The 57671-nt window shown below is 68.9% G+C and carries 48 protein-coding genes, 1 tRNA gene and 1 pseudogene (2 of these 50 running past the window's edge); 26 read left to right on the top strand and 24 right to left on the bottom strand.

Annotation, left to right across the window (positions count from 1 at the left end; all coding sequences use genetic code 11):
* The 4 genes in view from ACOJVX_RS12860 to ACOJVX_RS12845 are tightly spaced (at most 35 nt apart) and all read right to left on the bottom strand, a layout consistent with a single transcriptional unit that may run on beyond the window.
* Positions 1-1148: the 5' portion of a serine hydrolase domain-containing protein gene (locus tag ACOJVX_RS12860; RefSeq protein ID WP_418154103.1), read on the bottom strand. 52 nt of this gene lie to the left of the window's left edge; only the first 1148 of its 1200 coding nucleotides appear in the window; it begins with the start codon at positions 1146-1148; the stop codon falls past the left edge of the window.
* Positions 1145-2092, bottom strand: a complete 948-nt coding sequence (locus ACOJVX_RS12855) for a DUF6895 family protein (RefSeq protein ID WP_030104966.1) — start codon at positions 2090-2092, stop codon at positions 1145-1147. The genes ACOJVX_RS12860 and ACOJVX_RS12855 overlap by 4 nt, the downstream gene beginning before the upstream one ends.
* Complete coding sequence (locus ACOJVX_RS12850; protein WP_155886057.1) at positions 2089-2811, bottom strand: hypothetical protein; 723 nt, start codon at positions 2809-2811, stop codon at positions 2089-2091. Before ACOJVX_RS12850 ends, ACOJVX_RS12855 begins: the two co-directional genes overlap by 4 nt.
* 35 nt (positions 2812-2846) lie before the next feature.
* Positions 2847-3038: a hypothetical protein gene (locus tag ACOJVX_RS12845; RefSeq protein ID WP_026417986.1), complete on the bottom strand. Its 192-nt coding sequence runs from the start codon at positions 3036-3038 to the stop codon at positions 2847-2849.
* 607 nt (positions 3039-3645) lie between these two features.
* Between ACOJVX_RS12845 and ACOJVX_RS12840 the strand changes: the two genes are divergently transcribed.
* Entirely contained in the window at positions 3646-5529 is a 1884-nt protein-coding gene (locus ACOJVX_RS12840) for a DUF2207 domain-containing protein (protein WP_026417985.1), read from the top strand.
* Between the two features lie 41 nt (positions 5530-5570).
* On the opposite strand, the gene ACOJVX_RS12835 is transcribed toward ACOJVX_RS12840, so the two are convergent.
* Positions 5571-6263: a histidine phosphatase family protein gene (locus ACOJVX_RS12835; RefSeq protein WP_026417984.1), complete on the bottom strand. Its 693-nt coding sequence runs from the start codon at positions 6261-6263 to the stop codon at positions 5571-5573.
* Positions 6264-6529: 266 nt separating this feature from the next.
* Here ACOJVX_RS12835 and ACOJVX_RS12830 point away from each other — a divergent pair, with 266 nt between their 5' ends.
* Positions 6530-6976: a carboxymuconolactone decarboxylase family protein gene (locus ACOJVX_RS12830; RefSeq protein ID WP_418154106.1), complete on the top strand. Its 447-nt coding sequence runs from the start codon at positions 6530-6532 to the stop codon at positions 6974-6976.
* Positions 6977-7006: 30 nt separating this feature from the next.
* On the opposite strand, the gene ACOJVX_RS12825 is transcribed toward ACOJVX_RS12830, so the two are convergent.
* The gene (locus ACOJVX_RS12825) at positions 7007-8110 is read right to left on the bottom strand and encodes a membrane protein (protein ID WP_026417982.1); all 1104 of its coding nucleotides are present in this window, start codon (positions 8108-8110) and stop codon (positions 7007-7009) included.
* Positions 8111-8444: 334 nt separating this feature from the next.
* Here ACOJVX_RS12825 and ACOJVX_RS12820 point away from each other — a divergent pair, with 334 nt between their 5' ends.
* Positions 8445-8849 carry a PASTA domain-containing protein gene (locus ACOJVX_RS12820; protein ID WP_026417981.1) on the top strand — a complete coding sequence of 135 codons (405 nt, stop codon included), beginning with the start codon at positions 8445-8447 and terminating at the stop codon, positions 8847-8849.
* Between the two features lie 105 nt (positions 8850-8954).
* On the opposite strand, the gene ACOJVX_RS12815 is transcribed toward ACOJVX_RS12820, so the two are convergent.
* Both ACOJVX_RS12815 and ACOJVX_RS12810 read right to left on the bottom strand, forming a co-directional pair.
* Positions 8955-9788 (bottom strand): undecaprenyl-diphosphate phosphatase, encoded by an 834-nt coding sequence (locus tag ACOJVX_RS12815; RefSeq protein ID WP_026417980.1) that lies wholly within the window; start codon positions 9786-9788, stop codon positions 8955-8957.
* Positions 9789-10835: an LLM class F420-dependent oxidoreductase gene (locus tag ACOJVX_RS12810; RefSeq protein ID WP_026417979.1), complete on the bottom strand. Its 1047-nt coding sequence runs from the start codon at positions 10833-10835 to the stop codon at positions 9789-9791.
* Positions 10836-10939: 104 nt separating this feature from the next.
* Between ACOJVX_RS12810 and ACOJVX_RS12805 the strand changes: the two genes are divergently transcribed.
* From ACOJVX_RS12805 to ACOJVX_RS12790, 4 genes are all read left to right on the top strand, one after another.
* Positions 10940-11926 (top strand): aldo/keto reductase, encoded by a 987-nt coding sequence (locus ACOJVX_RS12805; protein WP_103056736.1) that lies wholly within the window; start codon positions 10940-10942, stop codon positions 11924-11926.
* A gap of 160 nt (positions 11927-12086) precedes the next feature.
* Positions 12087-12839, top strand: coding sequence for a carbonic anhydrase (locus ACOJVX_RS12800; protein ID WP_422646774.1), 753 nt, complete (start codon positions 12087-12089; stop codon positions 12837-12839).
* A 417-nt stretch (positions 12840-13256) separates the two neighbouring features.
* Complete coding sequence (locus tag ACOJVX_RS12795; RefSeq protein ID WP_026417976.1) at positions 13257-14243, top strand: YncE family protein; 987 nt, start codon at positions 13257-13259, stop codon at positions 14241-14243.
* On the top strand, positions 14240-14455 hold the full coding sequence (locus ACOJVX_RS12790; protein ID WP_016697990.1) for a DUF5703 family protein: 216 nt from the start codon (positions 14240-14242) through the stop codon (positions 14453-14455). The genes ACOJVX_RS12795 and ACOJVX_RS12790 overlap by 4 nt, the downstream gene beginning before the upstream one ends.
* 170 nt (positions 14456-14625) lie before the next feature.
* Here the strand turns inward: ACOJVX_RS12790 and ACOJVX_RS12785 are convergent, their stop codons facing one another.
* Complete coding sequence (locus tag ACOJVX_RS12785; protein WP_026417975.1) at positions 14626-15966, bottom strand: M20/M25/M40 family metallo-hydrolase; 1341 nt, start codon at positions 15964-15966, stop codon at positions 14626-14628.
* A 98-nt stretch (positions 15967-16064) separates the two neighbouring features.
* On the opposite strand from ACOJVX_RS12785, the gene ACOJVX_RS12780 reads away from it, so the two are divergent.
* Positions 16065-16147, top strand: a tRNA-Leu gene (locus tag ACOJVX_RS12780).
* Positions 16148-16708: 561 nt separating this feature from the next.
* Here ACOJVX_RS12780 and ACOJVX_RS12775 read toward each other — a convergent pair.
* From ACOJVX_RS12775 to ACOJVX_RS12755, 5 genes and pseudogenes are all read right to left on the bottom strand, one after another.
* Positions 16709-17782: pseudogene (locus ACOJVX_RS12775) on the bottom strand (recombinase family protein); the annotation flags it as partial.
* A gap of 571 nt (positions 17783-18353) precedes the next feature.
* Positions 18354-20009, bottom strand: coding sequence for an SEL1-like repeat protein (locus tag ACOJVX_RS12770; protein ID WP_418154111.1), 1656 nt, complete (start codon positions 20007-20009; stop codon positions 18354-18356).
* Positions 20010-20760: 751 nt separating this feature from the next.
* Positions 20761-22164, bottom strand: a complete 1404-nt coding sequence (locus ACOJVX_RS12765) for a DNA cytosine methyltransferase (RefSeq protein WP_418154112.1) — start codon at positions 22162-22164, stop codon at positions 20761-20763.
* A complete protein-coding gene (locus ACOJVX_RS12760) occupies positions 22161-23285 on the bottom strand; it encodes a TRM11 family SAM-dependent methyltransferase (protein ID WP_418154113.1) in 1125 nt (374 codons plus the stop codon). The genes ACOJVX_RS12765 and ACOJVX_RS12760 overlap by 4 nt, the downstream gene beginning before the upstream one ends.
* 58 nt (positions 23286-23343) lie before the next feature.
* On the bottom strand, positions 23344-24027 hold the full coding sequence (locus ACOJVX_RS12755) for a hypothetical protein (protein ID WP_422646773.1): 684 nt from the start codon (positions 24025-24027) through the stop codon (positions 23344-23346).
* A gap of 921 nt (positions 24028-24948) precedes the next feature.
* Between ACOJVX_RS12755 and ACOJVX_RS12750 the strand changes: the two genes are divergently transcribed.
* The 6 genes from ACOJVX_RS12750 (at position 24949) to ACOJVX_RS12725 (ending at position 34282) form a co-directional block, all read left to right on the top strand.
* Complete coding sequence (locus ACOJVX_RS12750) at positions 24949-25926, top strand: hypothetical protein (protein WP_418154115.1); 978 nt, start codon at positions 24949-24951, stop codon at positions 25924-25926.
* Positions 25927-26030: 104 nt separating this feature from the next.
* Positions 26031-26342, top strand: coding sequence for a pilin (locus ACOJVX_RS12745; protein ID WP_422646772.1), 312 nt, complete (start codon positions 26031-26033; stop codon positions 26340-26342).
* Positions 26343-26345: 3 nt separating this feature from the next.
* Positions 26346-28481 carry a hypothetical protein gene (locus tag ACOJVX_RS12740; protein ID WP_422646771.1) on the top strand — a complete coding sequence of 712 codons (2136 nt, stop codon included), beginning with the start codon at positions 26346-26348 and terminating at the stop codon, positions 28479-28481.
* Complete coding sequence (locus ACOJVX_RS12735; protein ID WP_418154117.1) at positions 28478-29734, top strand: PrgI family protein; 1257 nt, start codon at positions 28478-28480, stop codon at positions 29732-29734. Before ACOJVX_RS12740 ends, ACOJVX_RS12735 begins: the two co-directional genes overlap by 4 nt.
* Positions 29734-31629 carry a VirB4 family type IV secretion system protein gene (locus ACOJVX_RS12730; protein ID WP_418154118.1) on the top strand — a complete coding sequence of 632 codons (1896 nt, stop codon included), beginning with the start codon at positions 29734-29736 and terminating at the stop codon, positions 31627-31629. The genes ACOJVX_RS12735 and ACOJVX_RS12730 overlap by 1 nt, the downstream gene beginning before the upstream one ends.
* A gap of 49 nt (positions 31630-31678) precedes the next feature.
* The gene (locus ACOJVX_RS12725) at positions 31679-34282 is read left to right on the top strand and encodes a type IV secretory system conjugative DNA transfer family protein (RefSeq protein WP_422646770.1); all 2604 of its coding nucleotides are present in this window, start codon (positions 31679-31681) and stop codon (positions 34280-34282) included.
* 92 nt (positions 34283-34374) lie between these two features.
* Here the strand turns inward: ACOJVX_RS12725 and ACOJVX_RS12720 are convergent, their stop codons facing one another.
* Entirely contained in the window at positions 34375-35256 is an 882-nt protein-coding gene (locus tag ACOJVX_RS12720; RefSeq protein ID WP_418156067.1) for a hypothetical protein, read from the bottom strand.
* 423 nt (positions 35257-35679) lie between these two features.
* Between ACOJVX_RS12720 and ACOJVX_RS12715 the strand changes: the two genes are divergently transcribed.
* Both ACOJVX_RS12715 and ACOJVX_RS12710 read left to right on the top strand, forming a co-directional pair.
* Positions 35680-36747, top strand: coding sequence for a replication-relaxation family protein (locus ACOJVX_RS12715; RefSeq protein ID WP_418156069.1), 1068 nt, complete (start codon positions 35680-35682; stop codon positions 36745-36747).
* A 4-nt stretch (positions 36748-36751) separates the two neighbouring features.
* Positions 36752-37717 (top strand): NlpC/P60 family protein, encoded by a 966-nt coding sequence (locus ACOJVX_RS12710; protein WP_418156066.1) that lies wholly within the window; start codon positions 36752-36754, stop codon positions 37715-37717.
* A gap of 387 nt (positions 37718-38104) precedes the next feature.
* On the opposite strand, the gene ACOJVX_RS12705 is transcribed toward ACOJVX_RS12710, so the two are convergent.
* The 4 genes from ACOJVX_RS12705 to ACOJVX_RS12690 all read right to left on the bottom strand — a co-directional run bounded on the left by ACOJVX_RS12705 (position 38105) and on the right by ACOJVX_RS12690 (position 42405).
* Positions 38105-38956 (bottom strand): IS3 family transposase, encoded by an 852-nt coding sequence (locus ACOJVX_RS12705; protein WP_422646769.1) that lies wholly within the window; start codon positions 38954-38956, stop codon positions 38105-38107.
* Between the two features lie 35 nt (positions 38957-38991).
* A complete protein-coding gene (locus ACOJVX_RS12700; protein ID WP_030106222.1) occupies positions 38992-39324 on the bottom strand; it encodes a transposase in 333 nt (110 codons plus the stop codon).
* Between the two features lie 682 nt (positions 39325-40006).
* Positions 40007-40594 carry a 5-formyltetrahydrofolate cyclo-ligase gene (locus tag ACOJVX_RS12695; RefSeq protein ID WP_422646768.1) on the bottom strand — a complete coding sequence of 196 codons (588 nt, stop codon included), beginning with the start codon at positions 40592-40594 and terminating at the stop codon, positions 40007-40009.
* 605 nt (positions 40595-41199) lie between these two features.
* On the bottom strand, positions 41200-42405 hold the full coding sequence (locus ACOJVX_RS12690) for a M20 family metallopeptidase (RefSeq protein WP_418155918.1): 1206 nt from the start codon (positions 42403-42405) through the stop codon (positions 41200-41202).
* A 681-nt stretch (positions 42406-43086) separates the two neighbouring features.
* Here ACOJVX_RS12690 and ACOJVX_RS12685 point away from each other — a divergent pair.
* From ACOJVX_RS12685 to ACOJVX_RS12670, 4 genes are all read left to right on the top strand, one after another.
* Entirely contained in the window at positions 43087-43407 is a 321-nt protein-coding gene (locus ACOJVX_RS12685) for a hypothetical protein (protein ID WP_418155906.1), read from the top strand.
* Positions 43408-43616: 209 nt separating this feature from the next.
* Positions 43617-45158, top strand: a complete 1542-nt coding sequence (locus tag ACOJVX_RS12680; RefSeq protein ID WP_418155907.1) for a hypothetical protein — start codon at positions 43617-43619, stop codon at positions 45156-45158.
* Between the two features lie 94 nt (positions 45159-45252).
* Positions 45253-45462: a hypothetical protein gene (locus ACOJVX_RS12675; protein ID WP_418155908.1), complete on the top strand. Its 210-nt coding sequence runs from the start codon at positions 45253-45255 to the stop codon at positions 45460-45462.
* An 8-nt stretch (positions 45463-45470) separates the two neighbouring features.
* Positions 45471-45893 carry a hypothetical protein gene (locus tag ACOJVX_RS12670; protein ID WP_418155909.1) on the top strand — a complete coding sequence of 141 codons (423 nt, stop codon included), beginning with the start codon at positions 45471-45473 and terminating at the stop codon, positions 45891-45893.
* Positions 45894-45956: 63 nt separating this feature from the next.
* Here the strand turns inward: ACOJVX_RS12670 and ACOJVX_RS12665 are convergent, their stop codons facing one another.
* The gene (locus ACOJVX_RS12665) at positions 45957-46190 is read right to left on the bottom strand and encodes a hypothetical protein (RefSeq protein ID WP_418155910.1); all 234 of its coding nucleotides are present in this window, start codon (positions 46188-46190) and stop codon (positions 45957-45959) included.
* 781 nt (positions 46191-46971) lie between these two features.
* On the opposite strand from ACOJVX_RS12665, the gene ACOJVX_RS12660 reads away from it, so the two are divergent.
* The 3 genes from ACOJVX_RS12660 to ACOJVX_RS12650 are packed head-to-tail and all read left to right on the top strand — an operon-like array spanning position 46972 to position 51853.
* Entirely contained in the window at positions 46972-47520 is a 549-nt protein-coding gene (locus ACOJVX_RS12660) for a hypothetical protein (protein WP_418155911.1), read from the top strand.
* Entirely contained in the window at positions 47517-49697 is a 2181-nt protein-coding gene (locus tag ACOJVX_RS12655; RefSeq protein WP_418155912.1) for an ATP-binding protein, read from the top strand. Before ACOJVX_RS12660 ends, ACOJVX_RS12655 begins: the two co-directional genes overlap by 4 nt.
* Positions 49698-49732: 35 nt before the next feature.
* On the top strand, positions 49733-51853 hold the full coding sequence (locus ACOJVX_RS12650) for a hypothetical protein (RefSeq protein WP_418155913.1): 2121 nt from the start codon (positions 49733-49735) through the stop codon (positions 51851-51853).
* A 347-nt stretch (positions 51854-52200) separates the two neighbouring features.
* Here the strand turns inward: ACOJVX_RS12650 and ACOJVX_RS12645 are convergent, their stop codons facing one another.
* The 4 genes from ACOJVX_RS12645 to ACOJVX_RS12630 form a co-directional block, all read right to left on the bottom strand.
* Positions 52201-52341 (bottom strand): hypothetical protein, encoded by a 141-nt coding sequence (locus ACOJVX_RS12645; RefSeq protein ID WP_418155914.1) that lies wholly within the window; start codon positions 52339-52341, stop codon positions 52201-52203.
* A 114-nt stretch (positions 52342-52455) separates the two neighbouring features.
* Entirely contained in the window at positions 52456-52650 is a 195-nt protein-coding gene (locus ACOJVX_RS12640) for a hypothetical protein (protein WP_418155916.1), read from the bottom strand.
* Positions 52651-52661: 11 nt separating this feature from the next.
* Positions 52662-53429, bottom strand: coding sequence for a 5-formyltetrahydrofolate cyclo-ligase (locus ACOJVX_RS12635; protein WP_422646767.1), 768 nt, complete (start codon positions 53427-53429; stop codon positions 52662-52664).
* A 12-nt stretch (positions 53430-53441) separates the two neighbouring features.
* Positions 53442-54605: a helix-turn-helix transcriptional regulator gene (locus ACOJVX_RS12630; protein WP_422646766.1), complete on the bottom strand. Its 1164-nt coding sequence runs from the start codon at positions 54603-54605 to the stop codon at positions 53442-53444.
* A 1054-nt stretch (positions 54606-55659) separates the two neighbouring features.
* Between ACOJVX_RS12630 and ACOJVX_RS12625 the strand changes: the two genes are divergently transcribed.
* From ACOJVX_RS12625 to ACOJVX_RS12615, 3 genes are all read left to right on the top strand, one after another.
* Positions 55660-56142 carry a hypothetical protein gene (locus tag ACOJVX_RS12625; RefSeq protein ID WP_422646765.1) on the top strand — a complete coding sequence of 161 codons (483 nt, stop codon included), beginning with the start codon at positions 55660-55662 and terminating at the stop codon, positions 56140-56142.
* Positions 56136-56828 (top strand): 7-cyano-7-deazaguanine synthase, encoded by a 693-nt coding sequence (locus ACOJVX_RS12620; RefSeq protein WP_422646764.1) that lies wholly within the window; start codon positions 56136-56138, stop codon positions 56826-56828. The genes ACOJVX_RS12625 and ACOJVX_RS12620 overlap by 7 nt, the downstream gene beginning before the upstream one ends.
* Before the next feature lie 312 nt (positions 56829-57140).
* Positions 57141-57671: the beginning of a helix-turn-helix domain-containing protein gene (locus tag ACOJVX_RS12615; protein WP_422646763.1), read on the top strand. The gene runs 543 nt beyond the window's last position; 531 of the gene's 1074 nt are visible here — the first part of the coding sequence; the start codon lies at positions 57141-57143; its stop codon lies beyond the right edge, outside the window.

Raw genomic sequence — 57671 nt, 5'->3', positions numbered from 1 at the left:
TACGCGGCCCGGGTCACCGGCGCCCTGAGCACCGCTCCGGTGTTGGCTACGGCGACCACTCCCAGGCCTGCGGCTGGAGCGAAGGACACGAAGCTGGTGAACCCCCAGGTCACACCGCTGTGCAGCAGCACGGGCACGCCGTCGGGCGTGGTTCGGCGGTGCCAGGCGAGGCAGGTCTGCTGGGGGGCGTCCAGATCGGCGCGGGGGCGTTGCACGTCCCGCAGCGCGCGGGACAGCGCGGGATGCCCAGGGGGGACGGTCTCGTCGGGGCGGAGGTGCGCGCGCACGTAGCGGGCGAGTTCGGTCACGCTACCCGCGAGCACCCCGGCCCCGGCGAGCGCCGTCATGCGCCACGGTGGGGTGCGGCGGCGTCCGTGGTGCCCGGTGGCGCGACGGGCCCCGGCGGGGGGTCCGGCGGCCGGGGTGAACCCCAGCGGCCGACCGACGCACAGATCGACGGCGGTCTCGTAGTCGCCGCCGGTGGCACGTCCCAGGGCGTGTCCGAGCAGCCCGTATCCCAGGTTGGAGTAGCGCACCCTGGTGCCGGGCGGGTCGCGCGGAGTGGTGGCGCGCACCGCTCGGTAGAGCGCTTCGGCGTCGTAGTGGGCGTAGGGGTTGCGCAGGCCGCCGCGCAGCAGCGAGCCGGCGAGGTTCCGGGGAAGCCGGGGCAGCCCCGCGGTGTGCGTGGCCAGCTGGTGCAGCGTCGGTACCGGGTGCCGACCGGTGGGTCGAGCCCGGTCGGGCAGGTACCTGGTCACCGGGTCGTCGTAGTGGACGACGCCCTCGGCCACCAGCCGTGCCAGGGTCAGCGCGGTGACCGTCTTGGTGATCGACCCCCACTCGAAGTGGGTGTCGGCGGTGACGGCCTCGGCCGAGGAACGGTCCGGGGTGCCGACGCCGATGGCCAGGCCGCCGGTGGCCGTCACCAGGCCCACCACGGCACCTGGTGCGCGGGCGTCCCGGGCCGCGTGCCGCAGGGCGCGCCGGAGCGTGTTGGCGTCCAGCCACGGTGCCGCGCGCGTCGCCTGGTTCGGGTCGGGCGGCTCGGTCGGGCCTGGTCTCGCGGGAGGTGGGGAGGCCGGGTCGCTCGGGCCGGCAGGGGACCCGACTGGTCCGGTGGACCGCCCGGTGGGTCGGGAGGAGGTCATCCGCCGACGGTTTCGCGGGAGTCGGTGGCGCCGGTCAGGGTCGAGATCCCCCGGGACACGAGCAGGGTGCCGGCGACGGCGGCGACGACCGTGGGGTGGTAGTAGTTGCGGAACGCGTCCTCGGTGCCCTCCGGTGGTGCCTCACTGCCGAAGGGCATCAGCCCGTCCTCGTTCTGCGCCGTCGCGTAGGCGATCCACGTGTCGGCCGGGAACTCGGGGTGGGGCAGGCAGAGGTCGACCATGAGGAGTTCGCCGACCAGGTCCCACTGCTGGGCCTCGCGGTAGACGTCCAGCCACACCGGGAGCCACCGGCCCAGGTAGTCGACCATCGCCGGGGGGAGCCGTCCGGGTTGGCCGGCCCAGTCGCTGAGGTGGAAGACGGTGTGGGTCATCGCGTAGGCGGTGGCGAAGTCCAGGGCCCAGGGTTCCGACGCGTTGCCCAGCCAGGTGCGGCCGACCAGCTCGGCTTCGTCGGCGTGTGCTTCCAGTCCGATGAGCCTGGCCGAGTTGGTCAGTGCCAGCTGGCGGTTGGGGAGCAGTTCCCGTGCGTGCGCGGCCCGCAGCCGCCCCAGGTGGGCGAGCAGTTCCTCGAGTTCCGGGTGGCGGTAACCGGCCCGGGTGAACATCGCGTAGATCTCCATCGGGTAGGTCTCGACCGGCATCGCCAGTTGCAGTTCGTGCAGGAACGACCCGTTCCCGAGTGCGTTCCAGGCGTAGTCCATCAGCACCGGTGAGATCTGGGCCTGCCGGCTTCCGATGGCCCCTTCCCGAACTGCGATGGAGCCGGCCAACGCGAATTCGGCGAGCGGTTTCACGTGGCGGTTGGTGTTGACCTCGAGGACGGGGACGTCGGGAGGGAAGGCGAACAGGTGGGCGGCACCGTCCAACCACTCCAGGGCGCTCGTACCGACGTGGTGGCCGATGGAGAGCAGTGCATCCCTCATGAGCGTCCGACCTCCAGCAGGTGTTGGGCGACGGCGACCTCGAGTTGGGTGCGTGGGTCGCGGGACCCGAGCAGGTCCACGTGTTCCAGCAGTCCGGTGAGCCCGAGTTCGGGTGGCACGTCGGGTTGGAGCGCGAGCCACCGGCCGAGCCGGGCAGCGGTGTAGGGGTCTCCCCGCAGCAGTGCCCGCGCGGCTCCCCTGGCCAGGTCCTCGGTACGCCGACTGGCGGCCAGGTGCACCGGCGTCACCCAGCCGGGCAGGGCCATCGTGGAGACCTGGGCCATGAAGACCGACCACGGCTGCCACGGGGTGCCCTCGTTGGGGGCGAGTTGGTCGGCCGACCTCGGGTAGGCGGAGCCCTTCCCCGCTCCGGTGAGGTCGGTGAGGACCTCCTCCAGGAACCAGTGGCGGAGCCGGCGGACCACCGACGTGGTGACCCGGGTGCTGTCGGAGGGGAAGACGGTGGTCACCTCGTCGAAGACGGCCAGGTCATCGGCGAGGACCGGACGGCCGCGGACCAGGTACGGGGCGAGCGCGTCGACCCCCAGGACCCGCAGTGCCGCCAGTTCCGCCCTGCGGTCGGGGAGCAGGCCGACGTGGTCGCTGACCCGGTACGTGTCGTCCGCGCCCCGGAAGGCGCGGACGACACTGGCGGCGAGGGCGTCCACCGCCGTCGTGTAGCTGAGCCTGGGCGGTGGATCCGCGTCAAGGCGCGACACCTCGAGCTCCCTTCCCTCGCCGGACCGGTTGGCTGCTAGCGGCGGGGCCGCTTCGGCTCGGGCGGTTCTCCCGTGGAGAGCACGACCGCCAACAACAGGTCGGAGGGTTCCCGGTAGAGGGGCGGAGTGCCCTCCCGCTTCTCCTGGACCTCCTCGAGGTCCGCGACGAGCTCCAGCTCGGTCGGCGGGGCGATTTCCAGGTTCCGTGTCGCTCGCTCGGTTCTCATCGTCGCTCCTCAACCTCTCGAAGAAATGATGTTCGCGGAATTCCGCTGTTCCACACATCGTCGTTGTCCGCTGGGAGTAGCGCGAACGATTTCCACGGTAGTGAGCGAAGAAGATCCAAGAAAGAACGGCGGGAAATACTCGTCAATAGGGTGAAAAGGCGGGATGTGATCGTCCAGGCACGGACGTGATCTGTGGTGATCGCCCCGGGAAAGGGGGTGCCGAGGAACCCGTCGCCGGCCGCCTCGCCTGACCTCCCCCTTCGCCGTGCGGGGCGCGTCGGACCCCGGCCGGGGGACGGTCGGTGCGGACGGGCGCCTCCCCCGCGCGTCGGTGACGCCGCGTCGTCGAATCCGACACCCACACCGGGGGGTCGTGCCGGTCACGCCGGCCGGAATTCGCTCTCCGCGACCGCCCCGAGGGCACCACGGGCCCTCGCACCAGGCTCGGCGCGGCGTCCGGGGCGGGCGGCAACGGTCCGCCCAGCCGCGTGCCACCGCGCCCGAGATCGCACACGGTACGTCACGGTCGACCAGCGGTGCGTCGACCGTCTACCCGAGTTTTCCCGCCTGGGGTATCCGGAGGGTGACCGCCGGCCATACTGGGGCCATGCTGCGCAGGTTCTCCTCTCTTCTCGCGGTCCTCGGCTTCCTGCTGTTGGTCGTTCCGCAGGCGGCCGTGGCGTCGTCGACGACGGATGGCGACCTTCGGGAACGGATCGTGGACCTGGCCATCGACGCGGAGGTCACCGAGGACGGCGCCGTGCGGGTCGTGGAGACGATCGAGTACAGCTTCGGCATGTACAGCCGGCGCGGGATCTTCCGCCACATCCCCGTGTCCTATCCGATCGAACGCGCCGACGGGAGCGTCGACGACGTCAAGGAGCGCTACATCGAGGTCGTGGACGTCAGCGCGACGATGGACGGCGCTCCCGTGGAGACGGCCATCAACCCGGAGGGCGCCGACAACGACGGGTCCGCCGACGTCATCCGGCTCGGCGACCCGAATTCCCAGGTCACCGGGACCCACACCTACGAGATCTCCTACGAGATGCGGGGCCTGCTGAACGCTCCCGAGGGGGAACCGGAGCTGTTCTGGAACGCCTTCGGTGACCAGTGGGAGGTGCCGGTGGAGTCGGTGTCGGTCGCGGTCACCGCCCCTGGGCCGATCAGCAGGGTGCGCTGCGCTGCCGGCGACCCCGCCCAGCCCGACGTGGACTGCCCGGTCGCCACCTCCGACGGGGACACCGCGCGCTTCCAGGCGGGTCCGCTCGGACCACGCAACGCGGTCACGGTCGTGGTGGCGCTCCCGGACACGGTGACGGTGCCGCCGGCGATGGAGCGGACCCGGCAGACGCCCGCCGCCCTGGTGATGTCCAACCTGACCCGGCCCGGTGAGGGCGCCGGGATCGGTGCGGGCTGGGTGTTCGGCGGAGCGGCGGTCATGCTCGGTGGCGCCGGCGCGCTGTTGGCCAGGACCCTGCGGCGCGGTCGGGACTCCTACTTCGTGGGGCAGACCCCCGGCTTGGCGCCGGCCGAGGGACAGCAAGCCCAGGAAGCCGTCCGGGGCCTCGGACAGCGCGACGAGGTCGCGGTCCGCTTCACCCCACCAGACGACATCCCGCCCGCGCTGTGCGGGGCGATCCTGAAGGAGAACGCCGACACCGCCGAGGTGACGGCCACGGTCACCGACCTGGCGGTGCGCGGGTACCTGCGGGTGGAGGAGAAGGGCTCGGACCACGTCCTGGTACGGCTGCGGAGAGCCGATGCCGATCTCACCGACTTCGAGGGCCTGATCCTCAACGGTCTGTTCTCCGGGGCGCGCGACGGCCAGCGCACGATGAAGTCCCTCTCCGGCAAGTTCCACCAGACGCAGAGTTCGGCCAGGCAGCGGATCCTGGACCAGACGACCCGGCGCGGTTGGTACAAGCACCGCCCCGACCGGGTCCGGGACGGCTACCGGATGGGTGGGCTCGCGGTCGCTGGGGGTGCCGCGCTGGTGACCTGGTTCCTGTTGGTGCCCGTCGACCTGGGTCTGGTGGGCCTCCCGATCATCCTGGCGGGGCTGGCGATGACGGCGCTCGCCGGTCGGATGCCGGCGCGCACGGCCCTCGGCTCGACGGCGCTGGCGCAGACGCGGGACTTCCGGCGGTACCTGGAGGTGGCCGAGGCGGACCAGATCAGCGAGGAGGAGCGGCAGACCATCTTCAACCGCTACCTGCCCTACGCCCAGGTGTTCGGGTTGGCCGAGGTGTGGACGAAGAAGTTCGCGGCCGTGGGTGCCGCGGAGCCGGACGGCTGGTACCGGGGGCGTCCCGGGCGAGCCGGCTTCTTCCCGGCGTACCAGAACTTCCACCGGTCGATGCGGACCACCCTGCCCACGGTTCCCCGGTCGAAGGGCAACACCGGTGGGTTCGGCGGCGGCCGCAGCGGGTTCCGGGGTGGGAGCATCGGCGGTCGAGGTGGCGGTGGGGGCGGCGGCGGCTCCTGGTGAGGCGACGGCGGGGCCGTGGGTGCGCCGGCCCCGCCCGTCGGTCAGCCCCCGGTCGCTCCTCCCACCACGGCGTCCGAGCTGGTCCCCGGCTCGGCCTGGGGCTTCGGCGCCAGCCCGCCCAACGCGTCGCCCTGGTCGTTGACACGCAGGACGAACGGTCTGAGTTCGGTGTAACGGACGACGCTGACCGAACACGGCTCGACGACGATCCGTTGGAAGGAGTCCAGGTGGATGCCGAGGGCGTCGGCCAGGACCGACTTGATGACGTCGCCGTGCGTGCAGGCCAGCCACACGGCGTCCGGGCCGTGTTCGGCGGTGATCTGCCGGTCGAGCTGGCGCACGGTGGCGACGGCCCTGGCGTGGACGTCGGCGAGGCCCTCCCCGCCGGGGAACACCGCCGCGGAAGGGTGGTGTTGGACGACCCGCCACAACGGCTCCGTGCTCAACGCGCCCAGTTCGGCGAGGGTCCAGTCCCCGTAGTCGACCTCCAGCAGCCCGTCGTGCACGGCGGGCTCGAGGCCGCGGGCCTGTTCCAGGGGGCGCAGCGTCTCGAGGCAGCGTTGCAGCGGTGAGGTGTGCACGGCGGCGAGGGGAACGTCGCTGAGCCGACCGGGGAGCGCCGCGGCCTGGGCCGCGCCGTCCGGGTCCAACCCGATTCCCGGGGCTCTCCCGGCGAGCAGGCCCTGGCTGTTGGCGACGGATCGGGCATGGCGGAGCAGGATGAGGGTGGCCACGTCCGTCGAGCCTAACCGGGACCACGGGCGCCGGCCGCCCAGCGAGAACCCCCTGCTCCGCACGCCGCTGCTCCCTCGGCCGTTCGGCGGTCCTCCTCCCCACCAGGAGGTCGTGTCCCGCATCACATCGGTCGGGGTGTCGGTCGCTGTCACGGCACGCCTCGCTGTCCCGTCCAGGAGGTGACGGTGACGCTTCCCGCTGCCCACGGGGCGCGGGGAGCGGCGGCACGACTCCGTTCGACGAACGGAGAGCGAGGAGGAGTGAGATGACACCCCGGATGACGATCGACCCCACGTCCCCCGCCTACCGGGCGATGCTGGGGCTGGAGCGCTACCTGGAGTCCAGTCCCCTGCCCCGGACCACCCGTGAGCTGGTCAAGCTGCGCGCCAGCCAGCTCAACGGCTGCGGGTTCTGCGTGGACATGCACAGCCACGACGCGAAGGCCGGCGGGGAGACCGACGAGCGGCTCTTCTCGGTGGTCACCTGGCGGGAGGCCCCGTTCTTCACCCCCGAGGAGCGGGCCGCGCTCGCCCTGACCGAGCAGGCCACCCGCCTGGAGTCGGACGGGGTGTCCGACGAGGTGTGGGCGGACGCGGCTCGGTACTACGACGAGGAGCAGCTGACCGCGTTGGTCACCGCGATCGCCACGATCAACGCGTGGAACCGGTTCGGTGTGACGTTGCGGCTCGTACCCGGCTCACATTGGAAGTGAGGCGCGCCCCGGTGGCCGGAGCACCTCCGGTCACCGGGGGTTCCCGGTGGCGCCGATCCCCGCCGGCGTTGTCCCCGTCCTCCGGGGGCGCCGGGACAGCAGGGCCGCCGCGATCAGGGCGACCGCGACACCCAACACCGCGTACCCGGACAGCACCCCCACCGGTCCGGCGATCGGGGCGTCGCCGAAGTAGGCGGTGTCGCGGACCAGGGTGGTGCCCGCACCCGGCGGGAGCCAGGGACCGACGGCCCGCCAGAAGGGCGGGAGCAGCGAGGCGTCGTAGGCCCCGCCCGCGCTCGGGTTGCCCAACACGACGAACGCCAGGATCGCCACCCCCACGCCCACGACGCCGAACAGCACCTGGAGGGCCATCGTCGTCGCGCCGGACGCGAACGCGACGAGCGCGCCGACCCACCACAGCACCAGGACGTTCCCCGAGGGGAGGGCATCGAGCACGGGGCCGACGATGAGCGCTCCCCCGAGACCGGAGAGCACCGCGTACCCGGCGAGGACGGCGAGCCGGACTCCGACCCTGGCGGGCCGTGCCCGGTGCTCACCACCGGCGAGCCCCATGATGGCCGAGGCGAGGTACCCGCCGAGCATCCAACCGATGACCAGGTAGAACGGGGTGAGGCCCCGGGCGTCGCCACTGGCGGCGGGCACCACGTCCCGGGTCTGGAGCTGCCGGCCCCGCTCCTGCTGGACGGGGGTGAGCACCCCGCGCACGGCCTCCCCGACGGAGGCTCCGGCCGCGGAGGCCACCAGCACGGTGTCGGTGTCGGAGTCCGGGTTCGCGACGATGGCAGCGTCGACCTCGCGTCGCTCGAGCCGTGCAACGGCGGCCGCCTCATCGTCGACGACGTGGGCGCGCAGCGGCTGACCAGGCAGGTCGTCGAGCTGTTCGGCGAGCTGGTCTGCCTGGCCGGGGGGCGCGACCACGGCCACCGGGACCCGCTGCGGGGTCGGGGCGTGGAAGGCTCCGGCGTAGGAGAGCACGAACGCCAGGTGCAGCGCGAGAACCGCCAACACCAGCAGCACGGCCCTCGGGGTGAGGGCGTCCCGGAGTTCGGCCGCCGCGCCGCCCGGGGGCGTCGCCGGACGGGCTCCCGGGGGGTGCGGTTCCGATGTCCCCATGTCCCTCCCTCCCACGGCCCTCACCCGGGCCCCGGGGCAGCGGGGCAGCGGGTGGCACCCGGACGCTAACCGCTGGTCGGTGCCCTCGCATGACCATCCGTGGGCACCGGACCCGGCCAGCGGGTCACGGCCGGCCCCGGGTGCCGCTCCGTCCCGGCCCGGGAGGGATGCGGCAGGGCACGTGTCCCCAGCACTTCACGGCACCCACGCTGGGCCGTCCGGAGGAGACCGGCACCCTCGGCGAGATCGCCGGTGTGAAAGCCGGGATCGCGGGGTAGTTGGCCGTCGAGAGGCCGGTGACGATCACGACCGGCCGCGAGATGAGGAGGACATCATGGCCCGACGTGCCCTCACCGCCGGTTCCCTGGCCGCCGCGTTATCGCTGGCGTTGGTGGGATGTTCCAACGGCGAGGAGACGTCCCCGGATCCGGCGGCCCCACCACCGGCGGACCAGACGGTGGAGGAAGCGCCCACCTCGGACCCGGCCGAGGAGGGGGAGCCGGTGACGGTGCCCGACGTGATCGGTCTGGACGGCCGGGACGCCGAGGACGCGTTGGACGAGGCCGGCATCACCGAGTTCGAGTACCGGTCGGTGGACCCCGAGGACGACATCATCGTCGCGCCCGGGAACTGGGTGGTCGACGAGACCGATCCGGAGGCCGGAACCGAGATCACCGCGGAGGACACGGTGACGCTCCAGGTCAGCAAGCTGGAGGAGTCGACGGAGCCCTCGTCCTGACCGACATCCCGAGGTCATCCCGGTCGCCGGGGGCCAGCGTCCGCGCTCGGCTCCCGGCGGCGACCGACACACCCACCGCCGTCCCCGCCACCGGGCGGGGCACCGTCAGGTCGCGTCGATCACGCCGGTCGCGAGCAGGCCGAGGACCAGGCAGCCCAACGCGATCCGGTACCACACGAACAGGTACACGCTGTGGCGCTCCACGAAGCGAAGCAGCCAGGCGATGCACGCGTAGCCGACGACACCGGCGATCACGGTGGCCACCACCATCTGGATGCCGGTGGGTTGGAGCCCTGGCCCCCCTTCCTCGAACACCTCGGGGAGTTCCGACAACCCGGAGGCCACCACGGCGGGGATCGCGAGCAGGAACGAGAACCGCACGGCGGTGGGACGGTCCAGACCCAGGAAGAGCCCCGCGGTGATCGTTCCGCCTGACCGGGACACGCCGGGGATCAGGGCGAGGGACTGGGCGAATCCCATCGCCACCGCGTCGCGGCCGGTGAGCTGGTCCATCGACCGCCGTTGCCGCCCGATCCGCTCCGCCAGGCCGAGCAGGATCCCGAACACCACCAGCATCGTCGCGATCAGCCAGAGGTTGCGGGCCGTGGTGCGGATCTGGTCGGCGAACAGGAGGCCCAGGACCCCGATGGGGATCGAGCCGATGATGACGTACCAGGCCAGCCGGTAGTCGGCGGTTCGGCGCACCTCGGTGTCGCGGAACCCCCGGAACCAGGTCGTGACCAGGCGGCCGATGTCCCCGGCGAAGTAGACCAACACCGCCGCCTCGGTCCCGAGCTGGGTGACGGCGGTGAACGAGGCCCCCGCGTCGGCGTCGAAGAACAACTCGGAGACGATCCGCAGATGTCCGGACGAGGAGATCGGCAGGAACTCGGTCAGCCCCTGCACGATCCCCAGGACGAGGACCTCGACCCATGTCACCTAACCGACTCCTGACGCATCCCATGCCTCAGCCGCGATCCGCAGCGTATCCGCAGCCTGCGTGACGTCGGGGACAAGCGGGTTGACCGCGAGTGTCGTGACGCCGGCGCCAGCGAGAACAGTCATCCGTTCGGTGATCCGTTCCTTGGGGCCCAGCAGCGAGACGGCGTCGAGGAACTCCAGGGGCAGGGCCGCCATCGCCCCGGCGTGGTCGCGGTCGAGGTAGCGGCGCTGCACCTCCTCGGCCTCGCGCTCGAATCCCATCCTGGCGGCCATGTCCCGGTAGAAGTTCTGCTTCCTGCTGCCCATGCCCCCGACGTAGAGGGCGGCGTGGGGGCGGACGGCGTCGGCGCACCGCCGCCAGTCCGGTCCGACGACCAGGGGGACCGAGGCGACGACATCGAAACCGTCGAGATCGCGGCCGACCCGTTCGCGGCCGGCCCGCAGAGCGGCCAACGAGGCGTCCGCGTGCCCGGGTGCGAAGAACACGGACAACCAACCGTCGGCGACCTCTCCCGCGAGTTCCAGGTTCCGGGGGCCGACCGCGGCGAGGTAGACGGGCAGGTCGGGGCGGGGCGGGGCCATCGTGAGCCGCAACGCCTGACCGGGGCCTTCGGGCAGCGGGAGCTGGTAGTGCCGCCCCTCGTACCGGAGGCGTTCCCTGCGCAACGCCGCACGGACGATCTCGACGTACTCGCGGGTTCGGCCGAGGGGGTGGGCGAAGGGCACGCCGTGCCACCCTTCCGACACCTGCGGGCCGGAAACGCCGAGGCCCAGCGCGAACCGACCCCCGGTGAGGGTGTCGAGGGTCGCGGCCGTCATGGCGGTCATGGCCGGTGTCCTCGCCGGGATCTGCATGACCGCGCTGCCCACCTCGATGCGCTGCGTGCGCGCCCCGATCCACGCCAGCACGGTCGGCGCGTCGGACCCGTAGGCCTCGGCCGCCCACACGATCGAGTAGCCGGCCCGTTCGGCGGCCACCGCCAGTTCGAGGCGCTCGGCGTCCTCGGCGCGGCCGAAGTAGCCCAGATTCAACCCAAGTCGCATCGGCGAACCCTACCGGCCAGTAACGTGGGTTGTCAGCGGCCAGGCGGTTGAGGAGCACTCGGTCGTCCAGCGGGAACGCCTCAAGGCATCTAGGCTGCGCGGTCGTGGAACACCGACAGCTCGGTCACAGTGGACTGCGCGTCTCCCGGCTCGCGCTGGGGACGATGGGCTGGGGCGAGGAAACGGGCACCGAGGCGGCGGCGGAGGTGTTGGCGGCCTTCACCGAGGCCGGTGGGACCCTGGTCGACACCGCCGACGTCTACGGTGGCGGCGCCGCCGAGACCACGGTGGGAGAACTGCTCGACAAGGTCGTCCCCCGCGACCAGGTGGTGTTGGCGACCAAGGCGGTCGCCCGGCGCGAGGACGGCCCCTTCGGGGGTGGGGCGTCCCGAGGCGCGTTGCTGGCGGCGCTCGACGGTTCCCTCCGCAGGCTCGGCGTGGACCACGTGGACCTCTGGCAGCTCCACGCGTGGGACGGGCACACGCCCCTGACCGAGACCCTGGCCGCCGTGGACCACGCGGTCACCAGCGGACGCGTCCGGTACGCCGGGGTCTCGAACTACGCGGGGTGGCAGCTGGCCACCGCCGCGACGACCCAGCACCACCGCCGCCCGTTCGGGGGCACCCCGATCATCTCCGCCCAGGTGGAGTACTCGCTCGTGGAGCGTGGCGTCGAACGGGAGGTCGTCCCCGCCGCCGAACACCACGGCGTGGGCCTGCTCGCGTGGGCACCACTGGGCCGGGGAGTGCTGACCGGTAAATACCGCCACGCCACCCCTCCCGATTCTCGTGGCGCCTCCGAGAGAATGGCCAACTACGTCGAACACCACCGGAACGACCGTACCGCGCGAATCGTGCAGGCGGTTGCCACCGCGGCAGAGGGACTTGGCGTCAGCCCACTCGAGGTGGCCCTCGCCTGGGTACGCGACCGACCGGGGGTGACGGCATCCGTCGTCGGTGCCCGCACGAGGCACCAGCTCACCACCTCGTTGAACACGGAACACCTTCACCTCCCCCTGGCGATCCGCGCGGCGCTCGACGACATCAGCTCCCCGCCCGTCGGGTACCCGGAACACCACCTCGTCCAGTGAAACCGCCCCATGCCTCCCAGACAGGACCGAGCGGACAGAACACCGATCCCGCGCTTTTCCACCACCACCGGAATCCGGTGATCCCATAGGCGTCGATTGTCCGGAAAATTCTCGGCGGAAACGCGTACTCATTCCTTCGCGCAACAATTAACGTAAGCATGTGAGCAACTCCAACAGCGCATTAGGGCTGTCGCGGCGCAGACTGTTCGGCCTGGGTGGAGGAGTCGCCGCCACCCTGGCCGTCGGAGCGTCCGCGGCGAGCGCGACGACCAACACCACCGGTGGCACCACCCACGTCCCCTCGCACGGCCGCCGGCGTCCCCGCACGGCCGACGAGGCCTGGACCGCCCTGCGCGCCGGCAACGACCGGTTCGTACGAGGCGACCTCCGACACCCCCACCAGAGCGTCGAACGCCGCGAGGACCTCGCGGACGGGCAGGACCCGTTCGCCACCGTCCTGGCCTGCGCCGACTCCCGCGTACCGCCGGAGATCGTCTTCGACCAGGGGCTCGGCGACCTGTTCACGGTGCGCTCCGCAGGCGAGGTACTCGACGACGCGGTCATCGGCAGCATCGAGTACGCCGTCGAGCACCTCCACACCCCCCTCGTCCTGGTGCTGGGCCACTCCGGGTGCGGAGCCGTGCAGGCCGCCGTGGACCTCGTGCACAACGGAGCCGAACTCCACGACAGCATCAGCTACCTGGCCCACTCCATCGAAGCCGGCGTGCTGCGCACCCCACGTATGGACAGCGACGCCGAGTACCTGCGGGCCTGCGTGGAGGAACAGGCGCGGAGCGCGGCCCGCACCCTGCGGGAACGCTCCGCGATCGTCCGCCACCTCGTCGACGGTTCCGGGGTGCGGGTCGTCTCCGGGGTCTACGACCTCGAGACGGGTCGTGTCGACCGTCTATGACCCCCTCGGACGTCACCGCGACCCACTGGGGATGAGTGCCTGGGCGCGGCACCGCGCCCAGGCCACCGCCAGGTAGGCGAGCCTCCGAACACCTCGTCGCCCCCAGATGGCGCGGCAGCCCAGGGCTCGTGAGCGCAGGAACGGGAACCGGCCGCTCCTCCCCCACGGCGGCCCCACCCGCGCGGCACCACCACCCGCCCGGCGCGAACCTCCACCCACCGTCGAGTCCCGCGCCCGAATCGACGCCACCGGGGGCCGGCGTACGGCTCTCACCGGCACCACGACGGGACGGTCCCCCGCCCGCCCCGCGACCGGGCCTGCGCGTGACCCTCCGCGACCGATGGGGGATGCTGGACGAGTACTCGCCCAGGTCGGCCGCCCGACCTGGACCGCGTCTCGAGCCGAGGAGAGTCAAGCGTGCGCCGCCTGGTCGGGATTCTCGCCATCACCACCGTCGGCCTCACCGGGTGCTTCGGGGTCGAAGCCCAGGACGAGGCCGCCGAACAGGCCGTCGAACCGGCCCGGCCAGCCGAGGCCCCAGCCGCCGACAGACCGGCCGGGGACGTCATGGACCTCGCAGGCGATGTCACCGCACTCGTCGCCGACCCCGACAGCCGCACGCTGGCCGCTCTCGTCGAGGACCAGCTGCTGGTCCTCCCCCTCGACGACCCCGAGGGAACCGCCGACGAGGTCGACCTGCCAGGTCCCGGTGCCAGCGTCTCCCTCGCCGCCCCGGGTGGCCCGCTGCTCGTGTCCGTCCCCGACGCCGAGCTCCTGGTCGAGGTCGACCCGGACACCCTGGGCACGCACGAACGCCCCACTCCACTGCCGGCCACCTCCGCGACCCGGTTCGACTCCACCACCGGGCTCGCACACGCCGAGGAAGGCGTCGTCACCCTGGACCGCGGGGACGAGGCGGTCCGCGTCGAGGGCTTCCACCAGCCGGTGGAGGTCATCGCCGCCGAAGGGCGCGTCTTCGTGCTCGACGTCGCCGAGTCGGCCGTGATCCGGCTCGACGAGCAGGAGCGGGAGAAGGGGCTCGGGCTCCGCGCCGGAGAGGGAGCCACCAACGCCGTCACCGACAGCTACGGCCGCATCCTGGTCACCGAGACCCGGTCCGGTGAACTCCTGGCGTTCTCCGCCGAACCGTTCCTGCTCCGTCAGCGCTACCCGGTCCCCGGAGCCCCGTACGGGATCGCCTACGACGAGGAACGCGACCTCGCCTGGGTGACCCTGACCGAGACCAACGAACTCGTCGGGTACGAGATGCTCGGCGGCGAGCCCGTGGAGGTCCACCGCTTCCCCACCGTGCGGCAACCGAACGAGGTGGCCGTGGACCCGAGCACCGGGGCGGTGTTCGTGGGCTCGGCGGCCGGAGAAGGGATACAGGTGGTGCGACCGTGACGGACCAGCCGGTGATCGACGGGGACTGGGAGTACCGCCCGCTGCGACTCCCGCCGGGGGTGTCGAGGCGGGCGGCCAGCACCCAACTGGCGATCCACGCCGAGTACGCGGGGTGGGAGCTGTCGCGAGTCCTGCTGTTCGGTGACGGCACCCGCAAGGTGTGGCTGCGTCGGAAGCGGACGACCGTCGGCATCCCCGGCCTGCACACCTGACGACCACCCGCCACGTACCCGGCCAGCTCACCGCCACCGCGGCGACGAAGGACCACTCCTCGCCCGTCCGACCCGGCCAGGGGCCATCGCCACCTCGGGCGGCTGTCCGGGACCACCCGCCGGGCGGGCGCCGAACCACCCCACCCGCCCGGCGAACAGCCCCCGGGCGGTCAGGACGAGCGCAGGAAGCGGTCCAACACCCGGACCCCGAACTTGAGGCCGTCGACGGGCACCCGCTCGTCCACACCGTGGAACAGGGCGGAGAAGTCCAGGTCAGCCGGGAGCCGGAGCGGCGCGAACCCGAAGCAGCGGATACCCAGCCGGCTGAGGGCCTTGCCGTCGGTACCCCCGGACAGCATGTAGGGCAGCGTGCGCGCGGCCGGGTCCTCCGCCGCGATCGACGAGGTCATCGCGTCCACCAACGCGCCGTCGAAGGTGGTCTCTACCGGAGGCAGCCCCCGCCACTCCCGCTCGACGTCCGGCCCGAGGATCTCGTCGAGCTCCCGCTCGAAGGCCTCCTGCCGACCAGGCAGGATACGGCAGTCAACCGTCGCCTCGGCCACCGACGGGATCACGTTCGCCTTGTACCCGGCCTGGAGCATCGTCGGGTTCGCCGTGTCCCTGAGGGTGGCACCGACGATGCGGGAGATGGCGCCGAGCTTGGCGACCGAGCCCTCCAGGTCGTCCTCCGGGAAGTCCCACCCCGTCATCTCGCTCACACCGGCAAGGAACTCGCGAACGGAGTCGGTGAGCACGATCGGGAACCGGTGCTGCCCGAGACGGGTGACCGCGGCGGCCAGCTTCGACACCGCGTTGTCCTCGTGCAGCATCGACCCGTGCCCCGCACGGCCCCGAACGCGCAACGTCATCCAGGCGATGCCCTTCTCGGCCGTCTCGACCAGGTAGGCCCGCACCCCGTCCTTGAAGGTGACAGAGAAACCACCAACCTCGCTGATGGCCTCCGTGACGCCCTCGAACAGCTCCGGGCGGTGTTCCACCAACCACTGCGAGCCGTACCAGCTACCGGCCTCCTCGTCCGCGAAGAACGCGAACACGATGTCCCGGGGCGGCACGATCTGGTTGCGCTTGAAGTGCCGGGCCACCGCGATCGACATGCCCAGCATGTCCTTCATGTCGACCGCGCCGCGACCCCACACGTAGTCGTCCTGCACGGCACCCGAGAAGGGGTGGACCGACCACTCGGAGGCGTCGGCCGGGACGACGTCGAGGTGGCCGTGCACCAGCAGGGCACCTCGCGAGGGGTCCGACCCCGCCAGCCTCGCGATGACGTTGGCCCGCCCGGGAGCACCCGACTCGACGTAGGTCACCTCGTAGCCGACCTCGGACAGCTGTTCCGCCACGTACTCGGCTGCGGCCCGCTCCCCCACCACGGTGTCCGCATCACCCGTGTTGGTGGTGTCGATCCGGATCAGCTCGCTGGTGATGCGGACGGCTTCGTCCTCGGCGAGGCTGAGCCCTGACGGAGTGTTGGTCTGCTCGCTCACCTGCACTTTCTACCACCCTGACCCGTTTGAGGGGGGTGGTGGAAACGACCTTGGAGGCATGGTCTAATCTATGTACAGCAACGGCGGAGAGCCGAAGCGAGCAAGTCCGAGTGGCGGAATGGCAGACGCGCTAGCTTGAGGTGCTAGTCCTCGCAAGAGGGTGGGGGTTCAAGTCCCCCCTCGGACACGTACTATAACCCCAACTGTGCGGGTCGAGATTTGTCTCGACCCGCACAGTTCGTTTTCCCGGGTGGTACACGGCCTGGAGCCGCAGACGCCGGTACACCTCGGCCTTGTCGTCAGGGTCCGCCGCACCCAACACACTCCGCAGGTCTCCCACCTCCTCGAGAACCGCGTGAAGCTCCTCGCCGGTCCACACCCGCCGCGCTCCCGCCGTCGTGGAACGGCTGAGTGCCTCAGCGCGCCGCGCCTGGGTCTCCGCGATCCACTCAACCACCAGGCGCGCGTCGGCACCAGCCTCCAACGCCGCCCTGTGACGACGCAACGCCCTGTCGCACTCCCCAACCAGCCGGGCCGCTGCTGTCTCCACCGGGTCCTCCTCCTTCTCCCGCTGGGCGGCGCACAGCGCGTCCACGGTGTCGGAGATCCGGTGCGGGGCGAAGGACCTGCTCAACCAGTCATCGAGCGGCCCCAGGAGGTCCCGCTCGGCAAGGTACACGTTCCTGGGATGTTCGACCTTGTTCGCCAGGCCGTACTCGTTGGGGAACCGGCACCGGTAGAAGAGCACGCCCCGGCTCTGTTGGCCCTGCATCCGCCGCCCGCACAGTCCGCACCGCAGCAGACCCCGCAGCACGTAGCGGTGGCGGGTGCGCCGCCGCTCCCGGGTGTCACGTCCCCGGCCCTGGGCGGCCGCGACCTGCTGGGCGCGCTCGAAGGTGTCGAGGTCGACCAGTGGGTCGTGCACGATCTCCCGGGAGAAGACCCAGGCGTCGCGGTCGTTCCAGCGCATCTTCGTCTCATGCCCGAGCGCGACGTCCTCGACGTCGAGGAGCACTTCCTCCTTGCGCTGCTTGTTCCAGACCTGCCGGCCGGTGTAGCGGGGGTTGGACAGGATGACCCGCACCGCCCCCTTGGACCACGCCACACCTGACCGGTGACGGTTCCGCGTCGGGTCGGCGGCCGAGGGTGAGGGGATCCCGTCTCGGGTCAGTCCCTCTGCGATCGCGAAGATTCCCCGACCGTTGAGGTATTCGTGGAAGATCCTCCGGACCGTGGGTGCGGTGTCCTGGTCCGGTTCCAGGCGGCGCAGCCGTCTCCCCTCAGCGGCCTTACCAGGGTGGGGGTGCGGGCCGGCGTCGGCCAACCGGTAGCCGTACGGCGGGCGTCCGCCCAGGAACCGTCCTTCGACACTCGCCTGCGCGGCCATGGCCGAGCGAACCCGGATCTTGATGCGGTTCCGCTCGCCTTTGCTCATGCCCCCGAAGACCGACATCACCAGGTCATGGGCTTCGGAGTCCGGGTCCACCGCACCTCCGACTTCGGGCACCCACAGTCCGACTCGGTAGTGGATGAAGACCGGGAAGGTCAGCCCGTACTGGTTGCCGTAGAACGCGCGCTGCGGCTCACCGATGACGACCGCGTCGAAGCTGCGGGCGGGCTCTCGGATTTCGCGGAGCAGGCGGGCGGCTTCGGGACGGCGTTTCCAGGGGATGGAGCGGGACTGCCCCACGTCGAAGAACTCCGTGGTGATGGGGCCGTGCCGCTCGATCAGCGCCTGTGCCCTCGCTCTCTGCCAGTTGCGGGAGGCTTCGGGATCCTGTTGGTCTTCAGTGGATACTCGGCCGTAGAAGGCGAATCGCATCGTTACCCTGCCCTTGTCGTATGGTGATTCTCGTTCCGCCTGATCCACGCACGTTCACAAACGTCACTCGAGGGATACATATTTGATGCTTTCTCGATAATCCTCAGCAGCACCCGCGCCACTTCCGGGTCGATCTTTGGACTCTCCTCCCCGAGGTCCACCTTCACCACACACCCAGCAGGAGCAACAGGACCACGTTGACCAATTAGTTTACCCTTGACACCCATTTTGCATGCCACTCCAACCCCCTGACCATCGAGAAGCACCACCAGCATCCGTTCACTTAGCGGACTTATTCACAACACCACCTTACCGAACCCTACGCAGGACAGCGGCCACGCGCGAACCATGTCACCATACGTTATATTTAACTGCTGGCGTGGTAGCGATTTTGTAGCCCAATTGACACGCGAGCACTGGGCGAAACAGGATCCATCGAGGTCGGCGATGCGCAGTAGGATTCACCACAGACGCGACCTGCTACGAACGCATAACCTAGTCTACTTTTGACGAAAATGCACGGAATCGTGAATATTTATTACACGTGACCGCGAGCCCAGCCGACAAGCTCCTATTCCAGCTTCTGCTCACGTCGCAACAAATTCGCTCCAGTGGAATCACTCGCAAGTCGAATCCAAACCTCGGCTTCCTCGTCCCGACCAAGGTATATCATTAGGCCAGCGAGCGCCTTTATCGCGACAATATCACCACTCCTCGCCGCACGGCGGTACCACACCATCGCGTCTTTGAACTGCCGACGAGATTTATGCAACCTACCAATGTTCATCATTGCCGTCTCTTCACCGGCCTCAGCCGCACGATGGTACCAAACGTCGGCCTCCTCAACCCGACCATCTCGCTCGAGCAGAGCACCAAGATTTGTCATCGCCCTACTGTCACCCAATACGACCGCCCTGCGATACCAGACCTCAGCCTCACTGACCCGACCACCTAGATTTAGTAGCAGGCCGAGGTTCGTCATGGCCTTGCTGTCATTGGCTTCGGCCCCTACGGCCCAGGCACGCTCCGCACGGCCCACCGCTCCTGCGTTGTAGGCTCGGAGCCCCACTCTCAACAGATCAGCCTTGGAGGCGGTAGATAGCACTACGTTCCAGGCTGCCTCATGCACCTCGGCGGAAAGTACTCTGTCCTGGTGCGCTTCGTCGACCATGTCAACGAGGTAGTCCGAGGCCAAGTAGGCGTTCTTACCCACCGGGGTAAGGCACGAGCCCGCGCCCAGTACAGGTGCGCACGCCCACGCAAGTCCTTGTTCCACAGACGGGAGATCGTGGCGCTGAGACCACCCGGAAACGAGGTAGTGGCGGAACAGCCCTGCGAGTGTGGCCTTTGGCAATGCAGTTGACAGTCCAGCGCGGCGGCAGTCAACTGCCGCACTGATCAAAGCTCGTCCCACCCCAGCAGGCTCGTCGCCCACTCGCCACCGCTCAAGCATTGCCGGCCCAGCAGCCAGGTACTCTCCGAACCCCTCTCCAGCAATAGCGGCCGCTGCGAGACGCTCATCCTGGTCGGAGAGCTCCTGAGCCCGCTGCTGCTCGTCGGCGTCCAACCGTGTAGGTAGCGCCAGGCGCCGCTCGTCCGGTAGCGCGGTGAATACTTCCGCTCCGATGTGCAGATGCTGATTCGACTGAGTCCACGTCGCCATTCTGACCTGCTCATACGGGCGTAGGGCCTCGTTGCGTATGGTGGCAGCCACCACTCTGCGCGAACCTGGTGCGCACAGCCGGTTCAGCAACTGATGGTCCAGCCCCTCGCCGCCGAGAAAGCGTTCCAGGTCGTCCAACAGGATTACTGCCCCATCAGGGAGAACCTCAGCGTCAGCGAGACGGCGTAGATCCCGGCCGTTCCGAGGCACCACCAAGGGGTCTTCTCCCCGCTCAGCTCGGATGGTCTCGGTGACTAGGCGAGTCTTCCCCGCTGCCGCCGGGCCACGCACCAGCACCATCCCCTCCGACCGCAACATCTCGGTCAGCTCAACGCCGAGCGTTCGGGACACAAAAGGGGGTAGGCCCCTAGCGCTGACGGCGGATCGTGCCGACTTCACACCCAGCTTCGTTACTTGCACCTCTACCGCAGAGGGCAGGGTGCCATTGGCACGTAGATGTACCACGCAGTCCCGGATGATCAGGGACACCTCGTCGTAAGCAGGCGAGGGCCCGTGTTGGTGGACGTCGCCGTGCACCACGCCGATTTGGGCTACGGAGGTCACGGACCCACTCAGACTGTTACGGACCAAGGACTCGGAGGCGTCTGGCCTTGCCGCTCGCAGCCCATACAAAGTCGCCAACGTGCCCAAAACTGTGAGCCCTAGGGCTAGAGCATCAGCGATTCCTGTACCACCATCGCCACCAATGAAACTTGACAACCACAGTGTGGACCAGGCCAGGCCTGCGACCGTGATTACTGCACCGATCCCAGCCAGCCACCGGTACCTCCTCCGAGTGACCTTCTTCATCTACGACTCCGCTCGACAACCGCCTCGGCAGTACCTCAGTCTGCCGTACTCTGCTCACAGTGGCGGGAAACAACCGGAGGCCGTTGCGATCGCGATGGCCAGTGGGTGACCGACTCGGAGCAGGATGTTGAAGCTCGTACGACTCGGTGGCCTGCCTGGCAGGGCCTCACATCGGCCCTGTCCGGGAAAGTCAGCGACGCACAGCACCACAGAGGCTGCTCTGGTAGTCGCGAAGACGAGGCAGGGCCACTAACCGGCTTAGGATCTGCGGGAACCCCCTTTGACCGAACACCGCGGGCCGTTCCTCGGCTTTGCCTGCCGACCGTTCATCGGCCCGCCCCGGCGGCAACGATGGGTCCGGGCGATGTCGCGCAGCCACAGGGCGACGACCGGACCTGCTCTCACCGCCCGAGCAACCGGTCCTCCCAGACACCCTTCCCCGTTCGTACTGGGCAGCGTGCAGGTCGACTGCCGTGAGAAGTTGCTGAGCCCGTGTCGGGCTCTGTCACGCACCGGCTTCGTCCTCCAATCGCCCGGGAGGGTAATTGGTACTGAGAAGGCCGTTGAGATCGCCGAGGAGCAGGGACACAGCGTAAGCCGCCTGCTGCGGTACCACGCCATTGCCCAAGGCACGAAGCTGCGCGGTGCGTGGCAGGTCCAAGTCAGTGACCCACCCGCTTGGTAAGCCCATGAGATGCTCAACGAAGGTGGGCGCGAGCACTGGGCGGCCATGGTTGCCAACCTCGGTTGGTTGCGGGGCTGGGCGCCCGAGTACGGCCTCCCAACGGCGGATCGCCGCGTCGTAGACGCCCCAGTCCAGTGATGCCGATCCGACTTGTGTTGTGGCACGGCCCGGGGCTACACCTGCCAAGAGGTTTCCTCGCCCCTGATATCGGCGAGGAATGCTGGTCCCAGCTGGTGGATTCGTTGGATGACCGCTGACGGGAGCATCAGGTCGCCCTTGGAACCACGCTGCGCCGGGCATCCCTTCGTGCCGTCGGTTGCTCGGGGTGTTGGCAAGAGTTTCGGGAGAACCGTCTCGCCAGGCGGTGTGGGCTGAGGCAGGTCCAGGCACAGCCGGGTCGGACAGTGGCGGAAGGTTTCCGCCTTCCCCGAAGCTGAGCGGGTTGTCGTCGCCCGTTGCCGTACTGCGTCCGACAGTGCAGGACCGCCGGTGTGACCGCGATGAGTGCAGTTCTTCGCATCGGGGGCAGTCGGAGTTGGTAGCAGTCGAGTGTGCTGCGGACACTGACGTCGGGTTGCGCTCGCGGAGCTGGTGCGACTGAACGAGCCTTCGGAGACGCAGGGCCTCGACACGCGGAGAGGGCATTCCGCAGCCCTTCGGCAGGCATGGCCAGGCCAGCAGGAAGACCCGCTCTCGCCGATGTGCGGCTCCGACCTCGGCGGCGCGGACGCTACGCCACAGCGCGTCATACCCTGCTTCGGCCAGGTCGCCGAGTACGCGGTGGAGTCCTCCGGTGCGCCAGCGGAGCGCCGCGACGTTCTCCACGATGAGGAGGAGCGGTCGTAGTACGCGAAGGCCGGCCATGATGTCGGTCCACAGCCCACTGCGGGTCCCCTTCTCGATACCTGCTCGGTTGCCCGCAGCGGAGATGTCCTGGCATGGAAACCCGGCGACGAGCACCTCCACCGGTTCAACCTGCGCCCAGTTGATGTGTCGGAGATCTCCGTGGTTCGGCGCGTCAGGTAACCGGGACGCAAGAATTCGCGTGACGTGTGGGTTGGGGTCAGCTACCCAGGCGACCCGGCCGCTACCGAATGCGGCGAGTACTCCGAGGTCGAGGCCCCCGTATCCGGTACACAGCGAACCAAGGACGGGGCCGGGCTCGACGGGAGGCCGAGAAGGGGCTGACGCCGTGGAGGATTGGCACCGACAGGGGGTGGTCATGCTGCGCGGCCTTCTTCCTCCACCCGGCTGGCCGGGTTCTGGACTGGACTGGTCGCGGGACCCCACGAAGGACCGGGCGGGGCCGGGTACGTGGATCCGAGGCCGCCTGCGCGTGTGCTGCGGTGGAGTGCCGCGCGGAACACGAGGACGTCCTCGTGCGCGATCAGGTGCAGGGGTAGTCCAGCCTCCCGCTGCTTGCGGATGAAGTCGCGTTGGAAGAACGAGCCCCGGGTCACGAACCCGTCGTCCGTCGCGCGAGCGAGCAGCGCGACGTTTCGTTCGACAGGTATCAACCCGGCGGAGCGGCCGCACGCCAGGATCTGCGAGGGCAGGTCGATCAACTCGGCGTGCTCACGCCACGGCCGGATGGTGATCACCACGTGGCCTCCCGGTGTGAGGAAGGTTCGCAGCCCGGCGAGGATGCGGGTGAACCCGGCCAGCAGGCGGTGGTGACCGATGTTGGCGAGGTTTCCTCGGTCGAGCGTGTTGCCGTAGCGGTGGTAGTACTTCTGCACCCCCTGCCCGGGTGCGACCGCGACCTGGCCGTGTGTCGAGGGGCCGTAGGGCGGGGAGGTGACCACCAACGTGGCCTGACCCACGTACTCGGGCGGCAGCAGGGTCATCAGCTGGCGGGCGTCACCGTGGAACACCCGCGCGTCGTGGTCGATCCCGTGTTCGCGTGCGAGGTCGAGGTTGGCGCGAGCGACGTCGACCCAGTGGGGTTCGTACTCCACTCCCACGGCGCGGCGGCCGAGGCGGAGGGCTTCGACCAGGGTGGTGCCGATCCCGCACATCGGGTCGAGTACCAGATCGCCGGGGCGGGTGTAGTGGGTGACGGCGTGCCGGACGACCTCCGGAAGCATCTTCGCCGGGTGTGGCGTGGAGTCGGGGGTGTAGTAGTTCTTGCGTTGGGTCGCTGGCGAGCGTTGAGCGGTGGTCCACACGGAGACCGCGGGCGGTTCGAGGGCCAGGCACGTGCGGGTGCTGGCCGTTGGGGGTGGAGTGTCGAGCGCGGCGATGACGTGACGCTGGATGGGCTGCGTTGTCTCGTCGTCACCGTAGGTGCGGGTCGTGTCGTTGTCGGGGCTGGCGGTGGGCGGATGAAGGGCGTGGGGCGTCACTCGGCGGCCTTCCTGGTGGGGTCGTCTTGGGGTGTGGCAAGGAAGTGGCGGTAGGCGTTCACCGGGTGCCTCGTTCGTCCGTGGTTGCCCGGGCGAGCTGCGGAATTGGTCGGTGGTCATGCGGCTGCGCGAAGACGAGGACGTCGGAGTGGATGCGTCGGTGGGGTGCGGGTAGCCCGCGTACCAGGGCGCGGTATCGGGCGCCGGCTTCGCGGTCGCCGCCCCCGAGGTTCGCGAGGAGGAAGTGGTCGTCGCGTACGGGGGCGTGCAGGGCGACGATGTGTTGGAGGTAGAGCAGGTCGGCGTTCTGAGCGGCGGCGACGAGCGGTCCCGTTGGGTCGGACAGCTCCTCCCCATTTCCGTCGCAGCGAGTGAGGACGACGAGGAGGCCGCCGACGCTCAGACGGCGGGCGGCGAACAGCGCGACGAGGTCCGCCTGCTGGTCTGGGGAACCGGTTGGCGACAGGCTGGTGATGACGAGGTCCGCTCGGTTGCGTCCCGGCGGAGGCGAGCCGAACTGGGGTGTTCCGGCGGTGGGCGCGGGGGCGGTGGGCGCCAGTTCGGGGGCCGAATGTGGTTGGTCGACGAACTCGGCCCAGAAGGGCCTGAACCGCGGCGTGCTCGCGGTGGGGCCGTCGGGAAGGTGTTCCACACTCCCGGCTCGGCCGAGCTGCTTCACAACGCCCAGGGCTCTGCTGAGTTCGTCCTCCGGTTCGTTGTCGTCAGTGCCATTGCGGGGCACCGACGACGGCCTGCTCCCAGGGGGGTTCCGGTGGGGGCTGGACAGCAGGACGACTCGTGCCGTGGGGGTGCTGAACGAGGTTACGATCCGCTCCACCAGTGCCGTGGGCCAGGCACGCTCGGTGGGCACCGGGGAGTCCCCGGCGGGCCACACCGTCGCCGGCGGGGGTGTTGTCGCCGCGCCGTGCAGTCGCGAATGCCTGGTGTTCGTGGTGGGGTGGCCGAGGCTGACACGGGTGGTGGTGGGGGCGGTCGGCCACGGGCGGCGGTCCCCACCGCGAGGCCCGCCGAGACGGGTTGACTGGTCTGCGCGGACAGCGGAGTGGCGCCGTCGCGGTGGGTGGCGGCGGGCGTCGTGAGGCTGGGTCACGGAGGTCCCTTCGTCCGAGGTGGGGGCGCGCCCGGGTTGGGAGGCGCTGCTGACGCCTCTGAACTCCGGCGAACAGGCGAGTCGGGGACACGGGACCGTCGACATTTTCTGTCGGTACCGCTTCCGGTTGCCCACCTGGGAATGCGCGAACCTGGAAATGCGAGAAACGAGTGATCGTGACACCTCGCAGACTCTTCGTCTGACTCCCTCATCCCGTCGGTTGGAATACCCATTGCGAGGACGGTGCGGTGACCGGAGTGGTACCAGGCAGGTACCGCAGCAGCGTTACCGCAGGTCAGATACGGCTAGCGGCCTGCTCCCCGTGAGCTTGAGGCAGGCAGTGAGTAGTTCCTGCACGTGATCGAGTGCCAGGTTTCCACGAGCTTCGTTTCTCGATCCGGAACCGGGTGGTACGTGCCTGGTACCAGTTTGGACGTCGGTCGGTACTACCCAGATGGCTTCCTAGATCGGTCGTTGTGACCGTCTCGTTCTGGGAGCCGTTTCATGAGTGCACGCACAACCCCTCCACGGCGGAGTTTCGAGCGTGGTTCGATGCCGCTGGACGCTGCCCGGTCGGCGTTCGAGTGGCTGGTCACTGGGCCCCGGCCCGTGTCGGTCGACGGCCGGTTGTTCGCCGGATTCCCCGCTCGGCGGGTTCCGCTGGACGAGGTGCGGGACCGGCTGCTGCGCCGTCGTTGCCCGCAGACGTTGCGGGACGCGGTGTGGGCGCATCTGGTTCTGCTCACGCGCACCGGAGGAGAGGCCTGGACGATTGGGGCGGTCGGTGTCGCGATGCCCGCCCTGACCTCCATCGCCGCGCGGTTGTCGACCAGGTTCGCTGGCGACCCGAGTGACATTCACGCCGCGGTACTCGCCGGGTTCGTCGCCGAGCTCGGTGAGATCGACCTGCGGCGTCCCCGCATCATGCTGCGGCTGCGGTGGGCTGCCTACCGCGCTGGGCACGCCGCCGTCCGGGAGGCACTCGATACCCCGGTTCCCTCGGGGCACGGGTTCCGTTCGCGTATGCCTCCACCACCGTGGGGGCACCCGGATCTCGTTCTCGCGCGCGCCGTCGCCGAGGGGGCCATCACCTCGGCGGAGGCCGAACTCGTCGGTGCGACACGGTTGGAAGGCGTGTCGCTTGCCGATGCCGCCGCCCAGCGCAACGTGTCGTACCAGGCGGTGAAGAAGGCACGTCACCGTGCCGAGCAACGCCTGGTTGCTTACCTGCGGGACGAGGCACCGCGCTCCGGTGAGTGCGTGGGGGACCTGGCGATCCAGGCCACCCACGCCGTGGCCATCCGCGACGCCGCAGCTCGTGCCTCGAGGACCGCCATCGCATCACGCGGTGTGACCGCCGGGTCAGCGCCCACCGGGAAGAAAGCCGCGCATCGCGTGTCCCTTCCGGCCCGGTTTCCCGGAGTTCAGGGGCGCGGGCGGGGTCCAGCCTTCGCCTGCTCCACCGGTTCCTCGCCCCGCCCCGAATCGGGGCCGGCCGGCTCGTCCTCGGAGGTGTCGTCATGCGTCTGAACCCCCCTGTCCTCCCCCCGCGAACCGTCCCGCACGACCGCCAGGACCGCAGGCGCGCGACGGGGGCAGTGGCCGCTCGCCGTTTAGATGCTCGCTGGCGACCGGTGGTGGTCGGCGCGCTGGTCCTGCTGGGTTGGCTGGTGGGCGCGTCCGCCCACGCGGACCCCGTCGTCCTGGCCATCGCCGAGAGCGTCGACGAGGTGCTCACCAACATCCGCAACTGGCTGATGGGCATTCTCGCCGGCCTGGCCACCGTCTTCCTGACCATCGGCGGGGTTCGTCGTGTCTTCGGTGGCGGGGACCCCGGTGAACAGGAGAAGTCGAAGGAGGCGTTCAAGGCCGCAGGGATCGGCTATGCCTTGGCTGCGCTGGCTCCGCTGGTCGTCAGTGTGCTCAAGGGCATCGTGGGGGCCTGAGCGATGCGCACCGTCACGCCCTGCGCGCGCTCCTGGTTCCGGTGGTGTTGCCCACTGCCCTCGCCGCCGGTCGTCGGCTCCTCGACCGCCGCGCGGGGACTTCGCTACCGCGCGGCGGTGTTGGCGGTGAGCCTCCTCGTCGTGTCGGGCGCGGTCGCGGCTCCCAACGCCCAGTCGGCTGCGGCCGAGTTCGTCGACGGTGTCGGGGTAGTGCGGATGGCGGCGGCACCGGAGCCTCCTTCGAGCACGGAGTGGCCGTTGTCCTCCCTGGCACCTCCGCCGCCGATGTGTGACCCCGCGCTCCTGCCGCAGTACTGCGATCCGCCGGACATCCCGACATCCTCGACGGCGCCGTGTTCGGGAGAAGGCTGCATCCCGCACCCGGACCGCACCGCGCCCTCCCCGGTCCCGCCGGTATCTGAGCAGCCCGAGCAGGAGGAGCCCGACAGCAGGTGCGGTCTGACGAACATCGGCGCCTGCATCACCGAGTCCATCGACGCCTTCTTCCGTGGTGTCGTCACCCAGGCACTCAACCCGCTGCTCGAGCTGTTGTCGACGACCCTGCTCACCACACCCACGCCCGAGGCGGTGCCGCGTGTGGGTGAGCTGTGGGAGAACTCCTGGCAGATCCTGCTGCTCTCCTACGGCCTGCTCGTCCTGCTCGCGGGCATCATCGTGATGAGCTACCAGACGCTGCAGACCCGGCACTCGGTGAAGGAACTCGCGCCGCGTCTGGTCGTCGGGTTCCTGGCTGGAGCGCTGAGTCTGTGGGTGGCGACCAAGGGGATTCACCTCGCGAACGCGCTGGTGGGCGCGATCATGGGCGAGGGTGTGGAGGAGCACTCGGCTGGCGAGGCGCTGGGCGATGTGGTGCTTGGCGGCCTGGACGGCGGGTTGTGGGTCATCTTCATCGGCATCGTCTTCGTGGCGATGCTCGTCGCGTTGCTCATCACCTACGTCGTGCGGGTCGCGCTGACCATCGTCCTCGTTGTCGCCGCCCCGCTGGCCTTGATGTTCCACGCCCTGCCCCAGACCGAGGGAATCGCCTACTGGTGGTGGAAGGCCTATGCCGGGTGCCTGGCGATTCAGCTCGGGCAGAGCCTGACCCTGATCACTGCGACGACGGTGTTCCTCACCCCGGGCGGGTTCACGCTGTTCGGCGCGACCTCCTCCGGCGCGGTCAATCTGCTCGTGGCGTCAGCGCTGATGTACATCCTGTTCAAGATCCCGTTTTGGGTGCTGGCCTCGATTCGGGGTGGCGGTGGGCGCAGCTTCGTCGGGTCGCTGGTGAAGGGGTTCCTCGCGTACAAGACCTTCGGTCTGCTCGGCGGTGGCAGCGGTGGTAAGGGCTCTCGACCGCGTACCCCTGCCGGCGGTGGTGCGGGGCTCGCTGGCGGCGCAGCCCGCACCACCGCCCGGACTCCCTTGGCCCAGCCGACCACCTCCGCTGCCCAGCACACCGGCATCTCCCCTGGCGTTCACCGGCGCCGGGCCGCAGCCACCACCGCGTCGGCGTCCACGCCGCGTTCACCACGGACACCCTCGGGGGCGCGGGGTCGGCAACTGGCCCTGCCTCTGGGACGGGACTGGCCCGAGAACCGACCCGTCCTGGGTCGGGACGGGCAGTACCGGCTGCCGTTCGATGTCGAGCGCGTCCCGTCAAGTCCCACCGCTTCGCCGTCAGGCGCGGAGAGCCGTCCCCGCCGCGGCGGTGTACCGCGAGGGCAACCGGCCCTGCCCTTCGAGCCGTACCAGGGAAACCGCCCCACCCGCGCCGGCCAGTACCCCCTGCCGCTGGAGGGAGTGCGGCGGACGCCGAGAGTGACACCGAGTCCCCCACCCCCTGGGCGAGCGGCACGCGGGCGGCGGGTGGCGCAGCCGGAGCTTCCCGTCGACCCGTACTGGGGGAACCGTCCGACCCGCGCCGGCCAGTACCCCCTGCCGTTGGACGGTCTGCGGCGAGCGCGCCCACCCGCTCCCCCACCGACGTCGCCCTCGGGTTCGACCCCGCGAACCGGCCGGCAGCTGCGACTCCCCCTCGACCTACCGGGCGCCGCACGACAACCAGCGCCCCCACCCCCTCCGCCTTCCGCGCAGGTCGCGCGGCCACGTCCCCAGAACGGAGGTAGGACGTCATGACCGCGCCCGTCCGCATCCCGGCCGACGTCGACATGCACGACCGGGTACTCGGCCCGCTCACCGCACGGCAACTGGCGATCCTCGCCGCCGCCGCCGGAGCGCTGTACCTGGCTTGGTGGGCCACCCGCTCGTTCCTGCCGCTGCCCGTCTTCCTGGCCGTCGCCCTTCCCCTGGGTGCGCTGGCGGGCGTCGTGGCGCTCGGTAAGCGCGATGGCATACCGATGGACATGCTGCTGGTCGCGGCGATCCGCCAACGTCTTGCACCCCGTCGCCGGGTCGCCGCGCCGGAGGGCGTCCGGCAGGCGCCAGCCTGGCTCACCTCCGCCGCCGACGGCTCACGGGACTACCGGACGCGCCCTGAGCAGGTGTCCCCTTCCCCGCTCCAGCTGCCGGCCGAGGCCGTCACCGAGACCGGTGTCATCGATCTGGGCGCCGATGGTGTGGCGGTGGTCGCGGTCGCCAGCACGGTGAACTTCGCCCTGCGCACCCCCACCGAGCAGGAGGCACTCACGGCGACCTTCGGCCGCTACCTGCACAGCCTGACCGCCCCGGTGCAGGTGCTGGTCCGCACCGAACGGCTGGACCTGTCGGGTCAGATCGCGGAACTGCGCGCCCAGGCGGGTGGGTTGCCGCATCCCGCCCTGGAGTCCGCAGCGGTCGAGCACGCCGACTACCTGGTGCGGCTCGGGCAGCAGACCGACCTGCTTCGTCGCCAGGTGCTGCTCATCCTCCGGGAACAGCTCGCCGGGCCGGGACCTACGGACGGGCTCGGCGGCCCCGGGCTGTGGGCCAAGCTCGGCGCCCTGACGACCGGCCGTCGCGCGCACATTGGCGAGCCCACCGCCGCAGCCCGGCGAGCAGCCGAGTCACGGTTGGTGCGGCGCCTGACCGAGGCCGTCGAGCTGTTGTCTCCCGCCGGGATCACGGTCAGTCCGCTGGATGCTGGGCAGGCGACCGCGGTGCTGGCCTCAGCCTGCAACCCCGACACCCTGCTGCCGCCCTCGGCCGCGACGGCCGGGGCCGACGAGGTCATCACCACGGCTGCGGCCCCGGACCTGACCGACGACCGGTACGACCGCCCTTTCGACGTGCCTTCCGCAGCCAGTCCTGTCGGTCGCGGCGGCACCCCCCGTGACGGCGACGTCAACGAACCGGGCAGGCACGAGTCCTCCTCGGGCGAGGGCTGGCCCAGCGAGACCGAGGACTGGATGAACGAGGACTGGACCGACAACCCCGAAGGGAGACACCGCTGATGGCTCTGCGCACCCCGCGCCCCGGACACGGCCCGGGCACACCCCCTCCCTCAGCGGCCGTGTTCACCCCCGACGCCCTGTCGGTCGGCGCTCGGCATCTCGAGGTCGGCGGCGAGTGGTTGTGCAGTTTCGCCGTCGTCGGGTTCCCCCGCGAAGTACACCCCGGCTGGCTCGCTCCGCTCCTGAGCTACCCGGGTCGCCTCGACGTCGCGGTCCACATCGAGCCGATCGATCCCGCCACCGCCGCCAGCAGATTGAAGCGCCAACTGGCGAAACTCGAAGCTGGACGTCGGCACACCGCCGAGCACGGCCGTCTGTCCGACCCCCAGGTCGAAGCCGCCACCGAGGACGCACACGACCTGTCCTCCCGCGTCGCACGCGGCGAGGGCAAACTGTTCCGGGTCGGGCTGTACCTGACAGTGCACGCCACGACCGAGGAAGCGCTCACCGACGAGGTGGCGGCGGTGCGGGCGCTGTGCTCAAGCCTGCTGCTCGACGCCAAGCACACCACTTACCGCAGCCTCCAGGGTTGGGTAACGACCCTGCCGATGGGCCTGGACCTCATCGGCCTACGCCGCACTTTCGACACCGCAGCCCTGTCCGCCGCGTTCCCCTTCACCAGTCCGGACCTGCCCGCCCCGGACCCAACGAGCGTCGCAGCACCCTCGGGGGTGCTCTACGGCTACAACATCGGCTCCCAGGGCCTGGTGCACTGGGACCGGTTTGGGGAGGGAATGCACAACCACAACAGCGTGGTCCTCGGCAGGTCCGGCGCGGGAAAGTCCTACCTGGTCAAGTTGGAGCTGCTGCGCAGCCTGTACCGGGGCGTGGAGATCGCGGTGGTCGACCCCGAGGACGAGTACGCCCGGCTCGCCGCCGCCGTGGGCGGCACCGACGTCCACCTCGGCGCGCGTGGCGTTCGGCTCAACCCGTTCGACCTTCCCATCCACACGCGCCCGGACGGGCGGCGCACCGCACCCAAAGACGCCGTGGTCCGCCAGGCGTTGTTCCTGCACACCGTGCTCGCCGTCCTGCTCGGTGGGGAACCAACCGCTGCGGAACGGGCGGCGTTGGACCGAGCGATCGCCGCGACCTACCAGAGCGTCGGCATCACCGCCGACACCCGCACCTGGACCCGACCGTCCCCAACGATGCGCGACCTGAGAGACCAACTGGGCCGAGCCGGACAGGCCGGCGACCAGGCCGCCCGCGAGCTCGCCGCGCGGCTGCACCCGTTCGTCGAGGGTGCGTTCAAGCAGTTGTTCGACGGTCCCAGCAGCATCAACCCCGAAGGTCACCTCGTGGTGTTCAGCTTGCGTGACCTGCCCGACGAGTTGAAGAGCATTGGCACCCTGCTCACCCTGGATGCGGTGTGGAGACGGGTGTCGAACCCGACGATCCGCCGTCCGCGTCTGGTCGTGGTCGATGAGGCATGGCTGCTGATGAAGGAGAAGGCCGGCGCGGAGTTCCTGTTCCGCATGGCCAAGGCGTCCCGCAAGCACTGGGCAGGACTGACCGTGGCCACCCAGGACACCGCCGACGTCCTCGGCAACGAGCTTGGCAAGGCGGTCGTCGCAAACGCCGCCACCCAGGTGCTGCTGCGGCAGGCATCACAGGCGATCGACGAGATCACCCGCACCTTCGACCTCTCCGCCGGCGAACGGGCGTTCCTGCTCTCCGCAGACCGCGGACAGGGCCTGCTCTCCGCCGGAACCCAACGAGTGGCCTTCCAGTGCATCGCCTCCCCCACCGAGCACGCCCTGGTCACCAGCGAACCGGCTGAACTGGCGTCCTCCGCCGAGGACACCACGTCCGACCACACCGGCTTCGTCGACCTTGGCCCGCACGACGACGGCGACACCGCAGACGACCAGGTGGCTCTCCACCCCCGATGACAGAGCGGCATCACCCCAAGCCCGTCACCTACCCATGGAGAGGACCTCGATGCTCCCCGTACCACGCACGGCCCTCCCCCAGCCACCCACCGCACAACCGGCCAACGCGCCCAGGGCGGGCTGGTTGGAGGACTACCTCCACGATCCGGGCGGAACCCTGGTCATCCTGCTAGGACACCTACATCGGCTCATGGCGGCCTGGGGGCCGGTCGCGATCCCGATCGTCACCGTTCTCGGCTCGACCGTCCTGCTGGGCCAGCGGTGGTGGTCGCGGCGGTGCCACGCGCTCCTGCTCGCCGATGCCCGCCAGATCACCGTCCTCGCCCCACCCGAAGTCGATCCCGCCGGCGGGATCGCCCTGTGGTCCAACCTCGTCGGGCTCCTGCGGCCAGGCTGGCGCCGTGCGCTCACGGGACAACCGCACCTCGCCTGCGAGTACACGTTCTCGGAGACCGGAGTGGCGATCTCCCTGTGGGTCCCCGGCCGCGTCCCGCCGGGCCTGGCCGAGCGTGCGATCGAAGCTGCCTGGCCCGGCGCCCACACCCGCGTCACCCCCGCCGCGCCACCTCTTCCACCGCCGGGGCCAGGACAACGGCGGCTTGTCGTGGGCGGCGAGCTCCGCCTGGCGCGCCCCGAGGCCCTTCCACTGCGCACCGACTTCGACGCCGACCCGATCCGCGCGCTCCTCGGCGCGCCCGTCGGGCTTGGCCGCGACGAACACGCCTGTGTGCAGGTTCTGGCCCGCCCGGTCACCGGGCGTCGTGTGCAACGCGCCCGTCGGGCGGCCCGTCGGGTGCACAGCGGCGGCGCTGCCCGCCTAGTCGGTCGCCTACTCGACGCCATCACCCCCGGCCCCTCCGCCCGCGTCAGGCGACCGGGAACGCGGACGGCCAGCGGGGGCCTGCACAGCGACCCGCGGACCTCGCTGGAGTACGCGGCACAGAACCGAGCCATCGTGACCAAGCAGCGAGGCAGCCAGTTCGAGACCGTCGTCCGCTACGCCGTGTCCACCCTGGTGCCCAACGACAGCGGCGACGGAGAGACCAGGACGGCACGTGAGGTGGCCCGGGGCCGTGCGCACGCACTCGCGGCGAGCTTCGCCTCCTACACCGAGCACAACCACTACACCCGCCACCGCCTCCGCAACCCCGCCGCCACCCTCGACTCCCGCCGTCTGGGGCGGGGAGACCTGCTGTCGGTTCCCGAACTGGCCGCGATCGCCCATCTCCCCACTGACGCGGCCATCCCCGGTATCCACCGCGCCGGTGCTCGGGCATTGGCTCCGCCACCGGGTATCGCCGCCCCCGGCCCGGAGGCCAAACCACTCGGGACCACCGATACCGGCCAGCCACGGCCCGTCGCGCTGCGAGTGCCCGACGCACGTCACCACCTGCACGTGATCGGCGCGACCGGCTCCGGCAAGTCAACCCTGTTGGGGAACATGATCCTGGCCGACGCCGAGGCAGGCCGTGGGATCGTGCTGGTCGATCCGAAGGGCGACCTGGTGACCGATGTCCTGTCCCGTCTACCGCGCTCCGCCGCCGACCGGGTCGTGCTCTTCGACGCCGACAGCCGCTCCCGACCGCCCTGTCTTAACCCGCTCGACGGCGGTGAGACTGACCTGACCGTGGACAACCTCGTCAGCGTGTTCCGCCGTGTCTACAGCGCGTTTTGGGGACCCCGCACCGATGATGTCCTTCGCGCCGCCTGCCTGACTCTGCGCGGGCAGGAAGGCAGTGCCACTCTCGCGGACCTGCCCAAGCTGTTGTCCGACGCCGCCTTCCGCAGCCGCGTGACCGCCGGTGTCACCGACCCCGTGCTCCGAGGTTTCTGGTCCTGGTACGAGGATCTGACCGACTCGTCCCGTTCCCAGGTCATCAGCCCGCTGATGAACAAGTTGCGGGCGTTCCTCCTGCGCCCGTTCGTCCGGGACGCCATCGCCGGCGGCCGATCCACCGTGAACATGAGTGAGGTGCTCAACGGCGGGATCTGCCTCGTCCGCATCCCCAAGGGCTCCCTGGGCGAGGAAACCACCAGGCTGGTCGGTTCCCTCGTGGTCGCGCGCACCTGGCAGGACACCACCAGACGAGCACGCGTCCCGCAGCGCCTACGGCGGGACGCCAGCCTGGTCATCGACGAATGCCACAACTTCCTGAACCTGCCCTACCCGATCGAGGACATGCTCGCCGAAGCCAGGGGCTTCCGGGTCGCCATGACCCTGGCCCACCAGCACCTCGGCCAACTCCCCCGGGAACTGCGGGAAGGCATGTCCACCAACGCCCGGTCCAAAATCTTCTTCAGTGCCCCCGAAGACTCCCGCGAGCTGGCCCGCCACACCGCGCCGAGGCTGTCCGAACACGACCTCGCCCACCTCGGCGTCTACCACGCCGCTGTCCGCCTGGTCCTCCATGGTGAGGAAGCCCAGCCCTTCACCATGCTCACCCAGCCCCTGCCGCCGGCCGTGCCCGGACGCGCACGAGAGATCCGCACTGCGGCACGCCTCAGGACACGCGCCCGTGCGGCCGAGGTCACCGCCGGCAGGACCTCGCACCTCGCCAACCCGCCGGCGTACGAGGAGGTGGGGTCGCCCCCACCTGATTCGCACGACCGCGTCGGGCGTCCGGCCAGCACCGACCCCCGCCGCAACACCTGACATCGCCCGGCTGCTGTGGTCTCCCTGGTGAATGGCCGGTACTTGAACCCCTGCACTGTTCCTCTGCTGGCTGACGGACCACGTACCTTGACCTACAAGCTCTGATCTTGCTTGGCGCCATCAGAGCCGGTGGGCGCAACCTCGTCCGGGACTTCCAGAAGCCCGTAAACCACCAACGCTTCTGCACTGGAACTGTTCAGCCGCCGGAGAGCTCGGGCGGACTCGTCCAACTGTCGACTCAGTTCGTACGCATGCTGGTCGGTAACGGGCAACGTGTCCAACGCGAGGTGCAAGGCAACGTGCCGCCGTTGCAGATCAGCAACCGTACTGGACACCACTTGAGACTTGATCGGACGCATCGCAAGGGCTTTGCCCAGAGATGCGACAAGCGCCTGCGCCGGGACATAGTAGGCTTCACCATCGAGATCAAGTCCGAGTTCGTTGTCCGGCTCGAGATCTTCAACAATACTTGCAGGTAGGCCCAGGTAGTGCTTCGCAACCCAGTGTAGATCCGGCTCAGCGAGAACTCGCGCTATGGCATGCCGATCCCAGACTGCGAGCCTCTCGGTCGCGTGTTTTTCCTGCAGTGCTAGTCGCTCACCGGAAGGTATCACCTGCGCCGAGAAGTAGACGATGCGGTCGAACTCCCTATCACGCGCAAGAAGGATCTTGCGCACGTCCGAGGGGATCTTCTTCTTGTAATCACCGGTACTGCAAGCCACGGCCACACTCGCCGTTGTTGCGCGAACCGAGAACCAGGTGGCAACTTCGTGAGGGAGTGCCGTGTCGAAGGTTTCACCATCCCGACCTCCGTCCCCACCGGCCCCGACGGGTCCGGTCGCTACAAAGATGTTAGTGGCGATGCGGCGGCGAGCCACTTCAACACAGAGCTTTTCGAACCTGTGATGGTCGTTCTTCGCCGCCATCTGACTCAAGTGATACTCAAGTTGCGCAACGAACTCTGAGACATGCATGTAATCATTCTACCGATCGATCAGACTTCAGCTCCAGCCACCACACCATCAATTACACGGCCGATCACCCTAGAGTGGCCTCGGCGCGTCACCGAACCACTCCCCGCGCACTTCCTCAGTCACTAGCAGGAATCAGCAGGTAGTTCACGAACAGACTGTTCGCCACCTCGTGCAGCCAGACACGGATGACACTGTATACAACTGGCCGCCACGCAATGTCATCGCATCACCATTTCACAATGCGGATCAAGGTGAACAACACCTTCCACCACAAGGCGCCCTCAACCAGAAGACTCAAGACCCACCGCAATGGTGTAGCAGACGGCACATAGTTGGACCCAGTAATAACTGGAAGTTACAGTGAACTACCCGAAGGTCGCATCTACTGCAATTCCACCCCTTTGTTTCTTCGGAGGTGACCAGCTGATCACCAACCCCACCCGACAACGCGCGTTGCGCGGGCACAGACCCACCAGACCCACGCCTCGCGCGGCGAACACCGTGGAACACCAGACTCGCCTCGCGGGACGCCTCACACCGCGCGACAAGTGGATCACCCGGATGTTGTGGGAGCACCGTGTCCTCACCTCCCATCAGATCACCGCCATGGCCTTCCCCTCCTTCCGCTCCGGCCGGATGCGGCTACGCGAGCTCTACACCTGGGGCGTGCTCGACCGTTTCCAGCCCTTTGTCACCGTCGGGAGCGCCCCGATGCACTACGTACTGGCGCCCGCCGGAGCGGCGGTCCTCGCCGCCGAAGACGGTGTGGACGCCAAGGAGATGGGCTACCGCCACGATCGAGCCTTCGGCATCGCCCACAGCCTGCGCCTCGCCCACACGGTCGGCGTCAACGAGTGGTTCACCTCCCTGATCGACCGCGCAGTGCGCCATCACGAAGGTGAGGAGCGGATGACGTTGGCTGCGTGGTGGTCCGAGGCTCGGTGCGCACGCCACTTCGGCGACTTGGTCAAGCCCGACGGATATGGCCGCTGGCAACACGGTGGTCGGCACATCGAGTGGTTCCTCGAGTACGACTTCGGCACTGAAGTGCTGGCCAAGCTCGCCGGGAAACTGGCTGGGTACGCGGCCCTCGCTGAGGCCACCGGGATCACCACCCCCGTGCTGGTATGGCTGCCGACGTCACGACGTGAAGCCACCGCCCGCCGGGTGCTCGCCCGAACATGGCGGGAGTTGGACAACCCACTTTCGGTACCCGTCGCCACCGCCGCGGCCGAACTCCTCACTCGCGAATCAGCCAGCCCGAGCCCGGCGGACGCGGTATGGCTCCCGGTGGGCACATCCACTGGCGAGTCTCGCCTCCCCCTTGCCGAGCTACTCGACGCTTGGCCACACGTCGTCCCGCCGGTCACGCCGAGCAAGGAGACCGCCTGTGCCGCGAGTACGACAAGCTCGACGGTTCCCCCACCGCCTCCGATGCCACCAGCCCCGGTCCTCGGGAGCACCCAGGTGCGCCCGCGGGAGCGGAGGTGAGGCCGTGACCCCCAAGCTCGCCATCGCCGCCACCGCGGCCCTGCTCCTCCTCCCCATCCTGATCGCCCAGAGCGTGGGCTCGGCAACCCGTGCGCTGCTCGGCACCTCGTCCACCGCCGTCGACTGCACGGACCCAGTCGCCGACATCCCAACCGAGTACTGCCTGCTCTATCTCACCGCCGCACCCCACTGCCCAGGCCTGGACTGGACGGTGCTCGCCGCGATCGGCAAGGTTGAGACCGACCACGGCCGCTCGCCCCTTCCGGGCGTTCACCACGGTGAGAACTACGCGGGTGCCGGCGGGCCGATGCAGTTTCTCGCCGCCACCTTCGACACCGTCATCGCCCGGCACCAGATCCCGCCAGGTGGCACCTCTCCGCCCTCGCGGTACAACCCCCACGACGCCATCCACGCCGCAGCGTTCCTGCTCTGCGACGAAGGCGTCCGACAGGGCGATCTCCGAGGGGCGATCTTCGCCTACAACCGGGCGGAGTGGTACGTCGAGATGGTGTTGGAACAAGCCAGGACCTACGCCGAGGTCGCGAGGACCAGCATCGGCAGCGGTGACTGCAACGCCATCCAGGCCCCCAACGCCACTGCGCTGACCGCCCTGAACTACGCCTGCGGGCAACGAGGTTTGCCCTACGTCTGGGGCGGCAACGGGCCAGACGGCGGCGACGCGGGCTTCGACTGCTCCGGATTCACCAAAGCCGCCTATGGTGCCGCCGGCATCGCGCTCCCGCGAACCGCGCAAACCCAGTTCGACGCCGGTCCACGCGTTCCCCCCGGACACCCCTTGCTGCCGGGCGACCTCGTCTTCTACGGCAGCCCTGGCAACATCCATCACGTTGGCCTGTACCTCGGTGACGGTCTGATGATCAACGCTCCTACCTTCGGGCAGCCAGTGCAGGTAAACAATTACCGGTACAACGGCGACGACTACGCCGGAGCGACGCGTCCGACTCGATAGGGCCCGTTGTCCCGGCCCCGACCTCGGGGGGCTCCGAACCAGCACCGCACCCTCATTCCGCCCTCGGCTGCTGGCCGGCATACTGTGCGGAGGCAGTCGGTGGTGGCACGAAAGGTCAGCAGGAAAGTGAATGAGAATCGGCCCTGACGCCCGTAACGCCGCAGGTCAGGAAGTGTCGTCCCCGCGCACGCGGGGCTGTTCCGGCCAGTTCGACGTCCTCGCCGAGGTGTGGCCGGTCGTCCCCGCGCACGCGGGGCTGTTCCGTGGATCTCGATGCCTCGCGGCGGGTGGGTGCGGGTCGTCCCCGCGCACGCGGGGCTGTTCCCTCGGAGCCCTCTGGACCGCCCCGGTGGTGTTGGAGGCCGTGCCTCCCACGCTCGTGTGCGTTCAGACCGCTGTGGCCTGTCGCCAGTGTCGTTCCTCGTACTCCAACGGTGGCCTATTCCCACACCAACTATGCAGCCTGTGGTGATTGTACCAGTGAATCCACTCCGCAGTAGCAGCGCGGACGTCCGCAACCCCCTTCCACGGGCCTTTCCGGTAAATCAGCTCCTTCTTGTACAACGCGTTGACCGACTCCGCCAGCGCATTATCGTAGGAATCACCCCGACGCCCAACCGACCGCGCGATCCCCGACCGGCTCAACCGCTGACTGTAACGCAACGCCGTGTACTGCACCCCCCGGTCGGAATGAGCCACCAAACCAGGAGACAGACGACTCCTCCGCGCCCACAGCGCCATATCCAACGCATCCAACGCCAGCGACGTATCAGCGGTATCCGACACCTGCCACCCCACAATCGCCCGCGAGAACGCGTCCACGACCAACGCCGAATACACGAACCGACTCTCCCCGAGCCGAACGTAGGTCAGATCCGTGACCCACAACCGGTTCGGCCTCGGTGCCCGGAACACCCGCTCGACCAGGTCACCGGGCTGGCCCTCGACCTGCCCGGGCAGCATCGACCGCGGCCGGCGGGACCGGGTGACCAGCCCGGTCATGGCCTCGGACCGCATCAGCCGTTCCACGGTGCAGCGGGCCACGGTCACGCCTTGGCGGTGCAGTGCCGCCCAGATCTTGCGTGCCCCGTAGAGCCGGTGCGAGTCCTCCCAAATCCGGCGGATCACCGCAACGAGTTCCCGGTCGCGGCGGTGCCGGGCGGAGGGGTTCGTCCGTCGGTTGCGAATCGCGTAGTAGGTGGACACGCTCAGCCCTACTGTGCGGCAGGATACTTCCACGGGGAACCGGTCCCGGTGGTGGTCGACGAACTCGGTCAGCTCGGTGGGCGGGGGTCCATCTCCCGGGCGAAAAAAGCCGAGGCAGCCTTGAGGATTTCGTTGGATCGGCGGAGTTCGGCGTTTTCCCGTTCCAGCCGTGCGATCCGGTCCCGGTCCGACTCCCCGGTATTCGTGGAGTCCGCCGAGCCGGTGTGGGTGCTGGGTTCACCGCTGCGGACCCAGTACCGCAAGGCCTCGGGGTGCACTCCGAGTTGGTCGGCTACCCGGGCGATGGCTCCACGTCCGGGTCCCCACTGCCCCTCCAGTTCACGGACCATCTCCACCGCGCGTCGCCGCAACTCCTGGGGGTATTTCTTCGCGGAACCCATGCTCCTCATCCTTCCTGGGGTGCAGGGCCTCCAACAAACCCAGTACGGTCCACCGCGTGAGGACCGGCTCACCCCCGCTTGCGCGGGGCAGACGTGGCCGGCGTGATGATCGCCGGGACGTCGTGCGGCTCACCCCCGCTTGCGCGGGGCAGACGTCAGCCGGGTGGTGATCCACGCGATCGCCTGCGGCTCACCCCCGCTTGCGCGGGGCAGACTACGCGTTGACCAGGGGCGTGATGATGTGTTCCGGCTCACCCCCGCTTGCGCGGGGCAGACTCGTTCAGGCGCGGAGGGTGACCCTGGGCATGCGGCTCACCCCCGCTTGCGCGGGGCAGACGGGTCGGCCGGGGGCCAGGCCACCTCGGTCCGCGGCTCACCCCCGCTTGCGCGGGGCAGACGGAGTCCGCGCCAGTCGTCCACCGCCGTCACCGGCTCACCCCCGCTTGCGCGGGGCAGACCCTTGCCGACCTGCACTGATGTTAGCGCGTGACCATTTTGTGATTTTCTGTTGGTGTGGCTCCGCGAAGTCGTACGAACGGGGTAGGTCCCGCTGCTCGCCCCAGCGGAGGACGACCGGCTTCGTCGCGGCTCAGCAGATCAGCCGCGATGCGTTTGCGCGCCTGCGTCACGTTCCCCTCGGCCAGGGAGCCGACACGCTTCTCCTCGTCGGTCATGGGCGTTCTCATCCGTGGCCCGGTCGGTGTCCGTCGCCCGGGCCAGCGGGGCGGCTCCGTCGGTCCGAGGCGCGCCGTCGCAGCACCGGGATGGCGGCGATCTTCTCGGCGGGAAGCCGCTCCCACATCAGGCCCGCCGGGCGTCGCCTCGGACCGCATTCGATCACCTGCTCGGGGGTGACGATCAGATCCACACTGAAGTCGTGGTCCGACTCGGGAAGGTCCTCGTCGACGACCTGGAGGGCATGCACGGTGGTCGCGATCACGGTTTCAGGGCCGATCCGCCCCGCTTCCCGCAGCAGCGCCACCTCCAGGTCCGAATAGCCTGCTCCCTTGCCCAGGCGAACCCCGCGCCGGTTCACCGCGACACTGCCGCAGACCACCAGGTCGACGGGCCGGACCTCGTCCACGTCCACCGTGGGGGCGAGGGCGATGGCACGGTGGCTGTCGGCTGCCTGTTCCGCAGGCACCTCGAGTTGTGCGGGGTCGAGCAGGCAGAAGGGGCGTTCCCGCGCCAGCTTCGGAACAGCCATGTACACGAGCTTGCCGTCCCGGAGAGCGCGAGCGCGCACGGCACGCTGGGCCCTGTCGGGCACGGTCGGGCCCTGTCGGGATGGCCGGTGGGTGATGGTCCTGTTCGGCCTTGGCCTGTGCTCGTTGCGGATCCCCGTCTCCTGGAGTTCCTGATGTCATGAGGTCCGTAGCTCACGAGGTCCTGGCCTCGGGGTCCGGCATGGCGTCGGTTCCTGGGAGTGGTGCCGTTCGGGGCTGGGGTTGTGGTTCGTCGGTGGCCTGGGGTCGGGATGCCGGTGGTTGCCCTGTGCTGTGGCTGCTGCCGTGTTGAGCAGGGGGAGTGGCCTGCCGTTGTCGGTGTCGGGCAGGCCGGCGGGGATGACAGGGCCGGTCCGGCCATTGGGGCGCAGTCCGGCGGCCGCCCCCGCCGGCGCTCGCCGGTCGTCGCGGCCGCCGGTCTGGTGTCGAATGAACGAGGAGTCCCTGCGGTGCGCGTGTGGTGACGTCGCGTGGTGTGCCCGTCGGTTATGGAAGCACCGGCCGTGTCCACCATGCCGGTGTGGTTGATTCCCCGGTCCGCGCGACGATCCGAACGCGGTTAGAGCGCGGCGGGCCCGAGTGGGAGTTGCGTGATCCACCGCAGGCCGGGACGTCCCACTGTTCGTTGTCGAAACCGCGCATGGTCGGGCTACGGACGCAGGAGCGCGAGTACGGCGGCGTGGTAGATCGCCTGGATGGTGGGGATGGTGTCCAGGCGGATTCGTTCGTCGGTGCCGTGTAGGCCGACGTAGTCGACGCCGAAGCCCGCGGTGGCGGGGATGTTCAGGCCGGCGAGGTAGTTGCCGATGTTGGACGGGCCGGCGATCTTGGGCTCGACCTCGACGCCGACCGCTGTGGCGGCGTCGAGGATGGCGGCGCGCAGTCGGGAGTCTTCGGCGAGGGCGAACGCGGGCCAGCGAGTGTCGACCTGGATGAGGGTCGGATGCGTTCCGGGCCACGCATGGTCGACTTGGGCGACGAGGTGTTTCAGCAGTCGGGCGGCGTCCTCGTCGTCGAAGTCGCGGGTAGTGCGGATATCGACGTGGAGGGTGCACAGGTCCGGGGTGACCGAGTAGCCCTGGCCTCCCTCGATCGCGGTCACGGTCAGCTTGCCGGCCATCGGGAATTCGGAGCTGGCGCTGTCGGCGAGCTCAGCCGCGGAGAGCACCCGGACCAGGTTGGCGGCCTTCTCGATGGCGCTCGGAGTGGTTTTGCTACCGCCGGAGTGCGAGGCCACGCCGTGCACGTGCAGTGTGGCGCGGTGCACGCCGCGTCCGCCGACGACGAGTTTGTCCATGCCGGGGTAGCCGATCATCACGCCGGCCACGTCGTCGGGTGCGTCCGGGCCCTCGAAGTAGCGTTTCGCCCCGCCGAAGGCCCCGGTGTGCTCGTCGACGTCGAACAGCAGTACCAGGCTGCCGCGCAGCTGGTCGGTCATGGTGGCGAGCCGGGTGGCGACGTGGCAGAAGATCGCGGCGCCGGATTTGGAGTCGGCGCTGCCGCGTCCGTAGAGCCAACCGTCGACGATGGTCGCGGAGGTCGGCGGATGGGTCCAGGCGGCCTCGTCGCCGAAGGGCGCGGTGTCCAGACAGGCGTCGAGCACCCAGCGGGGGCCGGGATGCACTCCGCGGATCTCGCAGGTCAGACCGACGGTGGCGCCGGCCTTGTCCCTGAGCACGGTGACGACGAGGTTGCGCTGTTCCAGCCAGCCACTCAGCCGGTTGAGCACCGGCTCGTACGGGTCGACACCGCCTCGGCTGGGGATGGCGACCAGTTCACGGGTCAGGGCGATGACCGACTCGTGGTCCTCGGTAGCCGCGGCCAACACGTCGCGCTCACCGCCGTGGTTGATCATGTTCACGACCGGCGCCTCCCCTCACCCACGCTCTGCTGGGCTCGTCTCTGGCGTCTAGCTTCGCATCTGCCGGACGGCATCCCCGGCAGTTCCCGTTCTTGAAGCGGATGCTGGAGCAGTACCTGTTTGACTACCTGGCCTTCGTCGACCACGACGGATGCGACGTGCCGGCGCCGAGCACTTCGCGCCGCAGCGGGAGGACGAGACCAACGAGCAGTACCAGCAGCCCCGTGAGGCCATCCGCCTGCTCAAGGAGACGCAAGCCGCAGCCGCGGGGCGCCGGGTGGTCGTGGCGGGCGGGCCTTGCCCGCTCCAGGTTCCCTGCGGCGCGGGGCGGACCGATCCGGGGAGCGTTGGCGAATGCCCGGGTCGCCCAGGTTTCCTGCGGCGCGGGGCGGACCCCTTTCCGACCTGCACCGCTGTTAGCGCGTGACCTTTTCGTGATGTCTTGTTGGTGTAGTTTCGCGAAGTCGGCTGTGCGGGTAGGTCACGTCGGTGCCGTCCACTTGTCCCTTTCGATGGGCTGGTCCCTGGTCCGGGGCTGCGTCACGGAGCTGTCAGAGTCACTCGAGGTAGTCCGTGAATCCAGCCTCAAGGGCGCGGTGGGCACGGGTCAGCCGCCGCCACGAAGGAAAACTATGCACACCACTACTACATCGCTGGACGCGTTTGCGTGTGGAAATGGCCGAGAGGATCCGGAAGGCGGGACACGCACAACGCGGCGAGGTCGAGCGGCCGCACTATCGAACCATCGAGCACGGCACATGCGTCGTGGTCGTCCCCACCCGCTGTCCGATTGGCCTGCATGTGCTGGCCAACGTCGGCTACCGCATCTACGGAGCCGATCAGACGTTGCACATCGACTGCGAAGCCTGCGAGGCCTGCGACGCCGGGCACGACCACGGGTGGTCACTAACGATCAATGGCCAACAGGCGGCATCCGCCGAGTTCGACGACGGTCCCTACATCGAGCTCCTCAAGAACCTGGCCCGATGTCAATAAGCTGTGTACTCATCGCGGCCACGTCTGCCGGCCACCGGTCAGCTCCGAACCACCTCCGCATGCCTGCTCGCGCCTCCTTCCGTAGCCTCGTGTCGCACCGAGCCCGAACGTCCACCCCACGGTAAACAGGTGAGAGCCGGCTGCCGCTTCACACGGCGGAACGAGGCTTGTGTCGGCCAATGCGAAGGTGCTGAAGGGAGTGGGCTGCGGTGGCGCCGAAGGGACCACAAAATTCGTTCAACTTGCTGATCGGCGACTACCTTCGCGTCACTACTGATCGTCCGGCGGTGTCGGGCCGGGGCGCGGACGAGGGCTTCGCCCGCATTGAACGTATTGAACATCTCGCCGAAGACCTTGCGCGGGAGGTTTTCACGCGCGAGTCCGTCGACTTTGGCCCGGTGCCGGTGGTGTGGTGTCACGGCATTCCCGGTCCGCTGGTGCTGCGTGGTGGTGACGTGCACGTTCTCGATCACGCTAACCCCGGCCGTGTTCGCCACGATGAAGCGCACCCGTGGTGGCCGCCCCCCGAGAAGGTCCTCCTGCGGGGCGCCGTAGCCGCGGGCCACGAGCCCTACCGGTGGCGCCGTGAACCCATACCGTGGACCGGGCAAGTCACCTGGGCGGACGCAGACTGGCCGCCCCGTGCGCCGTATCGGGCGACCGGGTTCACCAAGTCCGCTGCGGCTTTGCTCGTGGGGGACTATCTGCGGATCCATCGCGATCGCTGGCCTGAGTGCGACCAGGATGTCGACGAGGGCTTCGCCCGAGTCGAGCACCTGCGTTTGCTCAACCCCGAGCTGACGCAGCATCTGTTCGTCGACTCGGTCTGGGGTGGCATCGTCGTCGTGGCCAGCGTGTACGGGCTGCCCGGCGTGCTGATGCTGCGCGGCGAGGACACGGTCGAGGTCCAGGCAGTGCCCAATCCCGAGCGAGCCGCCTGGGAGGCCCGCAACCGGTGGTCGGGCCAGCCGTCGATTGTGTTCATCGACAGCCACGCGCCCACCGACGCCGAGCGGCAGGCCGCCGAGGCGATCGATGCGGCTTGCCGACCGCAGACCGACGAGGCCGACTGGTATCCGAGCCGGTTCAGCGATCCCTTTCAGCGCCGGCTGGCGCTGGAGTCCCGCTACGGGCTGCGCACCGTGCCGTTGTCAGCGTTGCCCTGGCCACATGGCCAGTCCAACTGCCGGATGGGCCGCATCGCCGACACCTACAAGGCGATCGTGGCAGACGAGCAGACCGCCCACGCCGCAGCTTTCCTGTCGGCGGAAGGCCGCGAGACGATGTCTTCCTGCTCGTACCATCAGCCCGATTGGCCGCGCCTGGTCCGCATCCTCACCGAAATCCTTGACACCGCCGACGGGCACGACCCTCAGCCACAGCGGCACTCGGACTACGTCCTGCTCTCGGCCGAAGACAAGCAGTGGTTGCGGACCTTGCTGATCGAGCCGATCGAATGGGACGACCGCGACCAGATGCTGACCAATGGCCAGCACCGCCTCTGCGCCCTGCGCGCCGCCGAAGTGCAGCACTGCCCGGTCAGGGGGCGCTACCTACCCGACACCACCCACGGTGCCGTGATCCCTGCCGCCGACCATGCCCGAGCCACGATACGCGTGAGCTGGCAGGACTACGCCGCTGCACGGCGGTGGCCTCGATGGGCCGGCACCCTGCTTGACAAGCTTCCGTCCGCGATCCAGATGCGCCTGCTCGCACGGGGCCGGCGTGTTCGTCGATCACCTTTCTTGTGACCACGGCCAGCGGGACTAGCTGCTGTCCGAATTGACCGTTCCGGGGTGACATCGCTCGTTTGTGTTACGGCCTTCGTGGTTACCGCCGCTGGTTGTGACTCCACAACCGTCCGCTGACCGTTCGCGTACCGCGCTGGATCTGGTCGCCGAGGCGATCGCCCGGCTGCAGACGACAGACCCGAGTGACACGGAGGCGTCATTGCTGGCGGCATGGCATGGTTTCGGCACCGCCAAGGCGGCTAACCAGTTCCTTGCCCGAAACAACGTCGATGACGCGGTACTGGCCCCGAACGCCGGCCGGTGATGGCGGCCGTGGCCGTGCTGCTGCGTGAGGCTCCGTCACTGCCCTATACCGACAAGGTCGTCGAGACCGTGGATGGCCTGGTTCCCGACGGCTTCCAGATTCCCGCCGATGACCGGACGATCGTCTACCGCGACCCAGACCAGCCGCTCGATGAGTCAGCAGCGGGGATCGTGCGGTGGAGCATCCACGCGTTGCCGCTGAAGTTGCACACGCTGCTGCCACAGGCAGCCGAGCACGCCGAGCACCCTGCTGACCGGGTCGCGTGCGAGCACGGCATCCGGCTCACCTACGAGCTCGAACGCTGCTGGGAAGGACGGCTGAGCTCCTTCCTCAACAGCTCCCGCGACCTGAGCGCACCGGGTCGACCTTGCAGGGAGTCGGGCAAAAACACCAGGCACAAGCGCTCAAAGAACACGAAGAAGAGGGCCTGACCACCGATGCTGCCCACGGACCGGCTGGTCCTCATCAACTTGGAGAACGTGGTCGGCTTCCGGTCAGAGCCCCGCACCCTGCGCGCCCGGATCACCGCCCTGCTCGATGCCGCCGGACCGTGCCATCACGCCGTCGCGGCATATGCCGCCGAGGATGCCGAGGACGACCTCACGGCCTCGGCGCTCGCCTGCCTGAACGTCGCGCCTCTCCGCCGTGTCGCCGGGCCCGGACGCTGCGGAAACCGCGCTCCTGGCGCACGCGAGACGGATGCAGGCCGAGGGGTGCGTGCTGTTCACGGTTTGCTCCAGTGATCGCGCTTTCGCTGCGTTGACCGACGTGGAGTCCGCCCAGGTCGACGTGCTGACCTGGGAGGGACAACCGGTGAGCTTGAAACTCGAACAGGTGGTCAATCATGTTCGCCGGTTGCCCCGGCCGTGTGCCGAAGGGGCCACCGCCGAGCCCACGATGGTCACGGCGCTACCGGGTGATGCGCCTCCGATGCCCTATCGACAGGGGCGAACGGCGCGCCAGCCGCTGGGCAGATTGACTGCTGGATTGGACACTGGCGTCGGTATCGCGCTAGGGCACCGCCTAGCCGATGTGGTGCTGTCACGGCGAGGCAGATGCTTTTGACCGCGCGAGTCGGGAGGCCAATTTCACCGACTCGGATCTCATGGCGCACGACTCCGCAGACGGCGGATCTGTTCCAGCTGCTATCCCGCATCCGTTACATACCACATCGGTTACAGAGGGTCCCCGAGTGTAACGGGTGGTCGCACCGGCCCGACGTGGTTGGTGACTTGATCACGGGCCGGAACCTTGTGGTCCATGATCATGCTGGCGGCCGTTCTGGTGAAGGTCGTCCGGTAGAGTAGCGGTGCTTCTGGGGGGCATGCCAGGTTGGACGAGATGGCTACCGGTGCAGAGTCCGCAGGTACAGAGGGTCGCCCTGCTGCGACGCGAACTCAGCACGCCATTCGGTTGCTAGTTCTGCTCGATGGATGCGGTACGCCGACCGTAGATGGAGATCCGCCCGGAACGGTCAAGTCGGTACGAAGCGAGCTGAGGCTCCAGGCGATGGACTTCTGGCTGCGAAACCCGGACTATCTCGCCGACGAGCTGGTGTCGCTGGTGGAAGCTGGCACAGCCGACGCTGGTCACCTGAACACAGCGCGTTCGCTCTTGGACGATCCAGAGCCTGACCTGCGCTGGTACCCGATGCCGCGCTGGTTCTTCGGCGCATACGAGCAGCTCGATGACGCGTTCTCCATCCTCGAAACGTACGGCCTCGCCACATTGCGCCGTACCGGGCAGCCAGGCAAAAAGAGCAAACGCAACCAGTTCTTCCTGACGCAGGCCGGGGCCGCCGCGGTCGCTGAGCTTGCGAAGGATCCGACTCTGGGCTGGTACGCCAAGCAGGTGAAGCTGGTCGCGTTGGTCGCGGGGGACGACGGTGGGCAGGTCCTCAAGGACCGGCAATACCGGCAGGCCACGTATGCAGGGACCGACCTAGGGGTGGCCATCGCGCCGATCGCGCCGAAGGTGCGTGAACGGCTGGACGCGCTGAGCGTCGTCGCATCGGTACCGGCTGCTGGAGAAGCCGGCCAGGAAGGGGACCAGACTTGAGTGCTCTCGGCAAGGAGGTTGTTGACGTCCTGGCCAGGCGGCGGGCAGGCGGTTCGCTAAGCCTCACTGTCGACGGGGTCGACAAGATTCTCAGCGGGCTTGGCGTCCCGCTCGGCGGCACCAAGGCAGTTCCCGTGCCCCTACGCGCCACCCGGATGCACTTCAGCGGGACGAAGTGGCTCAAACCGGATCACCCCGATGCTCATGGACACCCGTTGGTCGAGGTAGCCAACCTCCCTGAGTGGATCCGACCGGTCGTCGACAAGCGCTCACCCGCAGCGATCTCGGCCGGAGAGGGCGAGGCGCCGGAGGTCGACGAGCAGGCAGGACTGAAGGCGCGGGTCCCATTTCACTTCGAATGGTCGCCGCAGCCCGGCGTCAACGGGATTGGCTCGGGCAGGAACCTACGCGGCAAGTCAACCCTCCTGAACGTTCTCATGTGGTCGCTGACCGGCCGGTGTCCGCAGTTCCAGAACGATGTCCGCAGCTGGATCGAGCACGTCGAAGTCGATTGGCAGGTGGGCCCCGAGCGGCTGCGGGTTGCATTCGATGCGGTGGACGGGGTGGCCACCGGGCAAGTGATCAGGATCAGAGGGGTGGACTCGGACGCCAGATCCACGGTCCTCGGGCAGTTCGACGGCGCAGACTTCGAGGGCGTCATGGGCTCGCTGATGATGACTCGGCTGAGGTTGGAAAACATCCCGGTCTGGACGGACACGGCGGCTCGGGTGCACGCGTGGCCCGCGTACTCCAGTTCGTTCGTGGTCCGAGCGAACCAGCTCGATCCGATCGTCGGCAACGAGCAGACCATCGGCCTCCGAATGATGCAGATGTTCATCGGTACGGACTGGGCACCGGTGCAGGCTGCCGCAAGGACGGCGCGGCGCGGCATGGACACGGCACGAGACGCCGCGAAGGGCAAGGCGCAGGCGGCTGGCGAGGCGGTGGAGGCGAGCCGAATCGCGGCGGAGAAGCAGGTCCAGGATCTCCGAACGAAGATCGGGAAGCTGCCCGCCTGGACGCCGGACATGCAGGTGGTGCTCGACGTCGCGACCCGCGCATCCGACCTCGCACGAGAGGTTCACAGGCTTGAGGCGAAGCTGATCGCGCAGACTTCGCTCGCCGGAACAGCACGTCAACAGCTCAAGGCGGTGAAGGCTCGGGTGCACACCAGCTACGAGGACGCGCTCGCGGCCAGGTTCTTCCATCACATGCGTCCGTCGGTGTGCCCACGTTGCGCTGCGCAGGTGACTCCGGAGCGACAGGCGGCGGAACCGGACAAACACGAGTGTTCGGTGTGCACCAGTGAACTGAACCTGGAGGCCCTCCAGTCTGATGTCATCGTGGCCGCGTCCGCACCAGACGAGTTCGTGGCCGGCCTGGTCGCGAGAACGTCCAGAAGTGACGGCGACGACGCGGATGCCGAAGAAGGTCCCCTGGACGAAGTTGAAGCGGCGCAGGCCGCAGTGGCCGCGGCCGAAGCCGTGGTGGCGGAGTTGACTGCCGAGATCGCGGCGCTGACGACGGAGCGGGACGAGGCCGCGGCGCGGGTAAAGGTGGGGAGCGAACTTCTTACGGCTGCGGGTAAGCGTCGCGTGCTCGAACTCGACTTGGCCCGCGCCGAAGGCGCCCTGGGGGCGCTGACCCTGTCAAGCGACCCGGCGACGGTTGACCCGGTCGATCCGGTGCACCTCGCCGTCGTGGCAGCCGCCGAGCAGGTGCTGAAGAAGTGGGTGAAGAACGACCAGGACCCGATGCTGGTCCAGATCTCCGCCGACATCGAACGCCTGACGCAGAGCTTCGGCGCCGACAACCTCAGCGACTTCAGCCTCAGCGGCGCAGCGAACCTGACGCTCCTCGAAAACGGCGTCAGCCAGACCTACTCCGGGCTTACAGCCGGCGAGAAGCTGCGGGTCAAGATCGCGACCGCCATCGCCCTCATCCGGCACGGTTACGTCGAGGGGATCGGCCGCCACCCCGGGTTCCTCGTCCTGGACTCGCCGTCCGCCGAGGAAATGCCGGAGGAGGACCTCGCCACCATGGTCAGGGCATTGCGGGACGTCGCTGGCGAGGCCGAGATGCAGATCTTCGTCGCTACCCGCAACGCAGCCCCGCTCGTCGATCTACTTCCGCATGCCAGTCGGGTTGTCGCGGAGGGTAACGCCTACGTTTGGTGAGAAGCTGCACGGTAATTGCTGACGAGAGGAACGCCATGAGCGGCAGTGCGGCCGTCGAGCTGGAAGGGGATCTCGCCGCGCTCCTTTCGGCAAGCGCGGGTGGCCCGCCGGTCGAGGGCGCTTTCGCGACGCTTGGCGGCTGGGACCGACTGGCTCGGGAAGCAGCTGACCTTGCCGACAGCCCGGTGCTTCCGCCGCTCGTCCACCTGGTCGCGCACGAGGCAGCCAAGTTTGGCAGCCGAACCGAGAGCTATCCGACAGCTTTGCGCCGCGTATCAGCTGCGGTCACCTCCACCACGAGTCCGGCCATCCTCACCGACAGCCTGGAGGCTCTGCTCACCAGTGGACCCGCGCTGAACGAGGTCGGCGCGGTTCTGGCCAAGGCCCTGGAGGATGCTGTCCAGGAATTCCTTGACTTGCCGGACCCGGACACCCGTGCCGCCCTGAGAACGGCAAGCGCCCTGGAGGCCCGCACCCGACTTGCCCTGTGCGAGATCGGATCGTCATTCGCGCTGCTGGCTCTTCTGGAGCGTTTCGATGCACCGATGCCCAAGCCGCTCGGCACCGCGGTTGTCCGCGCCGTCGGTGTCGCCGTCGACTGCTGGCCACACGCCGCGAGCCTCGCCGGCGTTGTCCGCCTCGTCGCTGGCATCGACCCCCCGGCCGGCCGGCCGCGCCCAGGTGCCGACCCCGAGGACGTCGCCTCCGACGCCGCATGGGTGCTGGCGGGTATCGAACTGGTCAGCGCACTCCGCGCCGCGGACCTGCCGCTCATGCTGAATAACCTCGAAGCCTCCGCAAGATACTTGCAGGTCGCCTGGGACACCTACGAGCGTGAGGACGCGAGCATCCTCCTGACTGTAGTCGAAGTGCTGTGTGCGCTCCTCGACGAGTCCTCGCCGAGGCTGCACGTGGCCGCCCTGTCGACCCCTCGGCTAGAACCACGCGCATTGGCCGACCTAGCTGAGCGGATTCGCCGGCTCAACGTGACGTCGATTGGGCTGAACCACTGGTACGGGGATCCGAAGCGAGCAGCGCTGCTGGCGTGGACTCAACTGGCCGACGACCTGGGCAGGCTCCGGGAAGAGTTTGAACGGGATAGCTTCTACAAGGCCGAGGTCGTTGTCGACGACCTACTCCAGATCTACCTGGGCTCGCGCTCCGCGGCTGTCGTCTCTCACAAGGAGGACATTGACGGCCTGCTCAGGCTCGTTCAGCCGGTCATCGAGTCGGGGTTTGCCAGGACGGCGGGCCTGCTGTGCAACCTCGAAGATCACACCCACGCCTTGGAGCAGGAAGCCGCGACCGCGGCGGGCGACCGTGAACGCGAGGTCACCGAGAAGCTCGCCGCCGCGCAAACGGTCCTTCAAGCGGCGAAGGCACAAGCATTGGCCGGTGCAGGGCCGGGAAAAGGCGATAGCGGCACGGCGACCGCGTCGCTGCCGCAACCCCTCAACCAACTCGTCCTGCCCGGATCCGCGGCAGCGATCGAACTTGCCGAGAAAGTGTCGCCCGAGACCCTCGCTGAACTCGCCAAAGCGGTCAGCGACAAAACCATCGGCAGGCACAGCCTCAACCTGATCGAGGCCGAGGTGTACTCCGCGATCCGCTCGTGTTTGGAGACGAGCCCCGACTACGTCGGGGAGCCGAAGGAGGCAGTGGACGACGTTCTTAGGGTGATCATCCAGTTCGTCAGCTCACGGACCAATGCCCAATCGGACCTGTACCCGTACTTGTTCGACCCGAAGGCCGTCGAAGACCACATCCACAAGGACCTCCTCAGCTACTTGGAGTCCAGTAGCCTCGGCGCGATCGCCGAGTTCGAGGTTCAGCACGTCGGCGGCGGCCGAATCGACCTGCGGCTCAAGTTCAGCGGATTCAGCATCTGCATCGAGATGAAGGTCGATTCGATGAAGCAGCCCTTGAGTGACAAGCAGGCGTACCTCAAGCAGGTGGTCACATATCAGACCACGGATATCCGAATCGGATTCCTGGTTTCACTGCGCCACAAGGCGTTCGATCCCACCGGGGCTTCGCCACACCTGAGCGCGCTCATCGGGCATACGGTGTTCGACGTGCCCGGTGACGCGGTCCCGAGGCACATCGTCACCGTAGGCGTTCCTGGCAGCCGGACCAAACCGTCGGACATGAAGTAGGGCCGGTTCGTTCCCAGCTGATGGAACCGGTCGCGCAGATTCGGCCGGAGGCAGCCACGCACGGTGGCAGCCGCATCACGCGGCCACGGTTGCGTCAGCGTTCTGGAACCCGCGCGTGCGTTGCTCGTCTCCTCGATCGGGAGCACCATTCGCTTCGAACTCTGCGCGAACGATCTTGACGAGTTGCCGAGCTGACGTGGCACCGATCCTCAGCCGAACACGTTGCGCGTCAGCGGATATCGGCCTTTGGTGGGTCGCCCGGCGAGCGGTGTCCTGCTGCCGCGCCTGTTTCAGGAGGATCTCCAACGGACGGCTGCGGGGCGCCCGCTGATCGAGTTTCGACGGATTCACATCCCTACGATCACCCCAGATTGCTCCGGAGTGGCCACCAATTCCTTGGCTTCGACGCTTATTGTCTCGGCGGCGGTGACGCTGTCGTCGCCACCGGCGGCAGCCTCGGGCGGATAGGTAGTGCCGATCGCCTGCAAGAAGCCTGGTCCAACCTCCGTCCAGCCGATCAAGAGAAGAGGTCCGACAGCATCGAACGCCGCCCGCTCGCCCCCGCTTGCGCGGAGCAGACCCCTTGCCGAACTGCACTGATGTTAGCGCGTTACCATTTTGTGATTTTCTGTTGGTGTGGCTCCGCGAAGCCGTGCGAATGGGTGGGTCACGCTGCTCGCCATCGGCAGAGTACGACCGTCGTCGTCGCGGATCAGCAGGTCAACGGCCACGCGCTTGCGGGCCTGCCTTGCGTTCCCCTCGGCCAGGTAGGCGAAACGCTTTTCGTTGTTGATCATGACGTTCTCGTCTAGCCGTGTCGGTGTCCGTCGCCTGGGCGAGTGGAGCGGCTCCGTCGGTCCGCGGCGCGTCGTCGCAGCACCGGGATGGCGGCGATCTTCTCGGCGGGAAGCCGCTCCCACATCAGGCCCGCCGGGCGTCGCCTCGGGCCGCATTCGATCACCTGCTCGGGGGTGACGATCAGGTCCACACTGAAGTCGTGGTCCGACTCGGGAAGGTCCTCGTCGACGACCTGAAGGGGATGCACGGTGGTCGCGATCACGGTCTCGGGGCCGATCCGCCCCGCTTCCCGCAGCAGCGCCACCTCCAGGTCCGAATAGCCTGCTCCCTTGCCCAGGCGAACCCCGCGCCGGTTCACCGCGACACTGCCGCAGACCACCAGGTCGACGGGCCGGACCTCGTCCACGTCCACCGTGGGGGCGAGGGCGATGGCACGGTGGCTGTCGGCTGCCTGTTCCGGGGGCACCTCGAGTTGTGCGGGGTCGAGCAGGCAGAAGGGGCGTTCCCGCGCCAGCTTCGGAACAGCCATGTACACGAGCTTGCCGTCCCGGAGAGCGCGAGCGCGCACGGCACGCTGGGCCTTGTCGGGCACGGTCTTGATGACGTGGGCGGACTTCCACACGGGCAGTTCCGCGAGGCGGTCGGCGGCGGCCCCGGCGGAGATGAAGTTCGGGATCCGGCCGTGCACGTCGGGGTCGTGCACGGCCGCGGCCGCCGCCAGGCGGTCCCACACGCGCGCACGTGCCTCGTCCTTCAGGTCGTCCAGCGGATCGCTCATCGGAACTCCTCCTCACGCGGCCGTCATCAGGGATAGCAGGCGATCGTGCACATCTTGGACGAAAGCCTCCTCCCGCCAGCGTCGGAGCTCCCGGGCAGCGTCGAAGGCGATGTTCATGGCGCCCCCACCGCGTGTGGCCTCAAGGAGATCGATGGCCTCGTGCAGGATGGTCGTGCCGGCTTCCGGGTCACCCTGCCGCACGTGAGCGAGCGACAGGTTGCTCAGGGTGATGGCTCGCGACTTGCTGGTCCGTCGGGTCGTGTTCGCCGCCTTCTCCAGGAACTGTTGAGCGCGGGCGTGTTCCCCGAGGAAGAGGTAGCAGGACCCCGCGAGCCGGGTGAACTGGCTTTCCGAGAACAGGAAGAAGGCTGGATCTCCATGCACTACGCGATCAAAGTGCGCCTCAGCCCGTCCGAGTGACGTCTCGCAGTCGCGCAAGTCGCCGAGCATCGCGTGCGCTTCGGCGTGGTGGAGCAATGCCAACCCGCACAGGACGGAGCTGGTAGTCGCCGTCAGGTCCGCGACACGGCCTGTGAGTAGCAGGCCAGCACGAGGATCGCGATCGCCGTAGAGGGTGAGGTAGCTCGCTCGCAGCAACGCGTGCCCTTCCGCCGTCACGTCTCCGAGTTCACGGGCTGCCGCCGATGCCTGCTCGAAGTAGGCGCGCGCTCTCTGTTGGTCACGTCGTTGGGAAGCGTCCCACACCAACTGTCCCACGAGAGTGGCTGCTTCCGCCTCCACTGCCTTCAACTCGCGGCGGACACGTCCGTCGGTCGCGTCCCGGGCGAGGAAGGATATCTGGCTGAGGGTGGGGGCGGCATCGGCCAGTAGGGGTATGGAGGGCGCGTTGTCGTAACGGGCATCGAGCGCGTGCACTTCCTGACGAAGATGGGCGACGGCGACAAGGTCGACCGTGACGGGCCGCTGCAGCACACGGCTCAGACGCCCGGGCTCGGGTGATGGGCGTAGCGGTTCGTCCAGGTACTGTTCCAACAGTTCGACTGGAATTTTCAGTTTCTTGGCGACGTCAGCCTGATTCCACGGCTGAGGCGACTGCACTCCCCGTTCCCAGCGAGCGACTGTAGACCGGTCGATACCCAGCGCGGTAGCGAACGTCTCCTGGGTGTATCCCAAGGCGGCTCGCCGTCGAGCCAGGCTCTCACGCCGCGTCACCATAGCCAGTCTCCCGCTTCATGTCGCACCTGTCCGCCCCCGATCGTGTCGCCGGTTCTCTTCGTGGTCAAGCTACGTGCCCTGGTAGCCATCGTGACCCTAATGGTTGGCTACGGGGCCAAACTCGACCCACGTTATCGGATACTGGTGAAGTACCCGCTGCCGCTCCTTGGTCGCGATGATCGCACCGTCACCCCGTGTGCTGGCCTCGCCCCAGGGATTTCCTGCTACGGCGCCAGAATCCCGGGCAGTGGCCATCGTCGCCCCCAGGGCGCCCCCCAAGCGCCACATGCTCGCTCTGGTTCAACTCCAAGCCGAGGTTTATCTTCATCAACGGGACGATGCAGGTCACCGAAAAGCACCAAGGAAATGGTACGGCCACCTCCAGGATTGAAACAGGACTTACGGGTTGCACGCGGCCAGGGTTTCCCAGAATCGGAGCAGGAAATGACGATCCATCACACACTCGCGGAGGCGGCCCGGTGCGCGAAACCGTCCGACCACGCTCGCCTCGTCTGGAGTTCTGGAGATTCAGGCGTGCGGCCGGAGCTGGAGCACCCGTTCCGCCGTGCCCCACGATGAAACGCCGTGGACCGTGGGCTGTGACGTGCCGGGACGCCTCCGGTCGGGCTCGTGAGTTTCGGGTGGTCGTGCGTGGCTCGGAGGTCGTGGTCGTGGCGCCTCCGGGGGAGGCTGCCGCCTTCGACGCCACCGAGGCCGCACGTCTCCTCACCGTGATCGCGAAGGCCACCTCCACGGCTTCCGCACCCGGCGCGGGTGGCACCGGCTCCTCATGATCCCGACGAGAACGGTGAGGCGGGACATCGGCGGCCCTCTCCCGTCGTGGCCCCTCCTGTCTCACCGCCCGGTCGCGGCGGAACCACGACCCCCGAACCCTGGTTCCGCCGCGACCCCCTCCCGCCCCGGAGTGCCGTCCGTCGTCGTCCGCGCCGGTGGTCTGCCGGCGTGGTGCCCCTGAACTCGGCGGGGCCGAGGTTCTCCCGCTTGAGGCGCCTCGGTTCCGCCGCCCCACCCCCATTCCCCGCACGGAGGTTTCATGACCACAGCCACCGCGAACCCCACCGAGAGATGTGTGATCTCGGCCGAGCAGACGCTCACCCGCTACGCCACCGAGACGGTGCGCTGGCCCACTTTCACCGATCCCGACACGGGGCAGGTGCGGCTGTCGCTCGGCGGCAGCGTCGATGCCCTGAGCATGAGTGCCGAGCTGGGCCACCAGGTCAACCACCACCTCGTCCAGGCCCTGCAACTCGGACCCATCATCGAAGTCCTGGCCCGTTCGTCCGCCAGCTGGATCTACCTCACCCAGCAGCGCACTCCGCTGCGTTCCTCCACGGTGACCGAGCTCCTCACCGCTGGAGCCTGCTGGTACGACGTGGGCAGCACGATCCTGCTGCCCCCGGCAATGTCCCGCGCCGAGTATCCCCGCTGGATTCAGCGCCCTCACACCGGGAAGGGCCTGCCTCGCTGGGAGGCGGTCGTCGGTGCCGTCCGCCGCGCGATTCGGTCAGCGTGGTGACCGGCGCCGTGTTGACCACGCACCTCGCACACCAGCACCCGGAGCACACAGTCGTCCTCGCCTCTGGTGGAGTGAACTCCACCGTTCTGGCGTACTGGCTGGCTGCCCGGCACAGCCGGCTGACCCTCGTGACGCTCGGCCACGGCCAGCCTCACCGCATCGCGATCAACCGGGCCTCGGTCCTCGCCCAGGCACTCGACTGTGGGCACCGAGTGATGGACGTGACCGCGCTGCTCGACCATGGCGCCGGGTCCTTCCGAAGCCAGCTGAAACCGGTCTCTTCCCTTCCTAAGCAGGGGACCGCACCTGGTGGAGCCCCAGTCCCACACGAGGTCATGCTGGACGTCGCCGTGTCGGTGGCGGTCGCGGTCCGCGCCGACGCAGTCGCTTCAGGGGTACGGGTCGCGCGCCCATCACCGACGTACCCGCGTAGCCCCCTGGACCAGGGTGACGCGTGGGCGGGACTGCGGTTGCTGACACCGTTCGCTGGCCTGCCCGCTGCTGCTGTCGTGCGTCTAGGTACAGCTCTGGGCGTTCCCTTCGCGGGTACCTGGTCCTGCGCACGGGCAGAGCCTCCCCACTGCGGACTGTGCGCGCCTTGCGTGGAACGTCGACGTGCTTTCCACGCCACCGGGATCGTCGACCTGACCACCTACCAGGACACTCGCCGTTGGGAGGCGGGATGACACCGGTCGAGGTGACCGAGATGGTCACGACACTGATCCCTCGTGTCCCGGCCACCCGCTCCCGGCGTGTCCGCCGTTACGCCCTGCCGCGGCTGGCGAGCCGGATCCGCCCGTACCTCGCCGGGCTCCCCTCCCGTGGCAGCCCGGATGGTGACCAGGGCCCTGCCCCCACCACCACGGGTCACCCTGCCCACTTCTCGAACCCTCACACTCCGCGCTGACGAGCGGCGTCCGCCGCTGGTGCTCCACAGCAGCCGGGTCAACCCGCACCGCCTGTTCCGTCACCCCGTCCCACCCACGGAAGTTCCAGACATGACCACCGCATCCGGTGCACTCGGGCTCCGGCCCGCGCTCCACCACCTGATCCGCCTCCACCCCGGCGACGAAGTCACCGCCGGCCCCCTCGCCGCCCCCCTCGAGAAGCCCACCACCGCGATCGACCACGAACTCGAGCTCATGGCCGCCGAGGGCCTGCTCACGCCACTGCCCCACGCCTCGGGACCCACCCGGTTCCGCCGCGACGGCGCGAACCACACCGCGCCCCTGGGGTGGGCGTGGCTGCTGGACATGCTCGACTGGTACCTCCGGCGCACCGCCGAGGTCGACCGTGCCCTCGACCCGTACGGGATCCGGAGCAGCCCGGTCTACGACCGGGCCAACCGACGCACGGGGTGGAGCCCGGACCGGGCACTGCTGTGGCTGGCCGCGGAACGGACGAACGTGCTGGCCGCGCAGTCGCTGGCCAGCCTGCACGGCTGGGACGAGCTCACCGTGAGCTTCGCCGAATCCCTCGGGATCCCCCTGTTGCGCGGCGGGTACCTCGACGACCTCGGGGTGACCCAC

The organism is Actinoalloteichus caeruleus (genome assembly GCF_049311605.1).
Taxonomy (GTDB): Bacteria; Actinomycetota; Actinomycetes; order Mycobacteriales; family Pseudonocardiaceae; genus Actinoalloteichus_B; species Actinoalloteichus_B caeruleus.
Note: the sequence above shows the minus strand (reverse complement) of the source record. Positions and strands in the feature narration are given on the sequence as shown.

Coding starts and splice junctions, on each gene's coding strand:
- ACOJVX_RS12700 (WP_030106222.1), bottom strand. CDS start 39,324: ATGGGTTCCGCGAAGAAATACCCCCAGGAGTTGCGGCGACGCGCGGTG.
- ACOJVX_RS12685 (WP_418155906.1), top strand. CDS start 43,087: ATGGCCGAGAGGATCCGGAAGGCGGGACACGCACAACGCGGCGAGGTC.
- ACOJVX_RS12750 (WP_418154115.1), top strand. CDS start 24,949: ATGCCGCTGGACGCTGCCCGGTCGGCGTTCGAGTGGCTGGTCACTGGG.
- ACOJVX_RS12845 (WP_026417986.1), bottom strand. CDS start 3,038: ATGAGAACCGAGCGAGCGACACGGAACCTGGAAATCGCCCCGCCGACC.
- ACOJVX_RS12810 (WP_026417979.1), bottom strand. CDS start 10,835: ATGCGACTTGGGTTGAATCTGGGCTACTTCGGCCGCGCCGAGGACGCC.
- ACOJVX_RS12740 (WP_422646771.1), top strand. CDS start 26,346: ATGCGCACCGTCACGCCCTGCGCGCGCTCCTGGTTCCGGTGGTGTTGC.
- ACOJVX_RS12855 (WP_030104966.1), bottom strand. CDS start 2,092: ATGAGGGATGCACTGCTCTCCATCGGCCACCACGTCGGTACGAGCGCC.
- ACOJVX_RS12825 (WP_026417982.1), bottom strand. CDS start 8,110: ATGGGGACATCGGAACCGCACCCCCCGGGAGCCCGTCCGGCGACGCCC.
- ACOJVX_RS12650 (WP_418155913.1), top strand. CDS start 49,733: ATGAGCGGCAGTGCGGCCGTCGAGCTGGAAGGGGATCTCGCCGCGCTC.
- ACOJVX_RS12820 (WP_026417981.1), top strand. CDS start 8,445: ATGGCCCGACGTGCCCTCACCGCCGGTTCCCTGGCCGCCGCGTTATCG.
- ACOJVX_RS12730 (WP_418154118.1), top strand. CDS start 29,734: ATGGCTCTGCGCACCCCGCGCCCCGGACACGGCCCGGGCACACCCCCT.
- ACOJVX_RS12630 (WP_422646766.1), bottom strand. CDS start 54,605: ATGGTGACGCGGCGTGAGAGCCTGGCTCGACGGCGAGCCGCCTTGGGA.
- ACOJVX_RS12830 (WP_418154106.1), top strand. CDS start 6,530: ATGACACCCCGGATGACGATCGACCCCACGTCCCCCGCCTACCGGGCG.
- ACOJVX_RS12725 (WP_422646770.1), top strand. CDS start 31,679: ATGCTCCCCGTACCACGCACGGCCCTCCCCCAGCCACCCACCGCACAA.
- ACOJVX_RS12635 (WP_422646767.1), bottom strand. CDS start 53,429: ATGAGCGATCCGCTGGACGACCTGAAGGACGAGGCACGTGCGCGCGTG.
- ACOJVX_RS12690 (WP_418155918.1), bottom strand. CDS start 42,405: ATGATCAACCACGGCGGTGAGCGCGACGTGTTGGCCGCGGCTACCGAG.
- ACOJVX_RS12660 (WP_418155911.1), top strand. CDS start 46,972: ATGGACTTCTGGCTGCGAAACCCGGACTATCTCGCCGACGAGCTGGTG.
- ACOJVX_RS12765 (WP_418154112.1), bottom strand. CDS start 22,164: ATGACCACCCCCTGTCGGTGCCAATCCTCCACGGCGTCAGCCCCTTCT.
- ACOJVX_RS12840 (WP_026417985.1), top strand. CDS start 3,646: ATGCTGCGCAGGTTCTCCTCTCTTCTCGCGGTCCTCGGCTTCCTGCTG.
- ACOJVX_RS12720 (WP_418156067.1), bottom strand. CDS start 35,256: ATGCATGTCTCAGAGTTCGTTGCGCAACTTGAGTATCACTTGAGTCAG.
- ACOJVX_RS12735 (WP_418154117.1), top strand. CDS start 28,478: ATGACCGCGCCCGTCCGCATCCCGGCCGACGTCGACATGCACGACCGG.
- ACOJVX_RS12640 (WP_418155916.1), bottom strand. CDS start 52,650: ATGATCAACAACGAAAAGCGTTTCGCCTACCTGGCCGAGGGGAACGCA.
- ACOJVX_RS12625 (WP_422646765.1), top strand. CDS start 55,660: ATGACCACAGCCACCGCGAACCCCACCGAGAGATGTGTGATCTCGGCC.